Annotated in this window: 57 protein-coding genes and 4 pseudogenes (2 of these 61 only partly in view); 25 read left to right on the forward strand and 36 right to left on the reverse strand. The window is 61.4% G+C overall.

Features of this window, described 5'->3' with window-relative positions; translation table 11 throughout:
- Nucleotides 1-459, forward strand: the 3' portion of a protein-coding gene (gene pcaQ / locus WN982_RS21975) for a pca operon transcription factor PcaQ (protein WP_341317803.1). The gene continues 534 nt to the left of window position 1, outside the view; 459 of the gene's 993 nt are visible here — the last part of the coding sequence; the start codon falls outside the window, past its left edge; its stop codon occupies nt 457-459.
- Nucleotides 460-676: 217 nt separating this feature from the next.
- Nucleotides 677-1,810: a VOC family protein gene (locus WN982_RS21980; protein ID WP_341317804.1), complete on the forward strand. Its 1,134-nt coding sequence runs from the start codon at nt 677-679 to the stop codon at nt 1,808-1,810.
- Here the strand turns inward: WN982_RS21980 and WN982_RS21985 are convergent.
- The gene (locus WN982_RS21985) at nt 1,807-2,739 is read right to left on the reverse strand and encodes a LysR substrate-binding domain-containing protein (RefSeq protein WP_341317805.1); all 933 of its coding nucleotides are present in this window, start codon (nt 2,737-2,739) and stop codon (nt 1,807-1,809) included. The genes WN982_RS21980 and WN982_RS21985 overlap by 4 nt on opposite strands.
- A gap of 165 nt (nt 2,740-2,904) precedes the next feature.
- On the opposite strand from WN982_RS21985, the gene WN982_RS21990 reads away from it, so the two are divergent.
- Together WN982_RS21990 and WN982_RS21995 are read left to right on the forward strand one after the other, a co-directional pair.
- Nucleotides 2,905-3,942: a DUF1338 domain-containing protein gene (locus WN982_RS21990; RefSeq protein WP_341317806.1), complete on the forward strand. Its 1,038-nt coding sequence runs from the start codon at nt 2,905-2,907 to the stop codon at nt 3,940-3,942.
- A gap of 47 nt (nt 3,943-3,989) precedes the next feature.
- The gene (locus WN982_RS21995; protein WP_341317807.1) at nt 3,990-6,992 is read left to right on the forward strand and encodes an FAD-binding and (Fe-S)-binding domain-containing protein; all 3,003 of its coding nucleotides are present in this window, start codon (nt 3,990-3,992) and stop codon (nt 6,990-6,992) included.
- Nucleotides 6,993-7,023: 31 nt separating this feature from the next.
- Here WN982_RS21995 and WN982_RS22000 read toward each other — a convergent pair whose 3' ends face one another.
- From WN982_RS22000 to WN982_RS22065, 14 genes are all read right to left on the reverse strand, one after another.
- The gene (locus WN982_RS22000) at nt 7,024-7,653 is read right to left on the reverse strand and encodes an XRE family transcriptional regulator (protein WP_341317808.1); all 630 of its coding nucleotides are present in this window, start codon (nt 7,651-7,653) and stop codon (nt 7,024-7,026) included.
- 303 nt (nt 7,654-7,956) lie between these two features.
- On the reverse strand, nt 7,957-8,592 hold the full coding sequence (locus WN982_RS22005) for an ABC transporter permease subunit (protein WP_341317809.1): 636 nt from the start codon (nt 8,590-8,592) through the stop codon (nt 7,957-7,959).
- The gene (locus WN982_RS22010; protein ID WP_341317810.1) at nt 8,579-10,207 is read right to left on the reverse strand and encodes a transporter substrate-binding domain-containing protein; all 1,629 of its coding nucleotides are present in this window, start codon (nt 10,205-10,207) and stop codon (nt 8,579-8,581) included. The genes WN982_RS22005 and WN982_RS22010 overlap by 14 nt, the downstream gene beginning before the upstream one ends.
- The gene (locus WN982_RS22015) at nt 10,204-11,004 is read right to left on the reverse strand and encodes a methyltransferase domain-containing protein (RefSeq protein ID WP_341317811.1); all 801 of its coding nucleotides are present in this window, start codon (nt 11,002-11,004) and stop codon (nt 10,204-10,206) included. Before WN982_RS22015 ends, WN982_RS22010 begins: the two co-directional genes overlap by 4 nt.
- Nucleotides 11,005-11,059: 55 nt before the next feature.
- Entirely contained in the window at nt 11,060-12,286 is a 1,227-nt protein-coding gene (locus WN982_RS22020; protein WP_341317812.1) for a TAXI family TRAP transporter solute-binding subunit, read from the reverse strand.
- Nucleotides 12,287-12,431: 145 nt separating this feature from the next.
- Nucleotides 12,432-13,049, reverse strand: a complete 618-nt coding sequence (locus tag WN982_RS22025) for a hypothetical protein (RefSeq protein WP_341317813.1) — start codon at nt 13,047-13,049, stop codon at nt 12,432-12,434.
- Nucleotides 13,050-13,118: 69 nt separating this feature from the next.
- Nucleotides 13,119-13,736, reverse strand: coding sequence for a hypothetical protein (locus tag WN982_RS22030; protein ID WP_341317814.1), 618 nt, complete (start codon nt 13,734-13,736; stop codon nt 13,119-13,121).
- A gap of 126 nt (nt 13,737-13,862) precedes the next feature.
- Nucleotides 13,863-14,495 carry a hypothetical protein gene (locus WN982_RS22035; RefSeq protein WP_341317815.1) on the reverse strand — a complete coding sequence of 211 codons (633 nt, stop codon included), beginning with the start codon at nt 14,493-14,495 and terminating at the stop codon, nt 13,863-13,865.
- A complete protein-coding gene (locus WN982_RS22040) occupies nt 14,492-15,034 on the reverse strand; it encodes a hypothetical protein (RefSeq protein ID WP_341317816.1) in 543 nt (180 codons plus the stop codon). Before WN982_RS22040 ends, WN982_RS22035 begins: the two co-directional genes overlap by 4 nt.
- A gap of 50 nt (nt 15,035-15,084) precedes the next feature.
- The gene (locus WN982_RS22045) at nt 15,085-16,203 is read right to left on the reverse strand and encodes a poly(3-hydroxybutyrate) depolymerase (protein WP_341317817.1); all 1,119 of its coding nucleotides are present in this window, start codon (nt 16,201-16,203) and stop codon (nt 15,085-15,087) included.
- Between the two features lie 182 nt (nt 16,204-16,385).
- Nucleotides 16,386-16,895 carry a hypothetical protein gene (locus WN982_RS22050; RefSeq protein ID WP_341317818.1) on the reverse strand — a complete coding sequence of 170 codons (510 nt, stop codon included), beginning with the start codon at nt 16,893-16,895 and terminating at the stop codon, nt 16,386-16,388.
- Nucleotides 16,896-16,915: 20 nt separating this feature from the next.
- The gene (locus WN982_RS22055) at nt 16,916-17,362 is read right to left on the reverse strand and encodes a lysozyme (protein ID WP_341317819.1); all 447 of its coding nucleotides are present in this window, start codon (nt 17,360-17,362) and stop codon (nt 16,916-16,918) included.
- Nucleotides 17,355-18,143 (reverse strand): DUF2589 domain-containing protein, encoded by a 789-nt coding sequence (locus WN982_RS22060; RefSeq protein WP_341317820.1) that lies wholly within the window; start codon nt 18,141-18,143, stop codon nt 17,355-17,357. The genes WN982_RS22055 and WN982_RS22060 overlap by 8 nt, the downstream gene beginning before the upstream one ends.
- A gap of 31 nt (nt 18,144-18,174) precedes the next feature.
- Nucleotides 18,175-18,846, reverse strand: a complete 672-nt coding sequence (locus tag WN982_RS22065; RefSeq protein WP_341317821.1) for a DUF2589 domain-containing protein — start codon at nt 18,844-18,846, stop codon at nt 18,175-18,177.
- Between the two features lie 274 nt (nt 18,847-19,120).
- On the opposite strand from WN982_RS22065, the gene WN982_RS22070 reads away from it, so the two are divergent.
- Entirely contained in the window at nt 19,121-19,798 is a 678-nt protein-coding gene (locus WN982_RS22070; protein ID WP_341317822.1) for a response regulator transcription factor, read from the forward strand.
- A 150-nt stretch (nt 19,799-19,948) separates the two neighbouring features.
- Here the strand turns inward: WN982_RS22070 and WN982_RS22075 are convergent, their stop codons facing one another.
- A complete protein-coding gene (locus WN982_RS22075) occupies nt 19,949-21,022 on the reverse strand; it encodes a hypothetical protein (RefSeq protein ID WP_341317823.1) in 1,074 nt (357 codons plus the stop codon).
- Between the two features lie 409 nt (nt 21,023-21,431).
- On the opposite strand from WN982_RS22075, the gene WN982_RS22080 reads away from it, so the two are divergent.
- The 3 genes from WN982_RS22080 (at nt 21,432) to WN982_RS22090 (ending at nt 25,344) form a co-directional block, all read left to right on the forward strand.
- A complete protein-coding gene (locus tag WN982_RS22080; RefSeq protein WP_341317824.1) occupies nt 21,432-21,971 on the forward strand; it encodes a papain-like cysteine protease family protein in 540 nt (179 codons plus the stop codon).
- A 590-nt stretch (nt 21,972-22,561) separates the two neighbouring features.
- A complete protein-coding gene (locus WN982_RS22085; protein WP_341317825.1) occupies nt 22,562-24,796 on the forward strand; it encodes a LamG-like jellyroll fold domain-containing protein in 2,235 nt (744 codons plus the stop codon).
- Nucleotides 24,797-25,011: 215 nt separating this feature from the next.
- Nucleotides 25,012-25,344 carry a DUF2322 family protein gene (locus WN982_RS22090; RefSeq protein ID WP_341317826.1) on the forward strand — a complete coding sequence of 111 codons (333 nt, stop codon included), beginning with the start codon at nt 25,012-25,014 and terminating at the stop codon, nt 25,342-25,344.
- A 55-nt stretch (nt 25,345-25,399) separates the two neighbouring features.
- Here WN982_RS22090 and WN982_RS22095 read toward each other — a convergent pair whose 3' ends face one another.
- Both WN982_RS22095 and WN982_RS22100 read right to left on the reverse strand, forming a co-directional pair.
- Complete coding sequence (locus WN982_RS22095; RefSeq protein ID WP_341317827.1) at nt 25,400-25,789, reverse strand: hypothetical protein; 390 nt, start codon at nt 25,787-25,789, stop codon at nt 25,400-25,402.
- Between the two features lie 144 nt (nt 25,790-25,933).
- A complete protein-coding gene (locus WN982_RS22100) occupies nt 25,934-26,902 on the reverse strand; it encodes a LysR family transcriptional regulator (RefSeq protein WP_341317828.1) in 969 nt (322 codons plus the stop codon).
- Nucleotides 26,903-27,198: 296 nt separating this feature from the next.
- Here WN982_RS22100 and oxlT point away from each other — a divergent pair, with 296 nt between their 5' ends.
- The 6 genes from oxlT to WN982_RS22130 all read left to right on the forward strand — a co-directional run bounded on the left by oxlT (nt 27,199) and on the right by WN982_RS22130 (nt 33,794).
- Complete coding sequence (gene oxlT / locus WN982_RS22105; RefSeq protein ID WP_341317829.1) at nt 27,199-28,533, forward strand: oxalate/formate MFS antiporter; 1,335 nt, start codon at nt 27,199-27,201, stop codon at nt 28,531-28,533.
- Nucleotides 28,534-28,845: 312 nt separating this feature from the next.
- Nucleotides 28,846-29,562, forward strand: coding sequence for a GntR family transcriptional regulator (locus WN982_RS22110; RefSeq protein ID WP_341317830.1), 717 nt, complete (start codon nt 28,846-28,848; stop codon nt 29,560-29,562).
- 407 nt (nt 29,563-29,969) lie between these two features.
- Nucleotides 29,970-31,712 (forward strand): oxalyl-CoA decarboxylase, encoded by a 1,743-nt coding sequence (gene oxc, locus WN982_RS22115; protein WP_341317831.1) that lies wholly within the window; start codon nt 29,970-29,972, stop codon nt 31,710-31,712.
- A gap of 26 nt (nt 31,713-31,738) precedes the next feature.
- Nucleotides 31,739-32,989, forward strand: coding sequence for a formyl-CoA transferase (gene frc, locus WN982_RS22120; RefSeq protein WP_341317832.1), 1,251 nt, complete (start codon nt 31,739-31,741; stop codon nt 32,987-32,989).
- Nucleotides 32,990-33,097: 108 nt separating this feature from the next.
- Nucleotides 33,098-33,529, forward strand: a complete 432-nt coding sequence (locus WN982_RS22125) for a PAS domain-containing protein (RefSeq protein ID WP_341317833.1) — start codon at nt 33,098-33,100, stop codon at nt 33,527-33,529.
- Between the two features lie 22 nt (nt 33,530-33,551).
- Complete coding sequence (locus tag WN982_RS22130) at nt 33,552-33,794, forward strand: hypothetical protein (protein ID WP_341317834.1); 243 nt, start codon at nt 33,552-33,554, stop codon at nt 33,792-33,794.
- A gap of 84 nt (nt 33,795-33,878) precedes the next feature.
- Here the strand turns inward: WN982_RS22130 and WN982_RS22135 are convergent, their stop codons facing one another.
- A complete protein-coding gene (locus tag WN982_RS22135; RefSeq protein WP_341317835.1) occupies nt 33,879-34,739 on the reverse strand; it encodes an MBL fold metallo-hydrolase in 861 nt (286 codons plus the stop codon).
- An 87-nt stretch (nt 34,740-34,826) separates the two neighbouring features.
- On the opposite strand from WN982_RS22135, the gene WN982_RS22140 reads away from it, so the two are divergent.
- The 3 genes from WN982_RS22140 to WN982_RS22150 are packed head-to-tail and all read left to right on the forward strand — an operon-like array spanning nt 34,827 to nt 36,014.
- Entirely contained in the window at nt 34,827-35,162 is a 336-nt protein-coding gene (locus tag WN982_RS22140; protein ID WP_341317836.1) for a metalloregulator ArsR/SmtB family transcription factor, read from the forward strand.
- The gene (locus WN982_RS22145; protein WP_341317837.1) at nt 35,159-35,593 is read left to right on the forward strand and encodes a YeeE/YedE family protein; all 435 of its coding nucleotides are present in this window, start codon (nt 35,159-35,161) and stop codon (nt 35,591-35,593) included. Before WN982_RS22140 ends, WN982_RS22145 begins: the two co-directional genes overlap by 4 nt.
- Before the next feature lies 1 nt (nt 35,594).
- Entirely contained in the window at nt 35,595-36,014 is a 420-nt protein-coding gene (locus WN982_RS22150) for a YeeE/YedE family protein (RefSeq protein WP_341317838.1), read from the forward strand.
- A 216-nt stretch (nt 36,015-36,230) separates the two neighbouring features.
- Here WN982_RS22150 and WN982_RS22155 read toward each other — a convergent pair whose 3' ends face one another.
- Genes WN982_RS22155 through nthA form a run of 3 tightly spaced genes read right to left on the reverse strand, consistent with a single transcriptional unit; the run spans nt 36,231 to nt 37,946 of the window.
- Nucleotides 36,231-36,602 (reverse strand): nitrile hydratase accessory protein, encoded by a 372-nt coding sequence (locus WN982_RS22155; protein WP_341317839.1) that lies wholly within the window; start codon nt 36,600-36,602, stop codon nt 36,231-36,233.
- Between the two features lies 1 nt (nt 36,603).
- On the reverse strand, nt 36,604-37,275 hold the full coding sequence (gene nthB / locus WN982_RS22160) for a nitrile hydratase subunit beta (RefSeq protein WP_341317840.1): 672 nt from the start codon (nt 37,273-37,275) through the stop codon (nt 36,604-36,606).
- Complete coding sequence (nthA, locus tag WN982_RS22165; protein ID WP_341317841.1) at nt 37,272-37,946, reverse strand: nitrile hydratase subunit alpha; 675 nt, start codon at nt 37,944-37,946, stop codon at nt 37,272-37,274. Before nthA ends, nthB begins: the two co-directional genes overlap by 4 nt.
- A 48-nt stretch (nt 37,947-37,994) precedes the next feature.
- Here nthA and WN982_RS22170 point away from each other — a divergent pair, with 48 nt between their 5' ends.
- Nucleotides 37,995-38,129 carry a hypothetical protein gene (locus WN982_RS22170; RefSeq protein ID WP_341317842.1) on the forward strand — a complete coding sequence of 45 codons (135 nt, stop codon included), beginning with the start codon at nt 37,995-37,997 and terminating at the stop codon, nt 38,127-38,129.
- Nucleotides 38,130-38,439: 310 nt separating this feature from the next.
- Nucleotides 38,440-38,568, forward strand: a complete 129-nt coding sequence (locus WN982_RS22175) for a hypothetical protein (RefSeq protein WP_341317843.1) — start codon at nt 38,440-38,442, stop codon at nt 38,566-38,568.
- On the opposite strand, the gene WN982_RS22180 is transcribed toward WN982_RS22175, so the two are convergent.
- From WN982_RS22180 to WN982_RS22195, 4 genes are all read right to left on the reverse strand, one after another.
- A complete protein-coding gene (locus tag WN982_RS22180; protein WP_341317844.1) occupies nt 38,562-39,071 on the reverse strand; it encodes a DUF1993 domain-containing protein in 510 nt (169 codons plus the stop codon). The genes WN982_RS22175 and WN982_RS22180 overlap by 7 nt on opposite strands.
- Nucleotides 39,072-39,222: 151 nt before the next feature.
- Nucleotides 39,223-39,543 carry a pyrimidine/purine nucleoside phosphorylase gene (locus WN982_RS22185; protein WP_341317845.1) on the reverse strand — a complete coding sequence of 107 codons (321 nt, stop codon included), beginning with the start codon at nt 39,541-39,543 and terminating at the stop codon, nt 39,223-39,225.
- Nucleotides 39,544-39,735: 192 nt separating this feature from the next.
- Nucleotides 39,736-40,449, reverse strand: coding sequence for a hypothetical protein (locus WN982_RS22190; protein ID WP_341317846.1), 714 nt, complete (start codon nt 40,447-40,449; stop codon nt 39,736-39,738).
- A 394-nt stretch (nt 40,450-40,843) separates the two neighbouring features.
- Complete coding sequence (locus WN982_RS22195; protein ID WP_341317847.1) at nt 40,844-41,479, reverse strand: cytochrome b/b6 domain-containing protein; 636 nt, start codon at nt 41,477-41,479, stop codon at nt 40,844-40,846.
- Between the two features lie 519 nt (nt 41,480-41,998).
- Between WN982_RS22195 and WN982_RS22200 the strand changes: the two genes are divergently transcribed.
- From WN982_RS22200 to WN982_RS22210, 3 genes are all read left to right on the forward strand, one after another.
- Entirely contained in the window at nt 41,999-42,445 is a 447-nt protein-coding gene (locus tag WN982_RS22200) for an SRPBCC family protein (protein ID WP_341317848.1), read from the forward strand.
- A 298-nt stretch (nt 42,446-42,743) separates the two neighbouring features.
- The gene (locus WN982_RS22205) at nt 42,744-44,117 is read left to right on the forward strand and encodes a hypothetical protein (protein ID WP_341317849.1); all 1,374 of its coding nucleotides are present in this window, start codon (nt 42,744-42,746) and stop codon (nt 44,115-44,117) included.
- 760 nt (nt 44,118-44,877) lie between these two features.
- Nucleotides 44,878-45,237: a TIGR00366 family protein gene (locus tag WN982_RS22210; protein ID WP_341317850.1), complete on the forward strand. Its 360-nt coding sequence runs from the start codon at nt 44,878-44,880 to the stop codon at nt 45,235-45,237.
- Nucleotides 45,238-45,267: 30 nt separating this feature from the next.
- Here the strand turns inward: WN982_RS22210 and WN982_RS22215 are convergent, their stop codons facing one another.
- The gene (locus tag WN982_RS22215; RefSeq protein WP_341317851.1) at nt 45,268-46,017 is read right to left on the reverse strand and encodes a hypothetical protein; all 750 of its coding nucleotides are present in this window, start codon (nt 46,015-46,017) and stop codon (nt 45,268-45,270) included.
- Between the two features lie 315 nt (nt 46,018-46,332).
- Between WN982_RS22215 and WN982_RS22220 the strand changes: the two are divergent.
- Nucleotides 46,333-46,582, forward strand: a pseudogene (locus WN982_RS22220) (sodium:calcium antiporter); the annotation flags it as partial.
- Nucleotides 46,583-46,902: 320 nt separating this feature from the next.
- On the opposite strand, the pseudogene WN982_RS22225 reads toward WN982_RS22220, so the two are convergent.
- A pseudogene (locus WN982_RS22225) lies at nt 46,903-47,355 on the reverse strand (lipase); the annotation flags it as partial.
- On the opposite strand from WN982_RS22225, the gene WN982_RS22230 reads away from it, so the two are divergent.
- Nucleotides 47,317-48,048 (forward strand): SGNH/GDSL hydrolase family protein, encoded by a 732-nt coding sequence (locus tag WN982_RS22230; RefSeq protein WP_341317852.1) that lies wholly within the window; start codon nt 47,317-47,319, stop codon nt 48,046-48,048. The pseudogene WN982_RS22225 and the gene WN982_RS22230 overlap by 39 nt on opposite strands.
- Before the next feature lie 290 nt (nt 48,049-48,338).
- A complete protein-coding gene (locus tag WN982_RS22235; RefSeq protein ID WP_341317853.1) occupies nt 48,339-50,153 on the forward strand; it encodes a methyl-accepting chemotaxis protein in 1,815 nt (604 codons plus the stop codon).
- Nucleotides 50,154-50,368: 215 nt separating this feature from the next.
- Here WN982_RS22235 and WN982_RS22240 read toward each other — a convergent pair whose 3' ends face one another.
- The 8 genes and pseudogenes from WN982_RS22240 to WN982_RS22275 all read right to left on the reverse strand — a co-directional run.
- A complete protein-coding gene (locus tag WN982_RS22240; protein ID WP_341317854.1) occupies nt 50,369-51,061 on the reverse strand; it encodes a hypothetical protein in 693 nt (230 codons plus the stop codon).
- A 128-nt stretch (nt 51,062-51,189) separates the two neighbouring features.
- The gene (locus WN982_RS22245; RefSeq protein ID WP_341317855.1) at nt 51,190-51,576 is read right to left on the reverse strand and encodes a hypothetical protein; all 387 of its coding nucleotides are present in this window, start codon (nt 51,574-51,576) and stop codon (nt 51,190-51,192) included.
- Nucleotides 51,577-51,709: 133 nt separating this feature from the next.
- The gene (locus WN982_RS22250; RefSeq protein WP_341317856.1) at nt 51,710-52,093 is read right to left on the reverse strand and encodes a hypothetical protein; all 384 of its coding nucleotides are present in this window, start codon (nt 52,091-52,093) and stop codon (nt 51,710-51,712) included.
- 318 nt (nt 52,094-52,411) lie between these two features.
- Nucleotides 52,412-52,804, reverse strand: coding sequence for a GNAT family N-acetyltransferase (locus WN982_RS22255; protein ID WP_341317857.1), 393 nt, complete (start codon nt 52,802-52,804; stop codon nt 52,412-52,414).
- A gap of 157 nt (nt 52,805-52,961) precedes the next feature.
- Nucleotides 52,962-53,069 (reverse strand): annotated as a pseudogene (locus WN982_RS22260) (short-chain dehydrogenase); the annotation flags it as partial.
- A gap of 24 nt (nt 53,070-53,093) precedes the next feature.
- Nucleotides 53,094-54,431, reverse strand: a complete 1,338-nt coding sequence (locus tag WN982_RS22265; RefSeq protein WP_341317858.1) for an FAD-binding oxidoreductase — start codon at nt 54,429-54,431, stop codon at nt 53,094-53,096.
- Nucleotides 54,432-54,457: 26 nt separating this feature from the next.
- Nucleotides 54,458-55,263: pseudogene (locus WN982_RS22270) on the reverse strand (amino acid ABC transporter permease).
- A 65-nt stretch (nt 55,264-55,328) separates the two neighbouring features.
- On the reverse strand, nt 55,329-55,542 hold the 3' portion of the coding sequence (locus tag WN982_RS22275) for a transporter substrate-binding domain-containing protein (protein ID WP_341317859.1). It continues 605 nt past the right edge of the window; only the last 214 of its 819 coding nucleotides appear in the window; its start codon lies beyond the right edge, outside the window; it ends in the stop codon at nt 55,329-55,331.

A 55,542-nucleotide genomic window follows, 5' to 3' on the forward strand; every position in this document is an offset into this window, starting at 1 on the left:
GTGGTGCGCGCCGGGCATCCGCTGGCGGCGGGGGCCGGCTTGCCGGCCACTTCGCTGGAAAATTTTGCGGTGGTGCTGCCGCCGTTCGGCACGCTGATCCGGCAATCGGCTGAGAGCCTGTTGAGCGCGTGGGGCGTGCCGCCGTTGTCGGCGTTTGTGGAAGTGCTGTCGGTGTCCACGGGGCGCGCGTTGACGCTCGAGAACGACGCGGTGTGGTTCGTGCCGCAAAGCGCGGTCGAATACGAGTTGGCGCACGGCATGCTGGTGCGTTTGCCCTTGCCGTTCGCCGGCACCGACGAGCCGGTCGGACTGATCCGGCGTTCGGACACGCAGCCGTCGCCGGTGGGCCGGGCGCTGATCGACGCGGTGCGCGAGGTTGCGCGCCAGCGCATGGCTGCCGCTGCGGCGGACAAGGCCGGCGGCAAGCCTGCGCCCAGGCGCAGCCGCAAGGCGCGTTGAAATACGCCACGATCATTCCGGCACGATTCCGGTATGAACCATTCAGTACACAATGCAGGTTGCGAACGCCCCGCTACACGGTGTACAAACACGGTGCGAAAGCCGTTGCTGGCCGCGTTGTTGCGGCACACCACGAACGCACTTTTACGTTGCGAGCGTATGACGACCCGCACCGAACATCTGCAAAAGCGTCGAAAGACTGTACAAGGAGAATGCCATGCCCAGCGACTTGCCCACCCCGGAGGCCGCGCTGCGCGCCGTATCGGTTCCTGAGCACAATCCGCTCGGCACTGCCGGCCTTGAATTCGTGGAGTTCGCCGCGCGCGAGCCGCAGGTGCTTAGCGAGACGTTCACCCAACTCGGCTTCAAGGCGATTGCGCGCCATATCAGCAAGGACGTCACGCTGTATCGTCAGGGCGAGATGCATTTTCTGCTCAACGCCGAGCCGGACTCGTTCGCCGCGCGCTATGCCGAAGAATACGGCGTGGGCATTTGCGCGATCGGCATCCGGGTGGCGGATGCGCAGCGCGCCTTCGACCGCGCGATCGAACTCGGCGCATGGGCCTTCGAAGGCGAGAGGCTCGGCGCGGGCGAACTGCTGATCCCGGCGATCCAGGGCATCGGCGACTCGCACATCTATTTCGTCGACCGTTGGCGCGGCCGTGGCGGCCAGCGCGGCGGCCTCGGCGACATCTCGATCTTCGACATCGACTTCCGGCCGATCGAGATCGACACCGCACAAGCCGACCTGAGCCACGCGGGCACCGGCCTCGTCGCGGTCGATCATCTGACGCAAACGGTTGGCGCGGGCCGGATGCAGGAATGGCTCGACTTCTATCGCGATCTGCTCAATTTCCGCGAGATTCACGAACTGCACGCGAACTGGCATGTGTCGGCGGAATCGCGCGTGATGGTGTCGCCGTGCGGCGCGATCCGCATTCCGCTGTATGAAGAAGGCACACGCCGCACGAATCTGATGCACGAGTATCTGCCGGATCATCCGGGCGAGGGCGTGCAGCACATCGCGCTCGCCACCGACGATATCTTCGCGTGCGTCGAGCAATTGCTGGCGAACGGCGTCGAGTTCGTCGAGCCGCCGCCGCGTTACTACGAGCAACTGGATGCGCGCCTGCCGGGCCACGGGCTCGACGTCGAACGGCTCAAGCGCACGCACGTTCTGGTGGACGGCGAGATCGGCGCCGACGGCGTGCCGCTACTGTTTTTCCAGACGTTTGTGCGGCGCCGCGCGGGGGAAATCTTCTTCGAAATCGTGCAGCGGCAAGGTCACCACGGTTTCGGCGAAGGCAATCTGAGCGCGTTGGCGCAAGCGCGCGAGGCGACCGGCGCTTAATCGGTGTCGCTGTTGCCGGCCAGTTCAGGATTGACCGCGCTATACGCCGCCGCTTCCTGCAGCAGCCACTCGCGGAAGCTGGCGAGCGGCTTGCCGTGGCTCAACTCGGTTGGATAGACGAGGTAATACGCAGAGTCCGCGACCGCTGGTGAGTCGAGCGGCATCACGAGTCCGAGATGCTCGAGCTGCGCGTCGACGAAAAAGCGCGGCACCAGCGCGATGCCGAGGCCGGCCGCGGCGGCGCTGATCAGCATCGTATGCAGTTCGTAGCGAACCCCTTGCATGGTCCGGTTGTCTTCCACGCCTAGGTTGGCGAACCACGACGCCCAGCCGTCGGGCCGGGTGGTGGAGTGGAGCAGCGGGTAGTCGAGCAGATCGGCGGCTGACTCGACCGGCCGCGTCAACAGGCTCGCGGCACACACCGGCACGACTTCCTCGCGAAACAGGAAATCCGCCGACGTGCCCGGCCATGTCGGTTTGCCGTAGTGAATAGCCGCTTCGAAATGCGTGTCCGCGAATGGGAAGGTGCCGGTGCGCACGCCCATGTTGACCCGCACGTCGGGATACTGCGTGTTGAATTCCGCCAGCCGCGGAATCAGCCATTGCGACGCGAAAGTCGGCAGCACCGCCAGTTCCAGGTAACCGCCGCCGCTGCCGTGCGCGATGATCGACAGCGTGTCGCGGTCGAGTTGTTCCAGCGAGCGCCGCACCTGCGCGCTATAGACCTTGCCCGCCTTCGTCAGCACGACGCGCTGCTTGACGCGCACGAACAGCCGCACGCCGAGATTGCTCTCCAGCGTATTGATTTGCCGGGACACCGCGCTTTCGGTGAGGAACAACTCGCGTGCCGCATGCGTGAAGCTCTCGTGCCGTGCGGCGGCCTCGAAAGCGAGCAGCGCGCCCATGTTGGGGATCTTAAACTTTCGCATGTTAATTCTAAAAACGCATCAAGTGGCGATTTTATCTCGCTTTACGGCGTTCCCGCGAATTTGAATAATGTCGCTCGAACGATGCCGCGCTTGCGCCTTGAAGCCACGCCGGCAGGCCCCCTTGAAGCGAGCGAACCCGCGCGAGCGCGTCACCCGAGAACCGATATGCGAAACATCAAGAATGCGAATGTCGAACAACTGCTGCTGAAACTGCTCGGCGCCGACAGGACGGCGACGCTGTTCGCCACGTTGAACCATCCGCAGGTATTGAACGAATGGGAAGACGGCGTCGTGACGCGCGCCGAACTCGCCCAGGCAATGAATATGGCGCTGTTCGAAGGCCTGCTGGCGCGCTCCGCGAACGGCCGCCAATACACGCAGGAGACGATTGCGGCCGGCGGCAGCGTGTACTTCGACCACGGCGCGCTGCGCACGGTGCGCTGGCCGCACAGCAGCGCGCTGCCGCCGGGCGAAGCCGCGTTCGCGCGCATCCTGCGTCCGCTCGGCTTCAGCATCAACGGCCGCTATCCGCTCGACCGTCTCGGCATGACCGGTCGCGCGTGGGCTCATGACGACGCGCCCGATGAGATCGCGCAGTTCTTTGTCAGCGAATTGCATCCCGAGCGTTTTTCGGCGGAATTCCAGCAGGCGGTGACGAATGTGATCGGCGCGTCGCGCGATCCGTTGACGCCGCAGGCCGTCGGCCAGTTGTGGGAACTCGAGCGCGAAGGCGTGCTGCCGCTCGACGCGGCGCATGCGTTGCTGCCGGTGATCGTCGGCGCGTTTGCGCGCCAGCACGAGACGCCACGCGAAGCCGACTACGAAGTATTGTTGAAGGAATCGGCGGAAATGGCGTGGATCGCGACCGAAGGCAACGCGTTCAATCACGCTACCGACCGCGTCGCCGATGTGTTCAAACTCTCCGACGACGAAAAGGCGAAGGGTCGTCCGATGAAGCCGGAAGTCGAGCGTTCACGTTCGGGCCGCGTGTTTCAGACCGCCTATCGCGCGGACATCGTCCGGCGCGAATTTCGTGCGGCCGATGGCAGCATTGTGACGCGTGAAGTACCGGGTTCGTTCTACGAGTTCATCACGCGTAAGCGCACCTTCGATCAGGACGCACGCCGCTGGGAAACGGACCTGCGTTTCGACGCGGGCAACGCACAGGGCATCTTCAAGATGACCGCTAGCCAGGCTGCGTGAGTGCAGGGCGGCAGGGCGAGCGTTGGACACGAGACATGAGAGACGCGATGGGAGCATCAATCGATGAAGAGCAAGGCGTGAGCGTGAACGTCATAGACGATGCAGCGCGTCACGCGGCGCGAGCGGAACCGGTCGCGCGGCCTTTTAAAGGCACGGCCGCCGTGATGCAGGCGCTTGAAGCCGATCTGCACCGCCACGTGCGTGGCGAAGTGCGCTTCGACCCAGGCACGAAAGCCTTGTATGCGTCGGACGCGTCGAACTATCGGCAAGTTCCGCTCGCCGTCGTGGTGCCCGCCGACGTCGACGATTTGCTGGAGACAGTCGCCGCATGCCGCCGCAACGACGTGCCGTTCCTCGCGCGCGGCGGCGGCACCTCGCAGAACGGCCAATGCGTGAACGTCGCGGTGGTCGCGGACGCGAGTCAATACGTGAATCGCGTGGTGTCGGTGGATCCGGCGGCGCGCGTAGCCGTCGTCGAACCGGGCGTGGTCTGCGACACCTTGCGTGACGCCGCCGAGCAACACGGCCTCACGTTCGCGCCCGATCCTGCCACGCACAGCCGCTGCACGCTCGGCGGTATGATCGCCAACAACTCGTGCGGCGCGCATTCGGTGATGGCCGGCAAGACGGTCGAAAACGTCGAGGCGCTGGAAATCGCGACCTTCGACGGCGCGCGTTTCTGGGTCGGCCCGACCTCGGACGATGAACTCGCGCGCATCATCGCGGCTGGCGGCCGTCAGGGCGACATCTACGCCGCCCTCAAGCAACTGCGCGACACCTACGCCGATCTGATTCGCGCGAAATTCCCGCAAATCAAGCGGCGCGTGTCGGGCTTCAATCTCGATCAACTGCTGCCGGAAAACGGCTTTAACGTCGCGCGTGCGCTGGTCGGCACCGAGGGCACGTGCGCCGTGACCTTGCAGGCGAAAGTGCGGCTCGTGAAGAGTCCGGCGAAACGCGTGATCGTCGTGGCCGGCTTCACCGACATCTACGCCGCCGCAGATGCCGTGCCGCATTTCATGCACTGTTCGCCGATTGCGATCGAAGGACTCGACCGCGCGATCATCCGCGGCTTGCAGGCGCGCGGTTTGAAGAAGGACGAGATCGCGTTGCTGCCGGCAGGCGACGCGTGGGTCGTGCTCGAATTCGGTGCGGACACGCAGGAGGACGTGGTGCGTCAGGCGCAAGCGGCGGCGGATTATTTCGCATCCGGCGAAGCGGGGCCGAACGTCTCCGCGATGCTCGTCGAGGATCGCGCGTTGCAGGCGAAGGTGTGGTCGATCCGCGAAACGGGGGCATCGGCGGTGGCGTTGGCGGTCGATCCGGGCACACCCGATCCGGTCGTCGGCTGGGAAGATGCGGCGGTCGATCCGTTGCGCCTCGGCGATTATCTGCGCGCGTTCCAGGCGCTGGTGGATCGCTATGGCTACGAGACGAGCCTGTACGGCCATTTCGGCGACGGTTGCGTGCATGCACGCATTACCTTCGATTTGCGCAGCGCGGAAGGCGTCGCGAAGTGGCGCAGCTTTCTGCGCGAAGCGGCTGAGCTGGTGGTCGAGTTCGGCGGCTCGTTATCGGGCGAACACGGCGACGGCCAGGCCAAGGCCGAGTTCCTGCCGATCATGTTCGGCCCCGAACTGATGCAGGCTATGGAGCAGTTCAAGGCGATCTGGGACCCGGCTAACCGCCTGAATCCCGGCAAGGTCGTGCATGCGTATCGCGCCGACGAAAACCTGCGCGTAGGTCCCGCCTACAAGCCGGTGACCTTGCAAACGAAGCTGACGTTCGCCAGCCAGGAGGGCGACGGTTTCCAGCGCGCGATCGAGCGTTGCATCGGCATGGGCAAGTGCCGTTCGCTCGAAGGCGGCACGATGTGCCCGAGCTATCGCGCAACCCGTGAAGAGAAATATTCGACGCGTGGCCGCGCGCATATGTTCTGGGAAATGTTGCAAGGCGACGTGATCGCCGACGGCTGGCAAAGCCGCGAAGTGAAAGAAGCGCTTGATACGTGTCTTGCGTGCAAGGGCTGCAAATCCGATTGTCCGACGCATACGGATATGGCTTCGTACAAGGCGGAATTTCTTTCGCATTACTATGCGACGAACCGTCGCCCGCGTCAGGCGTTGTTCATGGGACGGATCGGCGAATGGGCACCGTGGGCGGCGCGCTTCCCGCGTTTGACGAACTTCATGACGTCGGCGCCGGGTTTGTCGTCGGTGGGCAAGTGGGTTGCGGGTGTGGCGCAAGCGCGTGAATTGCCGAAGTTTGCGACGCAAACGTATCGGCAGCTCGCGCGGCGCTCGTCACAGATTGAGCGTGCGGCTCGCGGCCGCGAAGACGCGAAGAAAGTCATTCTGTGGGTCGATACGTTCAACGATCATTTCACGCCGGACGTCGCGCAAGCCGCAGCTGACGTACTGACGCAAATCGGCTGGCACGTCGTGTTGCCGAAGAACCGGTTGTGCTGCGGGCGCCCCTTGTATGACTTCGGCTTGCTCGAACGCGCGCGCGAATTACTCACTCGTATTCTCGACGACCTCGCCGACGACATCGCCGCCGGTGTGCCGCTGGTCGGTCTCGAACCGGGTTGCCTGTCGGTGTTCAAGGACGAACTGCTCAAGCAGCTCCCCGATCACGCGCTGGCCAAACAGCTCTCGGCGCAGACTTTTCAATTCTCCGATTTTGTCGCGCGCCAGCCGTTCGATTGGCCGACGCTCGAAGCGGACGTGGTCGTACATGGGCATTGTCATCAGAAGGCGCTGTTCGGCATGCAAGGCGATACCGCGCTGCTGACGAAGCTCGGTGTCAAATGGACATTGCTCGATACGGGATGTTGCGGCATGGCGGGATCGTTCGGCTTTAACGCCGAGCATCACGCGCTGTCGGAGAAAATCGGCGAGGACAAGCTGTTCCCGTTGGTGCGTGGTGCGCCGAAGGAAACGATCGTGTTGACCAACGGTTTTAGTTGCCGCGAACAGATCGAACAGGGCACTGGACGTCATGCGCTGCATATCGCGCAACTGGCGCAGAGGGCGTTGGCGGCGCGTTAAAACACGTTAAAGCGCCGCTCACGCACGCGCTTTATTTCTTCGGCGACTCGGCTGGCGGTACTTGCGGGATGTCCGCGCTGGTCGCCATCCACAACACCTCGGCGTCTTCGTCGCTGGTGGATACCGCGGCGTGGCCGGTGCGGCTGTCGAAGTAAAGGCTGTCACCGGCGTTCAGATGCGTCGGCGCGTACAACTCGGAATAGAGGCATACGCTGCCGCTGATCACGTACAGGAATTCTTCACCTTCGTGACGGCCCCAGTCGTCGAACGCGTCCAGCGTGTGCGCGGAGATGCGGATGCGGAACGGCAGCATCGCTTTGTGCGCGAGGTCGGTGGCGAGCAACTCCATCTGGTAGCCGCGGTAGGCATGACGTTGACCCGCGTCTTTGCGGGTCAGCGCACGCCGGCCGCTGGCGCTGACTTTCGGCGTGGAGCCGAACAGCTCGCCGATTTCGATCTTCAGACCAAGGACGATTTTCTGCAATACGTCGAACGTCGGGGACATCAGGCCGTTTTCGACTTTTGACAGCGTCGAGCGTGAGACGCCGCAGAGGCGGCTCGCGGTTTCCAGCGTCAAGTCCTGCGCCTGGCGCGCGGCGCGGACGCGCCGGCCGAGGTCGGTCGTGGATTGCTCAGGCGGTTTGGTGAGATGGGTATCCATGGGGGTGTGGCTCAAATGCGCGCTTTTAGAGGCGTTCGGTGTTTCCGATCATAACATTTGAGGTGGATGGGGGAGATTGAGGGGGCTGTCGCGGATTGCTGGCAGGTTTGAGACTCGTGATTTGATCGATCACGTGCCGCTGGGACGGTGATGGAGCGTGTGTAAAGTTGGTGCGTATGAGGTGTCGAGCAACCTTTCTTATCGGAAACGTTATTCTCAGAAAATTGCGTCGTGAAGCCGGATCCGGCTTCAAGTCGTGGACGAAAAATATCTCCTGGCTGGTTGGGTTCTCGGCCAAACCAGTCATTCACGGTCCAGTCGACGCGACAGCTTCAGGATGAGCACCGTTGTCGAATAGCAAAACAGAAAGAACCAGGTCATCGCGTAGAGGTACACCCACAGCATCGCTTCCGTCTTTCCGATCACGTTGATCACGGTATTGCAGCGACTGACAAGTTCCGACACGCCGATCACCGAGGCCGTCGACGATGCCATCACGATAACGACGAAGAAGTGTCCCCAGTTCGATACGAAAAGCAGCATCGCACGGCGACGTTCTTCCCGCGGTTCGCTCAAGGTAAGCAACAAATTGTCCGAGACGAAGCCCGCTACTGCGAGTGCGAGCGCCAAGGCAGCCTTCAACCAGGAAGGAAACGGCAGCTGCACAGCGGTAGACGGCAACGACAGCGCGTCCGGCAGCATGAAAACCAGATAGAACTGGAAAACGAAAGTCGGTATGTTGCGCATCAATTCGGTCGCCGCATTTCCCGCTTTCGACAAGACGTCGTGTGGCGAAAGACGCAATCGCGCCAGCACATACCCCCAGCCCGTGCCGACGATCAATGCAACGAGCGAAATGACGATATTCCACATGAAGCCGGCCGCCAGAAACGGCGTCCAGACGTACAGGTCCTTGACGACGGGTTCAATTCCCCCCATCGCACCATCCCCTCTGGGCCCACCGCAGCAGCCGCAATACGACGAAGACCAGCAATAGAAAGAACAGCATCAGCGTATTCATCATGGTGGCGACGTTGCCATGCTCGGCGATGATCGAAGTCGAAACCGACAGCAGCTCGGGCACTGCCACCGCACTTGCCATCATCGTGGCCTTCGTCACGTTGATGAGCAGCCCCGTGATCGATGCCGACGAGCGCCGGATCAACCGGCCGAGCGTTGCCGCGTGCAGAGCGAAATCGGGTCTCAGCTTCCGTTCGTGGTGCGCCGCCTCTTCCAGCATGCGCATCAAGCCGGCGCCGGTGTATAGGCTCAGTGACAGGACGACGATCCAGAAGGCATTGAAGCGCAGATCCCAGCGAGCGGCAGCGACACTGCCGACGCCGAACATCAGTACGTAGATCTGCAGTAGCGGCGGCGTCGTTCGTGCCAGCAACGCGAAGCCTCTGAGCGCTGCGCCCACCGCCGGAATTCCGCACGCGGCGAGCAGCGCAAGCGCTACGCCACACAGGATGCTGCCTGATACACAACATACCGTCAGCGCAAGAGTGAGCCCCAGTGCATGCAGGAATTCGCCGCGTTCATAGTCGTCATAGATGTAGGTCAGATTGATGCCGGTGCTTTCGTAGACCCGCAATCCCCAACTGCGCAAGCCGGTTACATCGGTGGACGTGACGAAGGCCGGGTTATGGCATGCGCCGGGCCAGCGTCCGTCGGCTTGACGGCTGCAAACGTAGTGCCCGCTCGGGTCTCTCCTGCTCCATAGATCGTGCATATCGGCGAGGAAGCTCGATGGCGGCAGGCCCCACTTGCGTTCGAGCGCGATCAAGGTGCCTCGTCTGTGCCAGTCCGCGACCGTATCGCCAATGAAGCGCTCGAGTGCATCGTCCTTTGCTGCGCGCGCAATCGCGATTGCCCAAGGTGTCGGCAATTCCGGCGGCAGGTTGATCTGATACCCGTGCCACTCGCTGGAGCGCAGGTCTCCGGCGATCGCGGTGTTGTCGAACAACCACCCGATGCAACGTCCGTCGCGCACGCCCAGCTTCGCGTCGCGCCCGTTCCCGTATATCTGCAGGTTCAGCAGATAGCGAACTGCCATAGTCCGGTTGAAGTAACCGCCTTGCGTCGCGCACACCGTTTTGCCGCGGATATCCGCCCACGTCTTCACCGTACTGTCTGGGCGCGTCATCAACGTGACGCCGGAAGTGTAATAGTCCGGCTCGACCAGCGTTGCGATCTGCCGCCGTTCCGAGGTGTCGGCGAGCGTCGCTATCGTCACGTCGACCCGGCCTTCGTTCAGCACCTCCAATCGATTCGTGCCGGTCACGCCGACCGTACGCAATTGCACGCCAAGGCGTTTGGCCAGATCGGCCGCCAGATCGTGTTCGAACCCTTCCTGCACGGCCTTGCTCGACAGCATGCCGAACGGTGGGTAATCGGTCTTCACGCCGACCACCAATACGCCACGTTGCCTGATCGCATCGAGCCGCCCGGCGGCGTATCCCGTGCCGACGGTCAGCAGCAGGCAGGCGGCCGCGTACAGCTGTCTTGCACGATGCGCTCGTCGCCAGGCACGGTTCGGCAGCACCGCGGTCATATCGGCACTGCCAGCACACGAATGCCGTAGCCTAGAACAGGAGCGATCCAGGCAGCGAGCCACCGGTCGACGCGGCCGAGAATGCGCGATTGCGTCACCCACCACTCGGGCAGCACGCTCTCGGCCTCGCAATGGCGTATCGCAAAACCCGCTGCCGCAAGCTCGTCACGAAGATCCTTCAACGCATAGAGGTGATAGAAGAATGTCAGCTGATGGCCGTCCACTTGTCTCGTGAAACAAATATTGCCGCGCTCGTTCAGCGGCGGCTGCGCCCGGCCCAGGCGTCGGGCGAGCGCGCACTTGAAGAGCTCCCGTGGCCGCCGGCGGAGGATGGACGGAACCGACAGAATCACACGGCCGTCTTCGCGAACCAGGGCGCGCAGCCTCGACAGCGTCGCGATGCGGGTGGTGCGATCGCCTAGATGAGACAGCACGCCGAACAGCATCAGGATCAAGTCATACGGGCGCGCGTGGCTCAGGCCGGAAAGATCGTCGTAGACAAAGGTGACGCGTTCCCGATACGGCGTATTCATCAAATTGCCCTCGAACTCGATCAGCGACGATGCCGATATGTCGTATGCGATCAGGTTCGCCTCCGAATGCGCCAGCAATGCAAGGGAATAGCGCCCGTTACCGCAACCGAAATCGAGAATTCGTCCGGCTTCGCGGGCGCCGTTCGCGAGGAGATAGTCGAGGGTTGCCGCGTTGGGGCGCGGATAGCGCCGACTATAGCCGCTGCTCAGAAAGTACTGGTCGTACGTCCGCTGCATTTCTCTTGCGATCTGATTGGATTGCATCACATGACTCCCCGAAGTAACTGGCGCGACACCTGGCCGTCGCCGAAATGGCCGGCTAGGCCTGGATCGTTTTCCGCAGTTCGATCAGCAGGTCGTGGATGCCGTCGTTCTCCTTCGCGATACCGGATTCAATTTTTCCGATGACAGACCGCGTTCGGCTGGATAGCGCCACGCCCTTCCTGCTCCGCCAGTGCACCCACCAGAGTGCGACTCGCGCCAATGCAACCATCGCGAAGAAACGCATTTCCTCGAGTTTCGAGATCACGCTCAGCGCGCTCGTCACAAGCCAGAGTGCCAACAGCGGGGCAAGATAGGCGTCGATCACGCTGGCGAACTCAACCGGAAGGTGCGAGTAGATCCAGGGCACGCCGTTCAGATAGAAATCGTCGACCAGGCCGCCCGTCTGGCCGGCGTTGCCTGAATAGCGCGGGAAATCGCCGGTGCCGTTCACGTAACTGCTCTTGCGATGAACTTCGCGCATCGCTTCGAGAACCGCGTATGTTGTCGCCGGCGGCAACGCGCGCCGGGCAACCACGGAGATCGTCGCCGCCAGCATGTCCACGTCGTGCGCAGGAATGTTGTGCTCGAGATCGTAGATACCGGCCGGCAGCTTGACTTCCTTCAAATAGGTCAGCTTTTTTGCAATCGCGTTCCGTTGCACAACCTGCGCCATGATCAAATCCGGATTTTTTGCCAGATCCGCCATCAAGTCGCTGTCGGCGCCGAGCATGAACAGACCTGCGTCGAATCGGCCTTGCTTCAAGCGGGTGATGCCCTCATTCAGCGGCAGGAACTCGATGTGGGTGTTCTGTGTGTCGATGCCGCTCAGAGAGAAAATGCGCAGCAGCGTGCGGCTGGTCAAACTGCGCTCCGGTGGCAGGACCAGCGTCATGCCGCGCATGTCGGCAAACGATGTGATCGGCCGGGTCGCGCCAATTCGACGATTCTCGAATATGAAGATCGGCTGCAACTGGATATCGCCAAGTGACATCAATTTCCCGCTGCTCCTGCCGCCACGGCTTTCGGCAACAAAACCGATGTCGAAGTGCTCGTGGTCGTCGGCCACATGCGCCGCGATTTCGTCGGTATTCCCAAACGACACGATTTCCACTTGATAGCCCTTTGCCTCGATAAGCCTTTTGTACTGCAGGGCGGCCTCGTAGTAGCTGCCGTCGACCGGTCCCGCCGCAATGCGGATGTGTCGGGTCGGCAGGGCGTGCGCTGTTGCGTAAACCAGGATGGCTAGCACCGCCATGCTCAACAGCGCTTGCGGACGCTTCATTTTCTTCAGGAGTAGGCGCATATCGATGAACGCAGTGGGTCGTTCGCACAATCGAAGTGGGGGGAGTTGGTGTTAGCCGGCCATACCCGGAAACAGGCCGACCCGCAGCATAGGGGGCGGCCATTTCTTCCGAGCCCGCGTCCGATTAGCCCATCACCACATTTGCCAGCCTGAACTGATACGGAACCGCTGTCGTTCCGCCGCCACCGCCCGTCATCACGATGTCGCAGCGCGCGATACCGAGCAGCGACAGTTCCGTGTTGATGTCGGAGATCACGGCCGAATTCATCACTGCGCCTTGCTCGATCTGCGACGCGGTGCCGATCCAAAGCGTTGGCTTGAACTCGAACACGGCCTTCTGTCCCGGCACGATGCCCGTTTTTTTCGCCAGCAGCCGGTTGTCCTTGAACACGCCAGCGGTAATGGCGCCCGTGCGCAAATCGTTGCGTAGCTGGATCTCCCGCGAGCTCGACGATGCACCTGCCAAGGCAAGCACGTTGCCGGATGCCGCGCGTGCGACGCTGAACATCTGGCCGTTCTGCGCGACTTTCTGCGGCATGTAGTTACCGTCCGCATCGCTTGCGGTAACGCTTGTCTGCAGCGGAAAAACGAACGGGTGATTGTCACCTCGCCCGCAGTTGCTGATCACCTTCCACGCGACCGCGAGCTCGTCGAAATCAGTCGATACGTTTTTCTGAAAGATCACGATCTGGCTGTTGTTGACGTCGTTTGAGAGGTTGATGAAGTTGAGTTTGATGTCCATGGCTAACCTTTTCCTGGTGTAGTGAAACGGCGTCGAATGACGAATCGTCCGACGCCGCCTGCGCATCCGTTACGCCATCACGACGTGTTCGAGCCGGAATGTGAACGGCAACGAGCGTGGGCCGGGACCGCCGCCCGTCATCACGATGTCGGCGCTCGCGATGCCGAGCAGCGAGAGTTCCGTGTTGATGTCCGAGATGACCGCCGAATTCAGCAACGCGCCCTGTTCGATCTGCGACGCGACACCGATCCACAGCGTCGGCTTGAACTGAAAAACGGCTTTTTGCCCAGGCGCGATCGATGTTTTGGTCGCAAGCGGACTGCCGTCCTTGTAGATGGTCGCGTTCGCAGCGCCGTTCGGCAGATCGTTGCGGACCTGGACCTCCGAGCTATTGCCCGGCTCAGTCCCGAGCGTGAGCACGTCGCCCGACGTCGAGCGGACGATCTGGAAGACCTGGCCGTTTGTGGCGGTTTGCTGCGGCATGTAATTGCCGTAGCTGTCGCTCGCGCTCACACTCATCGTCATCGGAAACTTGAACGGATGGTTGTCGCCCTGGCCGCAATTACGGATCACTTTCCACGCGATCGCCAGTTCGTCGAAATCCGTCGCGACGTTTTTCTGGAAGATCACGATGTTCGAATTGTTGGCATCGTTCGAACGGTTTACGAAGTTCAGCTGGATATCCACTTGCCTGCTCCTTGAGTTGAAATGCGGCAATCGGTTTGCCGCGCACCTTCCCACCGGCCTGCCCGGCGGGCTGGCCGTCAAACGAAAGAAGAGAGGGGTCCCGCCGTCTGCGGGCGTCGTTTCGCGCTAGACGTGCACGACGTTTTCGAGCGCGAAACCGAATGGCTGCGCATCGGCGCCGCTGCCGCCACCCGTCATCACGATGTCGGCGGCGGCAATGCCGCTGAGGGGCAGCATCGTGTTGTCGCTCGACAGCACGGCCGAACTCAGCGCGCGGCCTTCCTGAACCTGCGATGCCGCGCCGATCCACAGCACCGGGGTGAAGCGGAACACCGCCTTCTGGGCGGGCGCCACGGCCCATTTGGTGGCGATCAGCTTGCCCGCGTTGAAGGCGTTGACATTGACCGCGCCGCGCTGCATGCGGTTGACCACCTGGATGTCCGCGCTGTTGTCCGCACCGCCCGCCGGTGCCGGATCGGCGGTGAGCCGGGCGCGGCCAGTCGGATGAACGCCGACGACGAACCGCTCGCCGCCCTGCGCAGTGGCGCGCGGCGAGTAGTTGCCGTGCTCGTCGCCGAGTGCGATCTCGATCCCGGTCGAATAGACGAACGGATGGATGCAGTCGCGGCCGCAGAAGCGAATCACCTTCCATGCAATCGCGAGCTCGTCGAAATCGGGAATCACGTTGCGCTGAAACAGCACGACTTCGCTGTTGCCGCGGTCGTTCGACCGGTTGATGAACCGCAGGTGAATGTTCATTTCGCCTGCTCCGTGTTGTCGTCCGAAAGATGCTTCTCGACCCACTGCGTGAGGGCAGGAGAGACGCTCCCGGCTACCGACGATGTATGCAGCGCTTGCGCGCGGCTCTGCGCCTGCACGTCGTTCGCGAATCGGCCGAACGCCATCGCGGCATCCGTTGCGCTGCGGCTGCGAGACAGGTCGTCGAGATATTGGGCGGCCGCGTCGGTGAGCGCGCCGGTGTGCTGCACGTGACCTTGGGTCATGCGCGCCGCGAGATCGGCCTGGATCGCGGCCAGTTCCTTGATCGCGGCAGCCGCACCGGCCAGTCCGAACCGATCGCGCTGCTCGCGCCAGCCGGTGTCGAATGCCGACTGCGACGCCGTTGTGTACTGCTGGCTACTCTGGAGAACGGTGCGTACGAAAGCGCGCCACGCACCGGCATCCGACGTGGCTCCCGCAAGTCCCGCCGGGTTGGCCGATTGCGCAACGAGCTTGCTGAACAACTGGAAGGCGGCGAGATTGGCGTTTTCCCACTGCGTGATGAAGGTCGAGAGCATGATGGATCCTTGTTCGGTTCGGATTCGATGGGGAAAGCAAATCGCCGCGGTCACTGACGTGCGCCGCCAAGGCGCTCGATCATCCTCATCACGGCAGCCATCTGCGGCGCTTCGCGAGTATTGAAGTTGGGATGGTCCGGGTCCGGACTCGTGTAACCCCAGAAGTCCCAGCATCCGAGAGGATTGACAGCCGACTTCTCCACCTGCGGATAGAGCACGATCAGGCGATTCGTGTCGGCGATCTCGTTGTAGCCGGCGCCGCGCACGAATCGTTGGCCGACAGCATCGGCACTCTGTACGCAGCCGTGAAACGCGACATGTACGGCACACGCCGCATGCAGGCATTCGGCAGGCACGTAGGCGTAAGCGACGTCGGCCATCGACGCGTGCCGGTCCGGATCGAACTCGCGCTGATCGAAGCGCTGCAACTGGCCGCCAGCCAGCGCCGCGGGCGCGTTCAACGGCGCATTGGGTCTTGCATAGATCCAGCGCAGAATCTCGTGCGCTTGCTCGAAGCCGCAGTTGTTGATGAAGGGGTTCTTGTTGGCATCGCAGGGGGAGTCTTCGGGGCGGTTCGTGATCAATGCATGACCCGCATCGGGATTGCGTTGATACTCGATGCTTGCTTTCGGTACCTGTGCGAGCTCATAGAAACGCTCGGCCTGATCGACCACGCGTGTCGCGACGACCGTATCCTTCGCGCCGCTGAAGAGGTAGATGCGCTGCTCGCGCAGGTTGGCCGGATCGTCTATCTGACCCGCCTTCGCGAAGCGTTGTGCGGCGCGCCATGCGCCCGCCGCCGATGGCGCATCGCCTGCCGGCTGCATGCACAGCGTCACCGCGGCCACGGCGGGCGCGATGAACTCCGACTCCCCGGCGCAATCGAAAGCGCCACCGGCGACGATGCCCGCGCCGATCAGATGGCTCGACCAGGCGACGTCGAACTGGGCCGCCATGAAGGCGCCCGACGATAGCCCGGATACGGACGTGTGTTGCAGATCGGCGCCGAACGCGGGCAGCGGCGCGACGTCCGCTGCGTTCGCGCACGAGAGGGTCGCGGCAAGCAGCACAAGTGCGCTGAGCTGCGAGCGCAACCCGAGGCGGCGGGACGTGCCGGGTTGCACGTTAACTTCGGATAGCGAATCGTTGGTGACAGCTGCCGCGTTCATTCCGTTGCTCCTGTTGGGTGAGTGATCGATGAGCGTTCGTGTCTTCGTGTCAGGCATTCATTGCTTGGGACTCACTACGCTTGCAGAGTACGTGCGTGGCGCATCCGCATGAATAGGGCGGAAGGCCGGTACGGCGACATGTGACGGAAGGCCCATGCCATGCCGTGTCCTGCAGCTCGCCGTCAGTGCGCAGCGTCGGGCGTGCACAACGACACCGGTATCGAGATGCTGCGATCAACTGTTGTGAGTGCCACAGGCTGGTTCGCCTGCGTGTAGCGCAACCGGAAAATGCCGCGCGGCCCATAGCCGCTGTCGATGTCGGCAAGCAGGTCGGCGTCGTCCGGCATGCGCGCGAGGCTTTGACCGCTCATCATCGCGGGGCGGCGCTGTGGGTCGTCCCAGTTGGCGGTGTCCGCGGACGTGTAGAAGTTGGGTAGTACGCCGCTTCGGTAAAGACTTTCGAGCGTCCGCGCGAGCCGCTCACTGCACCTGTCGCAGAGCACCGGCTGATGCGCGAGTAGCAACGCTTGATTGACCTGCACGACTTCGACATCGCAGGTGAGAGGTGGCTGCTCCGCACTTGCCTCGGCGGCGGAGCATGTGGCGATGGCGGCTGCCGCGGCGGTGGCGATAGCGGATGCGACACGCATGTTCAGGCCGTAGAACGGTCGGCCATGACGGTTCGAAATCATCGGAAAGACTCCTGTAAGCGCTATGAAAGAAACAGCTTGCGTTCTGCCTGGCGGCGGCGCGTCAGTCCCGCAAGCGGCTTACCGCCCGCCTTGTTCCAGACCAGAAACTGATCGGCGGCATGGGCGGTTGCACTTGCGTTCAGGTAGCGCAGCAGTGTCGAAGAACGCAGCCGTCCCGCGCCGAGGTTGAAGACGAAGGACATCAGCGCGTCGAATTGCTGCTGCGTGATCGCCACGCGCACCAGCTTGCACAGTTCGAGCTCAGCGCTGCGCAAGTCCCGCTTCAGGAGCGTTTGCGCCTCGGACTCCGTGAGCGGGCGGTCGAAGCGTTCGTGCGGCAGGATCAGATGCCCATAGCCGATTGTCGGTTTGCCGACTGCGTCGAGATAGCGGTTCAGGCGCAGACCTTCGAAGTGTTTGATCAGGTCGATACCTTGCGCGCCGGTGCGTGTGGGTTTGTCAGGCATGGCGTTGCTCCTCTTTATCGTGCAGTGCGCGCGGCACGAGACGGTGCGTGTATTCGTCGATCACGCGCATGATCGCTTCGGGTGGCTCGAGTGCCGCAAACTGCATTTCGATGTCGATGTGCTGACTGTCGCGCTGAGCTGGCCGGCCCTGCGCATCCTTGTGTGCCGATGACGGGGCGAGCGTCACGAAGAAACGGCCGCGTTGATCGCCGCCGGCCAATCCGCCTACGGGTAGCGCTTCGGTGAAGTCGGCGCGCACCGTCAGATGGACGACCATCCTGTCGAGCGCAAGTCCGCGTGGCGTCGCCAGCGCGACCAGCGGCACCGGCATCGTGTGCTCTGCGTCGAGCGCGACCTCGACGGTGCGCGGCGTCAGCAGGCCGTCTTCGTGCTGGTCGAAGAACTGGTCGAGTACGGCGGTGTACTGATGCGCGAGCAACTGGTTGGCTGCGGCTGCGGCGTGCTGCATGCCACGGGTGATTTCATCGAGCGCGAGGCCGCGCGGCGGTGGACCGCTCGCGCTGGACGGCGGCGCGCGGCCTGACGGTGGATCGCCGGGTGGTGCGCCCTGGCCTTCGCCAGTGCCGGTCGCCGTGTGAGCGCCGCCGGCTGCCGGTGTGGCTTGCTGCGCAGTCACCGGCGGGTCGCCGGCTTCGAGCGCGGCGGCCGGATCGCCATCGATGGCGCCCTGCGCGGCCGGCGGTTGCGTGGCGTCGTCATGCGGTGCATCGTTGGCCGGCGAGCCGTGCGCGCCGCGGCGCCGCTTGAAGAAGTTGAACATGGTGTCCGTCCGCCGTCAGTGGCCGCTGCGCTTACTGATGAGCAGGCTGCTGGCCGCCCGCCTGTGCGGTACCGCCGGCTGGGACCTCGCCGATCAGCTTGCCGTCCGTCGGCGTCGCCGGCAGCGGTTTGACGTCTTTCGACTTGTCGTCGGTCACGACCGGTTTGGTGGCGGCGTCCGTCAGGAAGTCGATGACGCGCATCAGCGCTTCCGGCGGAGGTTGCCGTTTGACCTGCGTGTGGATCGAGTACTTGGCTCGCGTGTCGGTGCTGCGCGTCTGCTCCGCCTTGTGCGACACACGCCCCGACATGCTGACGCTGACGGGGCCCCAACCGAGCTTGACCTGGAGTTCGCCGCCTGCCTCCGTGGAAGACGACGACTTCTCCGACTGCGTGATTTCCATCTCGAAGTCGATCGTGCCTTCTTCGATCGCGATGATGGGATGCACGATGGCCGCCAGCAACGGAATGCGCATGGTCTTCTGAACCACGCCTTTCGACACGCCGGACTCGTCGACCAGAGTTTCGTCGTAGTCGAATTGCACGGCGACTGCCTTGCCGTCCTGGATGCACACCTGCATCAGAAAGTCGGCGTAACTTTTCGCCGCCTGGGTTTGCGCGGTAATCATTGCTTTCAATGGACCGGCGATCATTTGGTCCATTGGCAAGGCATTAATGACAGAACCGATGAAATTCGCATCCATACACACCTCCATGGTGAAATTCGGACAGTGCGAATACACTGTCGTTATTCAAAGTACATAAACTGGAGAGGTGTGTGGAGAGGCCAGCCGTCACGGTTTAAGACAAGGGTGGCGGACATATTAATTCTGAAAGAAATAACGTGTCTTTTGCATTAGAACGTTTGTCACGGATCGACGTGCCTAGTGCGTCGTTTTCAAAAGAGCGGTAAAAGCGAGCCGAAGAGACGCAAATAACGTGAACCCGAGCGTCTCGCTACCGAGGGGTAACGCGCAAATGAACGTTCTGATGATCGATAGCCCGCCGTTGTTTGTGGCGGGGGTGGCCGATGTCTTATGGAGGCGTGACAGCAGTTGCCAGGTGTGGTCGGCCCAGCGTCCCGAAGACATCTACCGCATCCGGGAAGAGCTGCCGCCGGGAACGGTCGGCGCGGTAACGCTCGAATGGGACGAGCGTGCGGCGCGGATGGGCTGGCCGAAGGTGCTGCAGGAAGCGCTGGGGGCGGTGCCGTGGCTCTTCGTCGTCCGCACGGTTTGTCGTCAGGGGATCGCCGATGCGCTGATGGCGGGCGCGGCCGGCATCGTCGAGCGTCATGCGAGCGCGGACGAGTTCGCCGATGCGCTCTGCCGCGTCGCGTCGGGTGCCATCTATGTTCCGCCGAGTTACGGCGTCGGCGCCGAGGTGGGGCCGGCGCAAGCGCAGTCCGGTGACCGCGCATTCGAGCGCCTTACGCCGAGACAGCACCAGGTGTTGCGTCTGCTGGCCGAAGGGAAGTCGAACAAGCAGATCTGCCGGGTGTTGAACGTCGCGGAAGGGACCATCAAGAACCACCTGTATGCGCTTTTTCGGCAGATCGGTGTCAGCAATCGCACGGAGGCAGCGCTGTGGCTCGCGCGTCACTGGACACCTGAAAGCGCGCACGCGCAGCCGCTCGTATGCGTGACGCATGAATAAGGACCGCGCTTGCTGACGACCGGGGCGAATCACCACACGCATACGGTCGCGAAGCGAACTTGACGGACTCGACGGCGACGCTCTGCTTCGACAGGAGGCGCGCCGTCGTTCATGCCGGATGCCGGCATGTTGCAGAGGAACCGCATCGTGTCACTCCGTGTCGTTTGGGAATGCGGTAAGGGAAGGCCGGGCCGGGTTGCCTGCCAGCATCGCGCGTGTGAGATCCGCAAGGCGCCGGCGCACGGTGTCGGTTGAATCCGGATGATCGAGAGACTGCTGGAGGTCGATCAGGCTTGCGGCGATCTCGCTCTGCCATTGCGTGCGCTCGCTCGCAGCCTGGGCGCGGCGCGTCTGCAGAGCGGCGTCCACGTCGGCCGAACGATCGCCGCGCACGAGCGTGTCGAGCGTGTCGACGAGGCGTTGCAGCAAGCGGTGCACTGCAGTTGCCGAGAAACCGCCGAGCATGGCGAGGGCTGGTTTGCCGAAGCTGTGCATGCTGCCCTGCTGAAAGAGTTGCGGCGGTAGCATTTCGACGAGAATCAGGCCGGCCATGACGCCGAGAATCAGGCGTGCGCCGTAAGACGCGTCGTACTTCGGATCGTACGTCGACGCGGCAATGTAACGATGTGCCTGGAACAGCGTGGCAAACGATGCGCCGAGTCCCGCGCAGAACAGCAGGAACAGCGCATTCCACAACAGCTGCGTGCCGTGTGAATCGAGAAATCCGCGCTCGACGTTATCCGCGGAGACGTCGGCAGAGAGTGCGGTTGCGACCACGGCGATCAGAAATGAAATGGCCGCGACCGTCAGCAGCCTGATCAACGGAACAGGGCCGAGCCACGCGAGCGGGTGCCTGAGACGATGGTGCGTATCGAGCAGCGTGACCGCTTGCGGCGTGGCGGGTGCAATGAGCGCAGCCAGTTTGCGGTGTATCGACGCTAGCGCGTGCGGCGACGTGCCGGCGTAACGCGGCGCGCTGTTGGTGGTGTCGGCCGCCTTCGGTCCGGCGGACTGGACCTCAGACGGCGCACCATCGATCAGCGCGCTCAACAACGCGATCGTTTCAGGCGCAACGGGAAGACCGTGGTGCAACGCGTAGCGCGCCATCGCTTCGCATTCCTCACGCAACTGAGCCAACAGCGCGCCGGGTGACGCGCCTTCAGATTTCGCCTCGCGCGGCGCGGCGCGAAGTCGGAAACGGTCCGCAAACCGGTGTGTGCCCATTTCAGTGGCCTATCTGGTTGTGGTGTCCGGAAACGGCGACGCTACTTTGCGCCTCTCGCAAGGTGCGGACAATCCAGCAGAAGTCATGGATGACGGGGTGACGAAGCGCCCGTGACAGGCGTTCGAGGGACAGGCGATGAACCAGGATTCCCTATCTCTGCCTGACCGCTTCAGCAGCGATATCGCCTAATGCCGCTGACTACAGGTCATGCATCCAGGACCGCTGAGCCGAGGCGGTTAAGCTATGACGGCAACGGGAGTGCTTTTATTTAATCGACCGGTGAAACCCATCACGTGCCGACGATGTGGCGTACAGCCTATTTGGGCGATTCAATGTGAAGCCTAGACTGCATCTGTCGTATGCGATTCAGCGAAGCGACGGTCCGTTTTAATATTATGGAGAACTTAAATGTCTAGGATTCACCTCGACGTACCCTACGTAAGCCAAGTCAACATCGGTGGACACATCGAAGGCGAAGAAGGCCGAACCGAGAGAATGGGATGCTGGTACGCGGCAGCCTGCATGCTCGGGTATTTCCGGGAAAATGGGCCGCGACTCGGCATGCCGTCGCAGTACCTCACCCCGAACGGACTGCCGCGGCTGATCGGCGGTACGCTCCAACCGGCTGCGATGGGCAAAAACACCCCGGAACTGGCTGCAAACGAAGGTTGGAAGCAACTACCTCTCCCGCAAGACAAGGCGTGGACGTGCGAGCAACTGATCACGATCCTGCAGAAATGCGGCCCCTGCTATATGCGGACAAAATCATCCCCCACGGTTGGCCATATTCTCGTCCTCGTTGGTGCAGACAGCGATGCGAAAACCGTGACCGTCCACGACCCGGCTCGAGGGCCCAATAGGACATTCCCGATCGACGACTTGAACCGGATTTTCAAGTGGGACGGCGAGCGCGCCACGTACAGCATGATGTATAAGCCGGCGCCGTAGAATTGATGATGGCCAGCGGTGCAGCGGAGAAGCTGGAAACGCGGTCTCCGACGGCCATGTCTGTGATCTGCTGAGGTCGTGCCATATCGGCTTCGCGAACGGGTGGGCTACGGCTTGGCGAATCCGGCCATGCTGTAGCCAGCCGGTTCGCGAACGGCGCGCCGACGCATCGGCGATGTCCCGCTTGACGCCCACGGCGCCCGCAAGCTGCACCGCCTGTTGTTGTTCACGCAGAGTTGTCCCTCCTTGGCCAGTAACTCGACAAGCAAGCATTAAAACCGCAACTGACCAGCACGGAATTGGCGAATCGCGGCGCGCGACCCACGACTCGCGATCAGTTTTTCCTTACCCCAATTTCCGCATTTCCTGACGCAGGTACCACTGCAATGCACAAGGTTTCCTGCCGTTAAATACGGTGGGCGCGGTCGTGCTTCTTTCCTTTCGTCAGCCGCGAAAGCAAACGTTTGCGGAAGATCGATCCGCCGAAGCCCAAGTTGACCCAAACCCTCGTACAGGGCGCGTGAACGTCAGCGGCAGTAGTCAGCAGACACCGATCATTCAGACACGACGCATTCAAGAGATCAACGAATATGGACGATTTGAAAAGCAACAACGAGCCAGCCGCAAGCATTTCACGGCGCACCTTCCTGTACAGCCTCGGTGCGCTGGTGCTCTCAGCATGTGGCGGGGGCGAGGGCACGGGGTCGGCACAGGCCGCCGTGGGCAACGCCGCGAGCCCGACGATAGTCCCGAACGCGAAACTTGCGCTTGTTTCCACGGGGGCGACGGAAGTGACGACAAGCGGTGCATTCGTTCATCCCGGGCTGCTGCACACGCAGACTGACTTCGAGCGGATGGCGCAGAAAATCGCCGCGCAGGCGTCGCCGTGGTACGACGGCTGGAAGGTGTTGATCGCCAACACCCACGCGAGCTTGTCGTGGACGGCACGCCCGCAGGTTGAGATCGACCGCGGCGGTAGCGGCACGCAGAATTATCCGCTGTTGTACGGCGACATTGCGGCGGCCTACGCATGCGCGCTGCGCTGGAAGGTGAGCGGCGATGCCGCGTACGCCGACAAGGCGGTACAGATCATGAACGCCTGGTCATCCACGTTGCAGCGGCTCGGCGGCGACACCAACGTCGATCTCGCGGCCGGCATCTACGGTTACGAGTTTGCAAACGCCGGCGAGATCATGCGCAACTATTCGGGCTGGGCATCGGCCGATTTCGCCGCGTTCCAGACGATGATGCGCAACGTCTTCTACCCGATCAACATCGATTTCCTGAACCGGCACAACAACACGGACATCACCCACTACTGGGCGAACTGGGACCTTTGCAACATCGCGTCGTTGATGGCGATCGGCGTGCTGTGCGACGATCATACGATGTTCGACCAGGCGGTCAATTACTTCATCGACGGACCCGGCAACGGCGCGATCGCACAAGCGGTTTATTACGTGCATCCCGGCAATCTTGGGCAATGGCAGGAGAGCGGCCGCGACCAGGGGCACAATACGCTCGGCATCGCGCTTGGCGGTGCAATCTGCGAAATGGCCTGGAACCAGGGCATCGACCTGTACGGCCACGACAACAACCGCTTCCTCACCGGAGCGGAATACGTGGCGAAAGCGAATCTGGTGCAGCCGGACGGCGCTTACCTCACGGTCCCGTACGTGACCTATTCGAATGTCGACGTGACGCAACCAGGCTTTTCGACCAGCGCGCAGGGCACGATCCGGCCCTGCTGGGCGCTCGTCTACAACCATTACGTCAACCGCAAGGGGCTTGCCGCGCCATGGTCGAAGAAGTTCGCGCTCGCCATTCAACCGGAAGGCGGTGGCGGCAACTACGGCCCGAACAGCGGTGGCTACGATCAGCTTGGCTATGGCACGCTCACGTGCACGCGCGATGCCGTCGCGCCCGCAGCCTCCCCCAGCGGACTGACCGCGTTTCCGAGTGCTGGTCAGGTCGTGCTGTCGTGGTGGGGGACCGCGAACGCGACAAGCTACAACGTAAAGCGAGCAGCCAGCGCCGGTGGGCCTTACACGACCGTCACGAGCGGCATCGTCGATCCGTTGACCTGGACGGACAGTCCGCCGTCCGGTACGTGGTACTACGTTGTGAGCGCGCAGACGTCGTCAGGGGAGAGCGCGAATTCCACGGCAGCCGTGGCGGCGACAGCCATTAAGCTGCATACGTATCTGCCGTTCGACGAGACGAGCGGCACGAGCGCAACCGATGCGAGTGGTAATGGGCATACGGCCGTGTTGACGGGCGGCGCAACGTTCGCGGCCGGCAAGACCGGCAACGCGGTGTCGCTCGACGGTTCGACCGGCTATGTCAGCCTGCCGGACAGCATCGTCGCTGACATGGCGGACTTCACTATCGCGGCCTGGGTCTACTGGAACGGTAATAGTGGGAAATCATGGACTCGCATCTTCGATTTCGGCGCCGGAACCGGACGGTACATGTTCCTGACACCGAAGAACTCCACGGGTGTCATGCGCTTCGGCATTGCGGTCAACGGCATGCATGGCGAGCGCGGCATCAACGGTAACGCTGCACTGCCGACGGGCCAATGGGCGCACGTGGCCGTCACGCTTTCGGCGGCGACGGCGACGCTGTATCTGAACGGCGCGGTGATCGGCAGCGCGTCCGATGTGATCTTCACGCCGTGGCGCCTCGGGCCGACCGCGCAAAACTGGATCGGACGGTCGCAGTACGCGGCTGATCCGTATTTCAGCGGCTTGATCGATGAGTTCCGTATCTACGGCGGCGCGATGCCGGCTGATCAGGTCGTCACTCTGTATCGGGGTGCGTAGCGCGCAGCGGATGCAAATTGGGCGGGATGTAACGAGGGTAGGCTCGATTACGTGCCCGCTTCACGAGTGAAGATCGGCACAATGTCACGATCAATTGCGGTTGCCGCCGGTGCGTAGCACAGACGCCGAAATGCGGTTCCATGAGGGAGATGCGCAACACCCTATCGGATAGGATACGGCCCCATGTATTTTTCCGAACAGAAGGAGTGTTTTCAGTGATTCAACTGAGCAACGTATTCAAGGATAACCTCGCTCAATTGCCTACCATCGACGGTATCGAGCGTATCGATCTGGTCGACGGCGCGGGGGCGGTGGTGGCAAGCATCGAGAACAAGCCGGGCAAGCAGGGCTCGCTGGCGGTGTATCACTATCTGCGGCAAGCATTCGGCGCGCTGGACGCCAAGGCGGCCGAGCACGGTCTCGCGGTGTTCGCCGAGCACACGGCCGACGCGCGCAACCGTCCGGGTGCGCACCCGAACGTTGACCGCCTGCTCGGGATCGCGGCCGGAGGAGAAGCGTTGCGCATCGACGTCGTCGCAGCAGCCTGAGCGCGCCTCTGTTGCACGACGCGACCCGTGTCGCTTGACACGGGTCGCGCTGCGTCTAAATACCCGCCAGCGCCGGCAACTCTACGTCGTACGATACGCGCTCGCGCCGGCTGCTCATCTGTGGCTGAGGTGCCCCTTGGCTCTGATGCGGTGCGCTTTCGACGCGCACCGGCAAGCACGCCGGATAGCGCGCGTTCTTCTTCTCGAGAATGGCCCGGCTCAGAAACTCGGCGCTATACGCGTTCAGCAAATGCGCATGGTGCGTTTCGATGTACGCGGTGATCCGCGCTTCTTCGCCGTCGATCGTGGCCAGCGATGCCAGCGTGCGCGCATCCCAACGGAAGCGCAGGCCGAGTTCGTCGAAAGCGGTGTTATAGGCGCACAGTTGCGCCCGGACTTCCGCATCTTGCGTACTGTCGTAAGTGTCGAATTGGGAGGGGTTCATGGTCGTCTCCTTCAGGCAGATGGCATGGACCAAGAATAGGAGCGAGCATAAATAAACAACAGTTAAAGTTATTGTGAATAACGATAGTGTTTTGTTTATGCATGTTCGCGTCCCCGACCTACGACCGCGACGAAATCTGCAAGCCTACACGGTCGCTCTCAATGCGCCATCGGGCTGGTCGCGCGGCAGACTCGCGTCGATATGGGTGATCTCCGCAATCCGCGCCGCACCTTCGTTGATCAAAAATTCCTTGAACGCAACCGCGACGGGAGGCAAGCGCTTGTTCTTGCGGTGCACCACGTACCAGTCGAGCATCACAGGAAAGCCGATTACGTCCAGCACCGCGAGATTGCCGACCTGCAGTTCAAGGCTGATCGTATGCGCGGACAGGAACGCGATACCCATGCCGGCAATCACGGCCTGCTTGATCGTCTCGGTGCTGCGGATCTCCATGGCGATATTAAGCCGGCCAATGCCGCCGGCAAAACTTTCTTCCATCGAATGCCATGTGTCCGAGCCCTTCTCGCGAACGATGAACGGTTCTTTGCAGAGCGTCGCAAGCGTAATGCGCTTCTTGCCGACCAGCGGATGCCCGGGGGGCGCAACGATCACGTAAGGATGCGGTGCGAACGATTCGTTACGCGTATCGAGATCGCGCGGCGGGCGCACCATGACCGCCAGATCGGTCAGATTGTGCGTCAGTTGATGCAGCAACGCCTCGCGATTGTGCACCGCGAGATTGAGTCGCACGCCTTCATTGCGGCGCGTGAATTCGCCTAACAGGCGCGGGAAAAAATAATCGCCCGCGCTGATCACCGCAATGTTGAGCTGGCCGCCGGCGATACCTTGCAAGCGGCCCATCGCTCCATCCATTTCGCGAAACTGATCGATGATCGAGCGCGCGTAATAAAGCATTTCAGATCCGGCGGGTGTCAGATAGATTTTTTTGCCGTGTTGCTCGAAGAGCGCAAGACCCGCGTGCTCTTCGAGCTGTTTGACTTGTGTGGAGACTGCCGGCTGCGTGAGAAAAAGTTCATCGGCCGCACGCGAGAAACTCAGGTGCCGGGCCACCGTCTCGAAGACTTTCAGTTGGCGCAAGGTCGCGTTTCTCATGAGTCCACACTCCGGGATGGCAACCCGATGTATTAGGGATGCCTAATGCAAACCATAAAATGTTTTAACTTTCACTGATTGCCGTTCTCGCGCAGCATGCCCTCAGACCCATTGAACGCGCAACACCTTTTATTCAGCTGTTGCGCAATCAACGGAGTAAGGGTTTTCGTTAGTGCAATTCCCTCTGGCCGACCAGTGGCGCTTCATTGCCAGCACGCAAACCGGCGATAAAGCGATTCGATTACGTAAGTCCAACGTGCCGCTCGAGCGCGATGGAACATGCAGGAGACGCAGACATGGGATATACCGACGTAACCGGGAGTGGCAGTACGGCGTTCAGGCATAACCGCTGGGTGCAGCTGGCGATCGGCATCGTGTGCATGGGGCTGGTGGCGAACCTGCAATATGCGTGGACGCTGTTCGTCGTACCAATGGACAACGCGCACCATTGGGGACAGGCGGCGATCCAGACCGCGTTCACTATCTTCATCGTCACCGAAACGTGGCTCGTGCCCGTTGAAGGTTGGCTCGTTGACAAGTTCGGGCCGCGCCCGGTTGTGATCGGCGGGTCGCTGTGCGCGGCGCTCGGCTGGATCATCGACGCGCATGCGAGCAGTCTCGCCGCGCTATACGTCGCGGCAGTGATCGCCGGTATCGGTGCGGGTTGTGTGTACGGTACCTGCGTCGGCACGGCGCTCAAATGGTTTCCGGACAAGCGCGGTCTCGCGGCCGGTTTGACGGCTGCAGGTTTCGGCGCCGGCGCGGCCATCACCGTGATTCCGATCGCCAACATGATCCAGCGTTCGGGCTACGAGCACACGTTCATGTTCTTCGGCATTTTCCAGGGCGTCTGCATTCTGCTGCTCGCCACCATGCTGATACGGCCGAAGCCGCCCGCAACCGCGGTCGCGACCAAACGCGTGGTCGCAACCAAGATCGACTACACGCCCGGCGAGATGATCCGTTCGCCGCTCTTCTGGGTGCTGTACCTGATGTTCGTGTTCGTCGCGGCCGGCGGCATCATCGCGACCGCACAGCTTGGGCCGATCGCGAAGGAATTCGGCTTTGCCAAGCTGCCGGTGAATCTGATGGGCATCACCCTGCCGTTGCTGACGATGACGCTGTCGATCGACAATCTGTGCAACGGCTTCACGCGTCCCTTGTGCGGTTTTCTGTCGGACCGCATCGGCCGCGAAAACACGATGTTCATGGTCTTTCTCGGCGAAGGTGTCGCGCTGCTGGGGCTCATGCAGTTCGGCCACAATCCGTACGCGTTCATGTTCTTCGCGGCCACTGTGTTCCTGTGCTGGGGCGAGATCTTCTCGATCTTCCCGGCAACCTGCGCGGACACGTTCGGCAGCAAATACGCGGCGGCCAATGCGGGGACGCTCTATACCGCGAAGGGGACTGCGTCGATGCTGGTGCCGATAGCATCGGTGTTGTCGGCGAGCGGCGGGTGGAGCACGGTGTTCATCTCGGCGGCGGTGGTGTCGATCGCGGCAGCCGTGTCCGCGAAGTTCATCCTCGCGCCCATGAGAAAGCGCTGGATCGAAAACTCGGGCGCGCCGAATGCTGGCGTGGTCGTCGCTGAAGCGCGGCTGCAGCCGATGTCCGGCGGCTCGCGTGAATGACAACGTGAGCGCGTAGCTCACGAGCCAACTGGGTTCGCCTGCCGCAGCGGCGTAGGCTGCGGCGGCAACCCTGCCTTCGCACCGCGTTCGACGGTGCCGCGTCGCGACCTGCAGCTTGCTGCAAGGTCGCTTTCTGCGCTTCCCTATCTAATACGTATAGCGTGTACGGAACGGCATGCGCTTGTCGGCTAAAACCGGCGGATTACGCTAACTGGACTAATCGCCGTATGTGATATATGGTATTAGATATATTTAAATGACTCGCTCGCACGTCCCTACCAGCGAATCCTCTCAAATTGGGAAGCACTGTCAATGGCTGATACGCAAACCGATGTTCTTTCAGCGGCTCTGCCACTGACGCTCGTGCCGATCAACGCGACTGCTTCATTGCGCGACCAGGCCTACGCGAAGTTGAAGCAGGCGATTGCCGAAGCCGACATCTATCGCTCGCGCGAAGAGATCCGTCTCGACGAAAAAGAGCTCACAGAGGCGCTCGGCGTCAGTCGCACGCCGGTTCGCGAAGCGATGACGCTGCTCGAGCAGGAAGGGTTTCTGCGCACGGTGCCGCGCCGCGGTATCTACATCCAGCGCAAGACGAAGAAAGAGATCGTCGACATGATCCACATGTGGGCGGCGCTCGAAAGCATGGCGGCGCGCCTCGCCACGCAGCGCGCGTCCGACCGCGAGATCGCGGCGCTCAGGCGCATGTTCGACGACTTCCGCGATACCACGCCGGCCGAGCATATCGAAGAGTATTCGGAAGCGAACATTACGTTCCATCAGTCGATCGTGCAGCTATCGCAATCGCAGATTCTGCTCGATACGATGAAGAATCTGTTCGTCCATGTCCGCGCGATCCGCAAAATGACGATCTCGCAGAGCGACCGTGCATCGCGCTCGATTGTCGATCACATGCGCATCATCGAGGCGCTGGAGCGGCGCGATACTGAACTGGTCGAGAGCCTCGTGCGCCAGCATTCGCTCGAGCTGGCGGCGTTCGTCGAAGCGAACTGCGATTTCCTCGACTGAGCCTGAAATCATCTGCTGCGCGACATCAAGGCTTCGTCTGGGAGCCGGTCGCCATACCTCGTAAGAATCGCTAAGCACTGCAACGCGTTGGACGTTGCAGTGCTTTTTTTTTTCGACCCGCGCATGGGGCCAGGCCTCGACAAGAGCGCTGGCCAACTTCCTCTTTTGTGCCCGACGCCTGAAAAACCCTTGGCCAAAAATGCAGAGCCCCGCGGAAATTCGGCTCCGCCGGCGATTTGTGCGGCGCAAACGCTAGCACCCCGCACCGGCCTTTAAATACAGGCCCGCACAGACAAGCTGCAATGCAGCAATCCGCCTATCCTAAAAAACTAGCTTGAACTAATACTGTGTGTGGAATATTGTATATCACGAACCACACCACGCCCCAGCTTTGGAGGAGAGACGTTATGGCAGAAGCCGACAGCACCACAGCAGAAGAGACATTGAAACAACAGGCGACGGAGACGACCGACGGATTCCACATCGTCATCGATGCGCTGAAACTGAACGACATCCACACCATCTTCGGACTGGTCGGTATCCCGATCACCGACCTGGCGCGGCTTGCGCAGGCGGAAGGGATGCGTTTCATCGGCTTCCGTCACGAACAGCACGCGGGCAACGCAGCGGCCATTGCCGGTTTCATGACGCAGAAACCGGGCATCTGCCTGACGGTGTCGGCGCCGGGCTTTCTGAACGGCCTGACGGCGCTCGCCAACGCGACCACCAACTGCTTTCCGATGATCCTGATCAGCGGCTCGAGCGAGCGCGAAATCGTCGATCTGCAGCAGGGCGACTACGAAGAAATGGACCAGTTGAATGCGGCCAGGCCGTACGCGAAGGCCGCGTATCGCGTGCTGCATGCGGAAGACATCGGCATCGGCGTGGCGCGTGCGATTCGTGCCGCGGTGTCGGGCCGCCCGGGTGGCGTGTATCTGGACTTGCCGGCCAGGCTGCTCGCGCAAACGCTGGATGCCGTGAAGGCGCAGCAGTCGCTGGTGCGCGTGGTCGACGCCGCGCCGCGTCAGCTGCCGGCGCCGGAATCGGTCAAGCGTGCGATCGATGTGCTGAAGAGCGCCAGGCGTCCGCTGATCCTGCTCGGCAAGGGGGCGGCGTACGCGCAGGCTGACGCGGAGATCCGCGCGTTTGTCGAACAAAGTGGCATTCCGTATCTGCCGATGTCGATGGCCAAGGGCCTGCTGCCCGATACGCACGAGCAATCGGCGTCGGCGGCGCGCTCGTTCGTGCTGCAGGAAGCCGACGTCGTCGTGCTGATCGGCGCGCGGCTGAACTGGCTGCTGGCGCACGGCAAGGGCAAAACGTGGGGCGCGGAGCCGAAGAAGTTCGTCCAGGTCGATATTTCGCCGACCGAAATCGACAGCAACGTCGCGATTGCCGCGCCGGTGATCGGCGATATCGGCTCGTGCGTGGCGGCGCTGCGCGCAGGCCTCGATGCGGGCTTCGCGAAGCCGGGCGCCGAGTGGACCGGCGCGATCGCCGAGCGCAAGAACAGGAATCTCGCCAAGATGGCCGCGACGCTCGAGAAGAACCCGTCGCCGATGAATTTCCACAGCGCGTTGCGCGCGATCCGCGATGTGCTGAAGACGCGCCCGGACATCAACGTCGTCAACGAAGGCGCGAACACGCTCGACTACGCGCGCAGCATCATCGACATGTACGAGCCGCGCAAACGCTTCGATTCGGGCACGTGGGGAATCATGGGCATCGGCATGGGCTTCGCGATCGGCGCGGCGGTGACGAGCGGCAAACCGGTTGTCGCGATCGAAGGCGACAGCGCGTTCGGATTCAGCGGCATGGAACTCGAAACCATCTGCCGTTACGACCTGCCGGTTTGCACGATCGTATTCAACAACAACGGCGTGTATCGCGGCACCGACGTGAACCCGACGGGCGGCAAGGACGTCGCGCCGACCGTGTTCGTGAAGGGGGCGCGCTACGACAGGATGATCGAGGCCTTCGGCGGGGTCGGCTATAACGCGACCACACCGGAAGAACTGACGAAGGCGCTCGTCGAAGCGATCGCATCGGGCAAGCCGACCTTGATCAACGCCGTCATCGATGAAGCGGCGGGCACCGAAAGCGGCCGCCTGACCAATCTGAACCCGCAAAGCGCGGCGATGAAAAAGTAATCCAGGGCAACCACGGAGATATCAAAGTGACCAAACCTCTCGAAGGCATCAAGATCATCGACTTCACCCACGTTCAGGCCGGCCCCGCGTGCACCCAGTTGCTCGCCTGGTTCGGCGCCGACGTGATCAAGGTTGAAAGACCGGGTTCGGGCGACGTCACGCGCAACCAGCTGCGCGACATCCCCGACGCCGACGCGCTGTACTTCACGATGCTCAACAGCAACAAGAAGTCGCTGACGTTGGATACGAAAAAGCCCGAAGGCAAGGAAGTACTCGAAAAGCTGATTCGCGAATCGGACGTGCTGGTCGAAAATTTCGGTCCGGGCGCGTTGGACCGGATGGGTTTTTCGTGGGAGCGCCTGAACGAACTCAATCCGAAGATGATCGTCGCTTCGGTGAAGGGCTTCAGCGACGGCCATCACTACGACGACCTGAAGGTCTACGAAAACGTCGCGCAATGCGCCGGCGGCGCGGCGTCCACCACCGGCTTCTGGGACGGTCCGCCGACCATCAGCGCCGCGGCGCTCGGCGACAGCAACACCGGCATGCATCTGGCGATCGGCATTCTGACCGCGCTGCTCGGGCGCGACAAAACCGGCAAGGGCCAGAAGGTCGCGGTGTCGATGCAGGACAGCGTGCTGAACCTGTGCCGCGTGAAGCTGCGGGACCAGCAGCGGCTGGAGCGCGTGGGTTATCTCGAGGAATATCCGCAATATCCGCACGGCGAATTCAGCGATGTGGTGCCGCGCGGCGGCAATGCGGGCGGTGGCGGTCAGCCGGGCTGGGTGCTCAAGTGCAAGGGCTGGGAAACGGATCCGAACGCCTATATCTACTTCACGATCCAGGGCCACGCGTGGGAGCCGATCTGCAAGGCACTCGGCAAACCCGAGTGGATCGACGACCCGGCTTACAAGACCGCTGAAGCACGTCAGCCGCATATCTTCGAGATCTTTGCGACCATCGAGGAATGGCTCGCCGACAAGACCAAATTCGAAGCGGTCGACATCCTGCGCAAGTTCGACATTCCATGCGCGCCGGTGCTGACGATGAAGGAACTGGCCAACGATCCGTCATTGCGCGCGAGCGGCACGATCGTCGAAGTGCCGCACAAGAAACGCGGCACGTATCTGACGGTCGGCAGCCCGATCAAGTTCTCGGATCTGAAGCCGGAAGTCACCGCGTCGCCGCTGCTCGGCGAACACACGGACGAAGTGCTGGCGAGCCTTGGCTACAGCCAGCAGGAAATCTTCAACCTGCGCGAAGTCAAGGCTGTTTAACGGTGTCACGCCGCGGGCCCGTTTGCATGCTCGGGCCTGCGGATAAGGCGCCTCTGGCGGCGCCGTATCCGGTCTAAGGATCCGCGTTTTTACATTCAAGGGAACGCCATGCGGACAGCTATCGACTTCCAGCAACTCGTCAACGCAATCGGCGACGCGATCATCATTTCCGATGCCGGCGGCAGCATCACATTGTGGAACCCCGCGGCAGAACGCATGTTCGGCTTTACGCAAAGCGAGGCGCTGGGAAAGTCGCTGGATCTGATCATTCCGGAACGGTTGCGCGGTCGCCATTGGGACGGCTATCACAAGACCATGGCAACGGGCGAAACCCGTTATGGCCACGACGTGCTGCGTGTCCCCGCCGTGCATAAGGACGGGCGGTCACTGTCGATTGCCTTTACGGTTGCGTTGCTGCATTCGCCGCAGAACGAGCTCACCGGCATCGTCGCCGTGATCCGCGACGAAACCAGCCGCTTCCAGGAAGATCGCTTGCTGCGCAAGCGTCTCGCGGAACTGGAAGCATCCGCAGGCGCGTGAGCGGCCACACAGGAGATTTCCGATGCACGTCGAAGTACTGGGAAAATACCGGGTCGAGTTGTCTGCGAGGCAGTGGATCCACAACGGCGGCTGGGCCGCCTACGTGGCGATTCGCACCGTTGAAGAAGATCACCCGGCACAACCCGACCTGCTGCCGTATCAGCAGGTCGTCGATGAAGCCGTCTTTGAAACCGAAGCGGCGGCGATTGCCGGCGCGCGTCGTGTCGCGATGGCGCTTCTCACGCCCGCGAGCCGCAAACGCTAATACCGGCTTGGTAAACGACTGCCAGGTTATGCCGTCTTCAATGTGGCTATGTCACGCCGGGGTGGCGCTCCAGGCATGCGCGCTCTACAACGCGTCGAGCGGAATCTTCAGATAACGCGTGCCGTTATCGTCGGGTTCAGGCAACGAGCCTGCACGAATGTTGACCTGGACAGCCGGAAGAATGAGCGTAGGCATATCAAGCGCCCGATCGCGTGCGGTGCGCATCGCGACGAACGTTTCTTCGGAGTTCCCGTCATGCAGATGAATATTGCTCTTGCGCTGCTCGGCCACGGTGGTTTGCCACTGTGGTTGACGCGAGTGCGGGGGATAGTCGTGACACATATAGAGCCGGGTCTCTGCGGGTAGCGACAACAGTTTGTGTGCTGAGCGATAAAGCGCATGCGCATCGCCACCCGGAAAGTCGCAGCGTGCGCTACCTACGTCCGGCATGAACATCGTGTCGCCGACAAAAACCGCGTCTCCGATCTGGTACGCCATGTCAGCCGGCGTATGTCCGGGCACGTGTATGGCATGCGCACTCAGCGCGCCGATCTGGAACGTCTCGCCGGCTGCGAACAGATGATCGAACTGCTGGCCGTCTTCCAGCACGTCGGCACTCAGGTTAAAAATGCGCCTGAATACGCCCTGCACCACGCGAATGTTCTCGCCGATGGCAATCCTGCCGCCCAGCCGCGCTTTCAGATATTGCGCGGCCGACAGATGGTCCGCGTGGGCATGCGTTTCCAGCAACCATTCGACACGTAACGCACGCGCCTGCACAAACTCAACGACTTTGTCGGCTGATTGAGTCGAGGTACGGCCAGCCTTCGGGTCGTAGTCAAGCACCGAATCGATCACCGCACACGCAGAGCCATCGCCGGCGTGAACGACATAGGTGACGGTACGGGTGGTCCGATCGAAGAACGCTTCTACCAGCGGCTTCATTGCACGCTCCAGTCAATACATTGAAAAATAATATATATTTTTATATAATGATGGTCAATATATTGTTAGGCAGAGGAGCCCTGCGCGATGAACACGCCGTTGTCTCCCGCCGCGCTCGACGCGCTGCGGCAATCCGCGACGAAATGCTGCGCCCTTCTGAAAGCCATGGCGCAGGAAGACCGTCTGCTGCTGCTGTGCCAGTTGATCGAAGGCGAACATAACGTCGGAGAACTGGAAGCGGCGGTCGGCCTCCATCAACCGAGCCTTTCGCAGCATCTTGGCGTGCTGCGCGAGGAAGGTCTCGTCAGTACGCGGCGCGAGGGAAAGTACATGTACTACAGCCTCGCGAGCGTCGAAGTCTTGAGCATTATGCAAACGTTGTCGAGCCTCTATTGCGGCAAAGTCAAAGGACGCCTGAAATGAGCATCGACCTCGCCCACTTCACGCCGTTTCCAGCGCTCGCCGGCGGCTTGATGATCGGCTTCGCGGCAGCGCTGCTTGTGCTCGGAAACGGCCGCATCGCTGGCATCAGCGGGATTCTTGGTGGCCTGCTCGACACGACATCCAGTGATCGTGCCTGGCGCGCTGCATTCGTGCTCGGACTATTCGCCGCGCCTTGGATATTTAAGCTTTTCACGGCACTACCGGCCGTCACGATTGCGTCATCGCCGCCTGTGCTCGTTGTGGCCGGCCTGCTCGTCGGCATCGGCACCCGCTATGCGTCCGGTTGCACAAGCGGTCACGGCGTATGCGGTCTCTCACGAGGTTCGGTCCGGTCGCTCGCCGCCACCGCGACGTTCATGGCAGTCGGCTTTTTCACCGTTTTCGTTACCCGCCATCTGCTGGGGTTTTGACATGCTGATTCTCAACGCGCTGCTAGCCGGGCTGATATTCAGCACAGGCCTGATCGTTTCCGGCATGGCCAACCCTGCGAAGGTGCTCGGCTTTCTCGATATCGCCGGCAACTGGGACCCGTCACTGGCGTTCGTCATGGCCGGCGCAATCGCAATCGGCAGCGTCGGCTTCGCGATTGCGCGTAGGCTCAGTCTGTTCGACGCGCCAATGTTGCTGCCGACCGCAACGCGCATTGACCGCCGCCTGCTTGCTGGCAGCGCCATGTTCGGTGCCGGCTGGGGCTTGGCAGGGTTCTGCCCGGGACCGTCCCTCGTGAGCGCCGGCGGCGGCGAGTTTAAAGCGATGCTGTTCGTCATCGCCATGCTCGTTGGTATGAAGATTTTCTCTCTGGCCGAGCAACGCTCTACCCGAACCAACTGACCGTAACCCCGTCTACATTCGCGCGTGTGGCCGGCCGATGAGTCGAACGCAAAGCATTACGGCAGCTGTCTTATGTCAGCCCAAGACCGGACGGCCACGAACTTTGCCCAGGTGGCCGAACTGCCAAAGAACAGTCAGGCCAGGACTGTTCCTGAATGCACAGACGAACCTGGAATTGCGCAGCACCCACGTTTCTCGCGGGTATTGAAGGGGACGCTATCGTCCGAGCTCAATTGGCTGACCGTGCGGGGTACGTCGGGCTGCTGCTTCCCATTCATTTCGACGCTGCAGGAGCAAGTCTCCCTTCACCCATCCCTTGGCAGTGCTAAGGCGCTCCAATGCGGTCAGCCAATGTAGATAGTAGGTGTCGCCAAGGTCGGGGTCGCCAGCGGCCTGGGCGTCATGGATTGCGTGGTTCAGATAGTCCGCCCATTCTGCCCAGGTGAACATGCCACGTTCGTGCAAGGTCAGTGTGATCGCAAAAGCCTGGGCTTCCCATGGCGCTTTGAACGTGGGACCTGCGTCGTCGCAGGGTAATTCGGGCAGAGCCACGCGTAATTCACGCGAGTTCAGGCTGTGGGAAGTCATGTCAGGCCGGTTCGACGTTGGAGTAGTCAAGATAGGGTTCCCAACAATCGACGCATACAGAGGCTGCAGTCGTATCCTTGCCCCAGAGTTCGGAGGCATCGAAGCGCACCGTATAGAGCCATTGCGGTTGTTCGCCTAGCCCGATCGCATTGGTATCGGGAAAGACGTGCGCACCATGCACGAGGATTATCTGCCCGCGTTTGCCGCGACAATAGCGCGGCAAGCGCGTGTGCGTACATGGATGCAATTGACGGGTCCACACGATATCGCCAACTTTAAAGCGTGCGTCGGCGGAGGCGGGGCGATCGACCGGACTACCGCGCAGCAATACGGCCGCCACCTGGTCGGCCGTTAAGACGCGAGGAACCGGCGTCTTCGCGAACTCCAACTCGCCCGTTTCGATTTCCGCCGCTGTCGCTAGCCCCGTATTCAGCAGCAGTTTTTTTAGTCCTTCGAACCAGATCTCGTAATAGCTGCTTGCGAGGTATTGTGCTGGCGGCAAGCTTTCTCTCGCGGCTCGGGACATGTCGATGTTCCACTTGCCAGTTGCTCCCATCGCCAGCGTGATCGCCATCACCCTGCGCTCCCAGTCGGTGTGAAAGGACGCAACGTCGGCCTCAGGTTCGATCGGGCCAAACGCCTGCATGCCACCGAGATCTTGCGCGCCATTCATGCAGCCCCCTGTTTCGATTCGGGCGAGCTCGGCAACCCTGTGCCGATCATCGAATCACGAGTCACCAGTTCCGCAAGCGCCTCAGCGGACAAGCCGTCGGTCCCGAGAGGTCGCATTGGCAATACGACATAGCGAACTTCCGCCGTGGAGTCCCATACGCGTAACTCCGTTTCAGCTGGCAATTCGAAACCGAACTCCTTCAATACGCCGCGCGGGTCGATGACCGCGCGTGACCGATACGGCGCCGACTTGTACCAGACGGGCGGAAGTCCGAGTACTGGCCATGGATAGCACGAGCACAACGTGCAGACCACCATGTTATGCACGGCGGGCGTATTCTCCAGCGCAACCATGTGCTCGCCCTGCCGGCCGGTATAGCCCAACGAGGCGATCGCCGCAGTAGCGTCGTCGAGCAGCCACTGTTTGTATGCCGGATCGCTCCAGGCCTTCGCGACCACGCGCGCACCATTGTGCGGTCCGACCTGGTGCTCGTAAGTCTCGATCAGGATGTCCAGCGCCTTGGGATCGACGTATCCTTTCTCGACGAGCAAAGATTCGAGTGCGCGTACGCGCAAGTCCATTTCCGACACTTCACTACCCTCGTGGTCGTGGTGGTGGCCGTCAGCATCGCTGTGCCGATGCTCTGGCCGTTTCCCTTGAAGATCGCTCATCGAAGTTCGCCTTGGAAATTGCCTGACAGAACCAGTATGGTTGGCTCAATGCGCAAATGCAAATTGGCCGGACAGCTGCTGGCATTGCGAGGCATGCTGCGGGGTCTCGCGACCGTGGTCGGCGTCAATGAAGATGTCCCGCGCCTGCATAGGCTGATGCCGGTCAACGCGGGCGAGGCGTAGTTCTGGCTGGTTTTGGGCTATTTGCAGGCGGAATTGGCGACTGGTGGTAGGCGACGGCGGGCACTGGCAGATTGATGCAGATGGGTGGCCAAATGTCGGCCTTACGAGACGCTTTCCATAAGGCCGAGCTACTGCTACTCGAATCGGCGGCTTGTCCGTCCCTTCCTTGCCGGATCTGACATGACGTTGGTACGACGCGGAGGCGAACAGCGTCGGCCGGGCAGGGCCAGGTGGCCGACTGTCCGGCGAGACCGGATGGTGCTGCCGACGAAAACAGCCTGCCATTCCTTTCGCTTGCAAGGGGATGATCGTGGAACCGCTCAACGCCGCTTCCGGCAAACGCGAGCCATCGAACAAGGGCGCGCGGGTCGGACGGCAAGCGCCGCTGAAGCTACCGCCGACCGGTGGCTCGCCCGACCCATGCGCCGACGATCAGTAAGATCCCATGTAGTCGCGCTTGCCGATATCGACACCGTTGTGGCGCAGAATCGCGTAGGCCGTTGTGACGTGGAAGAAAAACTGGGGCAGGCCGTAGTTTTGCAGATAGGCGCTGCCTACCAGCTTCTTCTCTTTCGGCGTGCCCGGACGCAGGACGATTTCCTTGCTCTCGCTAGCGTTGAATTGGGCGGCGTCGAGCGCGCCGATGTGGGCCAATGCCTTGGCGATAAGCGCTTGCAGGTCGGCAAACGTGACTTCAGTGTCGGGCCACGACGGCACGTCCACGCCGGCCAGGCGCGAGCTGATGCCCTTGGCGAAATCGGCGGCGATCTGCACCTGGCGCACGAGGGGAAACATGTCCGGGAACAGGCGCGCCTGCAGCAGCGCGTTCGGATCGATGTTCCTTTCGGTGACGTGTGCTTCGGCTTTCTTCAGCACCTCGGACAATGCAGTCAGCATTTGCTTGAAAACTGGGACGGATGCGCTGTAGATGGAACTTGTCATGATCACCCTTTCGGTCGATGGTGGATGCCGGCGCGGAAGATGCCGCGCCGGCCGGTTAGATGTTTGCGACACAGGCGGAGGGCGCCTGTGCCGCCGCGCGCGCGAAGTCGCGTGCATCGTCCGGCACCACGCGCCCGTCCGTCTTTACAAATTACAAATAGCTGCAGATGTAGTCGAGCGTTTCGATCACGTCGATATCGAAGCGACTCTTGCCGGGCACCGAGAACGACTCGCCCGCGCCATACGTCTTCCACTCGTCACTGCCTTCGAGGCGGATACGGCATTGGCCGGCCTGCACCTCCATGAGTTCCGGCGCGTCGGTGCCGAAGTTGAGTGTGCCGGGCAGGATCACGCCGAGCGTCTTGCGCGTGCCGTCGACGAAGAGAACGGTGTGCGAGACACACTTGCCGTCGAAATAGACGTTGGCTCGTTTGATAATGGAAACCTGATCGAATTGCGTTGCAGCCGTCATGGTGGTCTTCCTCTGGGTCATCGTGAATGAATGCGTTGGCGCCGCGCAGCGGCAGCGTGCGGTGCGCGATCTGCGCGGACCGCCTGCGTGGGCTTTCGGTCGGGCGCAAGTCCGCCATCATACAGGCGGTCGGCGGCGCCAGTCGGTGATCCTCGTGCCTGTCAGGGCAACACCGCGGTGTGATCCTGACGATTAGTCAGCCCGACACCAACGACCAGAATCCGGGCACACAATAGCTCGTTCGCCGTTCAGCAAGACCTGCTCTTCATCCAGTTGCAAGGAGGTCGAAGGGGCGATGTCGAAGGCAACCTTAAGTGCGTGCCCAACATGGGCATTTTCGATGGGAAGCTCCCAGGTCAGGAATATCTGGATGTAATCCTGGTCCGGCGCGAAGTCGGCCACATTAAAATCGCTGCTGCTGCGCTGAATTACGCCATGCGGCTGGCCAGTATCGAATATCACAGCCGTTCCCCGGGTCAGAGGAATGCGATGGCCCAAAGAGGGAAAATGCAAGTCCAGACCCCTGTCCTCGCTCAGGAAGAGATTGCAGAAGGCAGCACCGCCATATTGCGCACCGTCATGGTGGTACTTCGCGCCACGGCAGGCCATGAGGGCTACGTCACTGGAGGCAAGCACCGCGGGCAGTCCAAGCGCGCACGTCCAATCGGACACTGCCTGCACGCAGCGCGTGTAGTCCGGCCAGCGCGCCCGCGCTCGCGCCAAAGGCATTGCCTCGACGTCACCAGTCTCCAGGACCAGGCGCGACGATATCTCCCTTTCCCAATCTGCGAGCAGACGTGCAGGGGGCACAGGCACGTCGACCGTGCCTGATAGCACGATGTCGCTCACGAGCCGACTGCGGATGGCGTCGCCACTCCAGAAATAGGAGGTCAGGATGTCTGGCATTCGATGCTGTTGAGGGGGTGATTCATCTGGAACATTGTAACGATTCCAGGGGATCACTTCGGCGCAAGTCGGCCATCTTCGATTGTTGGTCCACGCTTTCACGCAGACGTTTTAACGGCGACTCCGCACATATCGGACTTCATCGAGATTGTCGCGCCTAGCCAGTCGCCAGCAGACCCAACGTGTGACGCTTCGTACGAGTTGACATGTGTGCTCGTGTCGGGCCTGACGTCGTGAAGCTGTGATGCTAGTCAGGTCCGGCCGGTTGCTTCCTGTTGCACCCAGGAAATCGCGCTAGGGGCACCACGCGTTGCGCGCTAGTGCTTGGGTGTGAGCGGCGTCAGTGGGCTGTTGCCACTACCGGTTCCACCTGTGAGGCCGCCGAGCAGGTTCATTAAAGCATTCGTCGCAAGACGTCGTTACGCGCGATCAACTGGTGCTTGATGACCGCGAGCACGTGCAGCGCGACCAACCCGGCCAGCAGTGCGCAACTCGCGCGATGCACAGTGAAGAGTTTGTCGGTCAGCGCGCCTTTCGGGAAAGGCGTGTGAATCTCGATCAGGCCGAAGAACGAATAGCCGTTCGGTACCATCAAGAAGCCGCTCGCCAGCACCGCAAAGATCGTTACGTAAATCAAATTGTGGATGCCGGTTGCCAGCGAACGCTGCCATCCGGGCGTACCGTGCAGCGCGCGGGGCTCGACCCGGACGAACTTCCAAACCACCCGTAGCGGAAAGAGCACGATCAGTACCGTGGCGATCGACATATTCAGTCGCGACAGGAAATCGTGTACTGCTCCGCCAGCAATGTGGGCCAGCGCGTAGCCCGCCACACTCGTATAGATAATGACGGCGGCGAAAGACCAATGGAAAAATCGCGTGAGGCCATCGTAGCGATCGTAGGCTCGCTCGCTCTTCGGCTGGCATGCGTCGCGCCCGTCAAGCCGACCGTTCTGTGCGGACGCGGCGCGCGGCTCGCTTGTATGACCGCGGCCATGTGTTGCCTCTCGCGGCATCCAGTTCACAGACATGTTCAGGTCCAAAATCGTTAAGCCGTTTCGAAACGTCGATGCGCGTTCCGCGCATTGCTGTTGCCTGGCGAACGCTGTCCGCACTCAGCGCCGGGTCACCTACTGCCCATGCAGCAGCGCATCGTACCTATCGTGCATAGGCACGTCAATAAAAATGCAAATAACAATCATCTGCATTTACAAGTTTATTCATGTGGCTTTCATCAGGCTTGCGCCGAGGTCCTGCTACCTAGGTTTGAGGGATCCGAGTTTGCGTATGCGGACTTCTGCTTCCGGACGCATAGCGTCCGAATGCGCCGTGGTTCGCCGGGAAATCGCGCAACGTTATTCCGCGTGTGAACACACCCGGCGTGCAAATTGCAGATGGTCTCTGCGAAAGACTGCTCACGGAACGCGGCCGCAGCAGGCGAAACCTATCGGCGCCTGGGGGTTTATCCTGATCTCAACCTATGTCGATACCGGCGTCGCCGAATCGTCGTAGGAGTATGTCCAACTTCTCCAGTGAAAGGCGAGCACACCATGACTACCGGAACAGTCCATCTCCAACGCGTCTTGCGCGCTACTCCCGAACGCATCTATCGAGCCTTCCTCGAACCCGATGCGATAGCGAAGTGGCTTCCTCCTTACGGGTTCACCTGTCAGGTCCACCACATGGAGGCCCACGTTGGTGGCACTTACAAGATGTCCTTCCGTAACTTCAGTACCGGCAACAGCCACTCGTTCGGCGGCGAGTACGTCGAACTGGTGCCGTTCGAGAAGATCCGCTACTCGGACCGATTCGACAACCCGAACCTGCCCGGCCAGATGCACACCACCATTTCATTGAGGCAAGTGTCCTGCGGAACAGAACTCACCATTGTGCAAGAGGGCGTGCCCGAGGTCATTCCTGTGGAGATGTGTTACCTCGGCTGGCAGGAGTCGCTTGTTCAGTTGGCAAAGTTGGTCGAGCCCGAGATCCCTGACTGACGACACCGGCACAGGCGTGCACGCCGTTGTGCGAAGTGCCGCCATCGCGCGTTGCCGATCAGCGGGTCGCGTAGTTTGCCGAGTGGGTCAAACGCGAGGCAGGAAACCTGTCGCGAGTGCTGGGGCAGCAGGCAAATCGACGGAAAGATACTATGATCAACTAACCTATGGCGTTGCGGCCCCAACTGCGGGGCCAGCGTTGGCGATCCTTTAAGGTCACAACCGGGTACAGCAATATAAGACTGCTCCAGTCGCCGGACACGGCGAGTCCGTACTGGTCGTGAAGGGAGGAAACGTCATGCAGATAGCGTCCGCGCCACTTCCGATCGATCCGCTTCACGACATCGATCTGGAATACGGCAGGTTCAACGGGACTACGGCCCTCGACCTCAGCAAGGCGTTCGACAACTTCAAAAATCACACGCCGTCGGGACACCTGTGCGTGTTTTTCCACGGCGGGCTGATATCGGAAGCGGACGGCCTCAGCACTGCCAACAAGTTGATCAAGGGCTACACCGACACTGGCGCCTACCCGTTCTTCTTCATCTGGAAGTCCGATCTCATTACTACAGTGGAAGGGATTCTCGAGCCCTATCGCAACAATCCGGGCTTCGTGAACGCCGCCAATTACGCAGTGAATACGGTGGCCCTCAAGATCGCCGCTGCGCTCGACACTGATCGATCGCTCAAGGGTCGGCGACCACCGACCAAAATTCGTAAGGCGGCGCCAATGACCCTCAAGGAATTGGCGTCCGTCACCAAACTCTACGACAAAGCGTGGGCGAAGCGCGCCGGTGCACAGATCGCCTGTTCGAGCAGCGACCTGGATCAGTTCGCGCAATGGTTGGTAGCTGCCGAGAAGTCAGTTCCTGGAAAGCGCCGGCTGTTTTCCCCCAAGCGTCTCCGCGGGCCGCAAAATCCTCTTGCAAGAATCATTCAACGGCTTAATTCGGGCCACGATCACGGCTTATATACGACAGTTGTCGAAGAGATCTTCATCGCGGCGGGGCTGGCCGAGCACCTTGGGCCGCCAATCTGGGGGGAGATGAAGCAGTTCATCGACGACTCGTTCTCGAATGACGCCAACGCCGGCGGCACGGCGTTTCTGAACCACTTATGCGACGCGTGGGACAAAAATCCGCAGCTCCGGGTCATCCTGATTGGTCACAGTGCTGGTGCGATCTACGTGCAGCGGTTCATCGAAGCACTCGATGCACGACTCCCGGCATCCTCAACGCTGCGGGTTGAGGTGATCATGCTGGCGGCGGCCATCACATTCGGCCGGATGAATGCTGGATTATCGATACTGCGCAAGCGCGTCAGTGGGCTCCGGGTCTTCGGGCTCGATAACAAGACCGAGGGTTCCTATTGGGAGGTGCCACTGATCTACAACAAGTCACTGCTTTACCTCGTTTCATCGCTCTGCGAGGACGACCCGAACGCGGATAAGCCGCTGGTTGGAATGCAGCGATACTGGAAAGGGACGGCGCCCTATACCGACCCCGATATCCGTGCAGTTGCCGAATTCGTGCAAACCACAAGAACCGTCTGGTCACCCACAAAACCAGATGCGAACCCCGGATATCAATCCCAAGCCAAAAGACATGGGTCCATCCCGGAGGACAAGGAGACCAACCGTAGCATTTGCTTCGCATTGCAGAACGGTTTCTGATCGACCACTTTCGGTGCCACGAATCGGTCTTGGCTGGTATCCGGACCTACCGGATCGAACCGAATAATTCGTCGACCAGATTTTCGCGATCGCGTTCGATGCGCGGCAAATAGGTGAGGGGCGCCGCCCTCACGGTGTCGTGTTTTCCACTCCTCCGACTGGCCGGTTGCCCTGTCGCCCGCAAAGGCACGCACCGAAAGCAGTCCGGCCGTTGCGGCCATTCGCGCTTCGCTTCCGTGGCCGGTCTTCAAATAACCGGTTCAAAACGGCGCCGACGGCGAGCGTCGCCCGACTCCGGGCGCAGGTAAATCGCGAGCCTATTGCCGGATTCGTTTGCTTCCTGGTGCCCTATACTGTTTTTCAGGCGGCCGCATATGATTCTGTGGGGCGAGCCCAATGGCAGGACCCGACCCGCTCCGGTCATTCAGCGTGTGAGCTTCGGTGCCCGCTTTGCTGTCGATTTCGGTTATTCCGCATGGGTGCTTTTTGTATAGCAGCGTGTCTTCGCTTGCGTGACTTCATCACTTCGGCGATAACCGTAGCAAAAGACGTTGCGCGGCCGCCTTCGATTGCCTCTTGCTAAATCCCCCGAATCCAAGGACCAGGCCGGGCCGACCTGTTCCCGGTGCGAACATCGGCGATACGTCACTACGTGAGTGCGGTGACAGAGGCGGCGAAGGTCACAGGGCCGATGTTACTTCAGTACCCGTTTTAGGGCGGCATCATGGGAATCATGGGTGCAACCGGGCTGGAGGAGAATGTGGCACACGCCTTTATCCACGTGGCGTCGGGAACAACTCTGCCGTTTCTCAGTTATCTGGCCTCGGGTGTGATCACGCTATTCATCACGAGTGGCGGCGGTCACTGGGCGGTGCGGGGCCCCTTCACGAACCCCGCCGCGATGCAGCCTGGCGCCTCACTTGCGGGCACGTCCATGGCCATCGTGGCCAGCGAGATGGCCGGCAGTCTGCTGCAACCATTCTGGGCGATTCCAGTAGTCGCTATCGCCGGTGTCGGCGTGCAACGCGTGTTGGGTTTTACGCTCGTGATCCTCGTGAGGGCCGGCTCATTGCCCGGTCTGGTCTATCTGCTTGTCGTGCCGACGTGGGCTGGTATGTAGCACAGTGCCAGGCTCGGCGCAGGCACCCGCTCAATTGCGTCTTAGTTCCGAGTTGAAGGCCAGTGTGCCGTTGGTGACGGCAAACAGGAAGTCGTTGTTTCTGCCATCGCCGTCGTCGACGAGGGTAGCCAAACCCGACAACGATTGGCTACCCACCTGCAACGTCATGCCATAAGCGTCAACTGTCGGATCCATTACGAACAACGTCCCCGCGAAAGTTCGCCCGGACGCATCCTGAAAGACAACGTTCCCGTTCACATCAACGGAGAGAGCAGTCAGCCTCCCTTTGATTGAGTATGACCCCACAGCGCGCGGTATTACGCCCGGCTCGTTGAAGTAGTCGGGGAAGAAGTCGATGAACGTGATCGTCCCGCTGTCGTTCGCAGTGGTGTAATTGGCGAATGCGGTGCCCGTCCTATGATCGAACTCGCCCGCAATCTGGAAAGGCTGCACGGTGCCCGCGCTGGGAGTCGGCGGCACTACGATGACGTCGATGCCGTCGCAGTTCGTCTGTGTATACGACGTGCCGGCTCCAGAAAAAAAGGGGCCGTTTGCCGCGATGCTCGCCGAGATCTGGGCGCAGTCGTCGGTAATCAGATCAAACGCGCCGCCTGCCGTCACGATGACGAACATGCCTGTGTCGCGGCCCGTGACGTTCGAGTGAAAATTGCCGCTCCAGATTCCCTCCATAATGCCGGCGACGCCAAAGGGCCTGTTTGCGCTGTGAGACTCGTGGCCGCCGCCGCATGCCCCAATACTGCCGAGCAGTGCAAGTGACACTAACCAAATCCAAAGCCGCTTCATGGCACACCCCGCTCGAGAGCATCCGTATCACTCGCATACACCGCCATTGCGCGGGGCGTAAAGTACGCGGTCGCCCTTAGATGTAATTGTAGTTTTCACACCCGGCATTCGCGAGGCGCATCGCGGGCGTGTTTGGGAGCGCTTCTACATCGATCACCGGCAAGGAGCCCGCGAACTGCATGGGCAACTGGACATGGCTCGCCCGATACAACGCGCGAAGGCGGGCGAATGGTATGCAGTAAACGGCTGGTCACTGCAAATATTCCGTCGCGAACCGCCGGGGAACGCGGGGACCTTGAACCATTGAAACTTCGACCGCACGACGAGAATCCTGCAATGTTTCCGGGTGCAACGCAGACAATCGGAGCACCCGTCGTGATCTTCGCCGCGTCCCACCTGTTTGTCCGCCAGATCGAAGCCGTGGGCCCGTTGTTAGGATTGAGCCCTCAACTGAAGGCTCTGTTGTTCAGTCCGATCCACCGGGCTGGGTGGAATCACGACTGCAGTGATCTGGGTGCGACAGGGTAAAGAGCGCTTGGCAAGCTGGCTGAGGCGCTTGCATCACCGTCGCACGAGCATAGCTTGGCGCCCAAACCGTCGCAGCTGTTTTGGTGTCGCATTGCATCCGGGCTGGACACTCGACAGGACTGACGTAGCTGGCCGCGCCGGCAAAGACGGTACAAGCCAGCGTGGCGACGAGTTCCGCAACCGCGAGCATGCATGCCTCCTCGCACGGGCATGACCCGATTTTTCTGAAAATCAGCTAAAAATCACCCGCTGCCCGACGCGATAGCAAGACGAGGTCGGGCCGAACGGCAGAGAACCCGACGATTCTGTTGGCGAGTGATCATTTTCCCAGGCTCAGTGACCAAGACCGCTCCTGGCGATCTGCTGCTCCACGAACTGGGCGAACAGTGCGTGCAGACGCGTCGTCGGATGAAGGTCGTCGGCGAACATGTACGTCTGATCGGCATTGGCCGTCACGTAGGTACCCGGCGAGCACAGCAATGCTGTCGCATGGGGCGTTTTCGCAGGGTCGCAGGCGACGCTGGTGTTGGACACGGCGAAGCCATTGGCCTGAAAGTTCGCGATGATCTGGTTCACCCATGTATAAGAATCGATCTGGATGACCTTGCCTTGCAGGCCATTGGCCTGCAAGGCAGCGTTCAAGCTATCGTTGAAGATTTGCGATAACTGGGTCAGGTTTGCCCCGCCGTCGGGCGAGGCGATGCCTTTGGGCGATAGTCCGACATTCGGAACATTGATCACCACGACGTGAGTGGCGCCGTTCTGGACGATCTGACCGACCACTTGAACCAGGCGCGCAACTACGCGGCGGGTGGAGCGAGGGCCACGCAGTATCCGAATAGGGTCAATCTGCCGCAGCAAGTGCAGACCTTTCTCCAGGATGTGAACCAGACCGCTCCGTCGGACGCGTTATTTGTCATCGAGATGGGAAGTAACGACCTTCGTGATGCCCTCGCCACCTTTTTCGCCGTGTACCAAGCAACCGGCAGTCAAAGCCAGGCGGCAGCGGCGGCGAATGCCATCGTGACCAATGCCCTGAACGGTATAGCGCAAAGTATTCATACGCTTTACACCTCTGGGGCAAGAAAGTTTCTTGTTTGGAACGCGCCGAGGATAGAGTTGGTGCCTGCTGTTCGGGCCTTGGGACCCGTGGTGAAGAACGTAGCCCGCGGCCTGGTGGACGGTTTCAATCAGGGGCTAGCCCAAAACGTCTTGTCTTCGGCGGCACTCGGTGGCCTGCCCGGAATCCAGATCGCGCAAATGGATATCTCCGGCCAGATGGCGGCCATCATCCAATCGCCGGGCAACTTCGGCCTTACCGATGTCACGGATCCCTGTGTAACCCCCAATACACCGCCATTTACGTGCCAGCAACCTGGCGACTATTTCTTCTGGGATGGGATCCACCCGACGAAGGCAGTACACGCGATGATTGCGCAACTGGCGGTGGGTACTTTGGCACAGTATCCCGGCCCCTAGCGCGGCCGCATGGAACGGCCGCTTACTGAGCGGAGTCGCCGTTTGAGTGTCCGGGCAATCGAGTAAGCGAACGACGGCTCATGGCCGATGCCGGAAGTTCGCCGTCGATCTGCGCCTGGCCAAACCTGGCCTCGCGCCGCCCCCGCCGCTCACCGCGCGCCTCAAGTTCTTCCTTTTTTCGCCGTAGTCCGTGAAGGTGGCCCTAAAACCGTGACCCGGCTCGGGTCGTGCCGAGGTGTAGCAGCAGGCATTCCGATTCGTGCCGCACCCTTCCACTCTTCACGGAAACCATGATTTCCTCACTCCGAACCCGCATCCTGATTATTTCCTCCGCTACCGTCATCGGCGCGCTCGCGCTCTCGGGAGCCGCGGCCTACACTACAGTGCGCGCCAACACGATGGAGACCATCGCGCAGAACCTGGGCGCCATCGCCGGCGCCAATGCGCTGGCCATCGACAAGTGGGTGGCTGCCAAAGCGCAGGCCGTGAAGGCGACCGCCGAAGAGGTCGAGCACGGCGATCCGCAAGGTTTTGTCAAGCATATGAGTCGCGCGGACGGCTTTCCGATCACCACAGTCGGCTGGACCGACAAGACCTATTTCTCGACCAGCAGCACTACGCCCAAGGACTACGACCCGACCGCGCGGCCCTGGTACAAGGCGGCCGTCGCGGCCGGCACGCTGATCGTCACGAAGCCGTACGGCGACGCGTCGACGGGCGTGCCCTACGTCTCGTTTTCCGCGCCGATGATCCGTAACGGCGAAGCGACCGGCGCGTTGAGCGGCGCCGTACCGCTCGACGGGGTGCGCGAAGTGGTCGCCGCCGTGCATCCGACGCCTTCGAGCCTGGCCTTCGTGGTGACGCGCGACGGTCAGGTTATCGCGCATCCGGATGCCAGGTTGATTCTCAAGCAGGCGACCGACATCGCCGCAGCGCTCACGCCGGACGCGCTGGCCTCGCTCGCGCAAGCCGGTGCGCCGATGGAAGTCGATCTGGGCGGGGTTGCGAAGCTGCTCAAGGCGCAGCCGGTGCAGGGCACCGACTGGTATCTGGTGATCGCTCTCGACAAGGCGGAGGCAACGGCAGGTCTGGCCAACGTCCTGCAAGCGCTCGGTGTGGCGATGGTGTTGCTGACGCTGACGGCGGTGGGCATTGCCGCGTTCTTCACCTCGCATTCGTTCCGCAGCCTCTCGCAGGTGCGCGATGCCATGGACACCATCGGCTCAGGCAGCGGCGATCTCACGCATCGCCTGCCTGTGGTGGGCCGCGACGAAGTCGCGCAGATTTCCGCCTCGTTTAACGCATTTGTCGACAAGATCGGCACGGTGCTACTGGAAGTGCGTGCCGGCGTGGAGAACATGAAGACCGCGACCAGCGAAATCGAAATGGGCAACCGCGATCTGTCGCAGCGCACGGAAACGTCCGCCTGCAATCTGCAGAACACCTCGGCTGCGCTCACGCAGTTGACCGCCAGCGTCAAGCAGTCGGCCGAAGCCGCGATGGAGGCCACGCGGCTGGCGACCTCAGCGAGCCAGGCGGCGGCGCGCGGTGGAGAAGTCGTGACGAGCGCAGTCAGCACGATGGACGACATCGCCAGGTCCTCTGCGCGCATTACCGAAATCATTAGCGTGATCGACAGCATCGCGTTTCAGACCAACATCCTTGCGCTGAACGCTGCCGTCGAAGCGGCACGGGCCGGCGAGAACGGTCGCGGATTCGCCGTGGTGGCGGGCGAAGTGCGCACGCTGGCGCAGCGCTGCGCGACCGCCGCGCGCGAGATCAAGGACTTGATTCAAGCCTCGGAAGCCAGCGTCGGCACGGGCGCGCAGCGCGTACAGGCGGCCGGCGCAGCGATGCAGGAAATCGTCGAAGGGATCGATCGCGTGAATCGCGTCATCGGCGAAATCGACGGCGCGATGCACGAGCAGAGCGCCGGCATCAGCCAGATCGACCGCAGCGTCGCCGAGATGGACCAGGCGACGCAGCAAAACGCCGCCCTCGTTGAGCAATCGACCGCCGCCTCCGCGACGCTGAACGAGCAGGCGCACGGCCTGTCAGGCATCGTGGGGCTGTTCAAGCTGCGCCACGCCGACGCACGTCCGTAACGCGCACCGACGCGCTATCTGCGAGGCTTGCGCTGCGCAGAGGCTGGTCTGCGCCGGCGCCTGCCGCTAGGTGCCGACAACGTTCTGATAGCGCAACTGTGACAGATCGAGCGTGCGCGGCCCGGCGCACGTTCTCCAGTCGCTCCCTCAGTTCACATCATGCCGCCGGTGGCACTACCTGTGCCGCCGGTGCCGGATGAAGGTGTGGACGTCGTTTAGAACGGGTGAGCGAGCCCCGCCGCTGACAGCAGCGAGACGGCGGCCGGATCGGGCATGCCGTCGGCGTCGATCGCACCCGCTCTCGCGAGCGCACCGAGATCGCTGTCGACGCCTGCTTGCCCGACGATAAACGGCGTCGTCAGAAACGCGGGTGCCGTCAGCGTGACCGCATAGCGCTGCTGCAGATTCGTGGCGACTGCTGATTGCGCAGCCAGGACATCGGTCTGGCTTTCCAGCACCTGCTGGAACCGTGAGTTGCTCGGGAGGCCCGCTATCAGATTGGTCTCGTTCGTGCCAAGTTGCGAAGCGAGGTAGACGAGCATCAATTCGGTCTCGGGCGTCGTATTGAAGATGCCACCGGCAAACGCCAGCGAATGCAGCGTCGCGCCGCCGGAGGTCACGGTGAGGATGCAGGGAAGCGTGGCGTTGAACGTGATGTTGTAGCGTCCGCCGCCGTCTGACAGAGTCGAGCCCGAACCCTGTGCACAACTGAAGCTGACTGTCGCGCCGGCGAGTGCCTTGCCGGTGGCGGCCGTGCCGGATATTGCGACGTTTTGCAACCCGTTTCCGCTGCCACAGCCGTCGAAGCCGACGCAGTAGCTGCCGCTGCAGGCGACGAGCGTTGCGAGCGAAGCCACGCACAGTGCAGCCAGCACCGGGCGAACGAAACGCGCATCGTGAGTGTTCATGGCCGCCAGCCGTTGATGGAAGGGGACAAAGGCGACGGGTCCCACGCAAAGGGACCGGCGCTGTTTTTTATTTTAGGCCCGATGCGCCGAAACCGTTTGTCGCGTCAATCACTTCAACGATAACGCCGCTAATTGCCTGGAGTCGTTGCTGACGACGTCGTAGGAGACGTAGAGAGCAGCTTGATCGACTCCCAATGCGGATGCAGGAGCCGTAACACAGCGAGGATCGCGCTGTTGGTATTCACTGACACAGTTACGAGGTCGTTTCCTGTTTGAACCGCTTTCTTGCCATACTGGCAATACTGATATTCGACGTGAACCGTTACTGACATAATTACGATTTCCTTTCTTTTAAGACTGATGTTTCGTGACTGATCGAGCAACGCAGGCTTGTACTCAGTCACCGTCGCAATACGCTGACCGACCCCGTGCGTTTCGCCGTTGTAATCCCGATTGACAGCCGCGCCTGCCGGAAGCACGTCCAACGCGGGCACAGCAACGTAATATTCTGCCATCCTGATTTCAACTTACGCCTTGACGCAATGGCACTCCTTGAACGGCGTGACCAAGCCGGCGGCAACAAACTCCCTGCGGAAGTACCCAATATCAGTGAGGCGTTCTACTTGAACAAAAAAGAACCTCGCGCGCTCAAGCCGCCTTTCCCTGAACCGGGTCTTCTTGCAGGGACAGTTGAATGCCGTCAGCCAATCCCCGCTCGGCTCGATTGACGAATCCGCAATCTAGCAGGATCTGACAGAGGGCATCGGGAGAGCATGGTGCCCCGGCCACTTCGCTCATTCGGGCGAGAACATCAGAGAACGAAGCAAGAACGCTCCAACTGTCGTAGTAGGCGTGCAGTTGCGGTACGACCTCATTGCCCAGATTTTCCCAACGGACGGAAAGCATACCAACCGTTCCGCCGCCCTCCACGCGGTAGAGACCAAAGGTTACGGCCGAGACAACGCCCATTACCCTGCAATAGGACGCGGTGTTCATATAGAACTCACGCCTAAGATGCTCATTGCCGTTCATTGCCGTTTCCTGTCGGAGCTTTTGTGGTCGTAACTCATATAACGGCGCGAAGACGCCGATGCTTGAGTCTCGCGCTATCGACAATCTGACGAGACACCTATAAAAGGGCTGGCACGAATGGGCGCTACGCTCGCAATACCTCACGTGATCACAAAGTGTAGCGGGGCTACCATTGCATTCGCCGCTGAGAGCGTGTTTAGCGTCCTTTATGGTCGGTAGTTCGTGGACTATCGGTCATTCGGTCATGCCGCCCGAGAGGCGCTTCCTGGCCGAGGCCGGCTGTTCGCTATAGACATGGTGCGTGGAAGACTGCGCATGTCACTCCGTAAGGGCCGGTAGCGACGAAGGAGAAAGCACCAAAGTGGAGACCTTGCCGTCGTTCTCGATTTCGACAAAACCGATTCTCCTGTACCACTCATAGGCCACGCTGTTGCATACGAAGACATTCAGGTACAGCGGTTTTTGTAAGTAACTGGACAACGACATGACCTTGGCAAGCGCTTCACTGCCGATCGACTTGTTTTGCATCTCCGGCACGATGCAAAGCATCCTCAGCCATACGAGATTTGGTTCGATGTCCCAGTGCACAAATCCGTATCGGTTGCCTTCCCATGTAACTATTTGACAAGAGCCTTGGCGAAGGCTTTTGGCAAACCCCGCCCGTTGCAAGTCGTCGTCCCAGCCAAACGCTGAGGTAACGAAACCTTTCATCGTTCGCCGATACGTGTCAAATAGCCATTCCGAGTCTTCGGGTACGGCTTGCCGAAAATCCAGATTCATCAAAACCGCCGATCGCGATAAGCAGGTCTTCGCCAGAGTACCGGATGCAGGAGATCGGCATCAATAGGTTGCGGCCGGCGAACGTCGACGGATCGCGCGCGCCCAGCGGCAGCCGATAGCCGCGTTGCAACAACTCGGTTGCGATTGCCAGCCCGATGCCGCGACTGGCGCCGGAAATCATCGCGACTTTTTGCATGGACATCTCCATGGAAGCATTGCCTTAGAAGCCCGCGTCGATCACGATTTTCGTACCGTCGCTGAAACGGTTGAGGCGAAATGCGTGCGGATCGACGAGCGGCGTGTCGTTCGTCACCAGATCCGCCATCAGCTTTCCGGCCGCCGGACCGATGCCGAAACCGTGCCCCGAAAAGCCGGTGCCGATAAACAGACCGGGCACCGTATCGACACCGGAAATCACCGGAATCGCGTCCGGCGTCACATCCATGTAGCCCGCCCAGCGCTGCGCGATTCGCGCGTGCGCCAGATGCGGGAAGACCCTGGTGAACTCGCGCAAGCCGGCATCGGTGTACCCGGCGATCGGTTCGGGATCGAGCGTGCGGACCTGTTCGAACGCGGTGGGACGGTCGAGCGCCCAGTGACGTGGACGGCGCAACTCATCGAAGAAGCGCGCGCCGATGCCGATGCGCAAAGAACCCAGCTGGCTCTTCAGCGCTTCGATATATTTGAAGAACAGACGAAATGAATCGGGTGTGAGATCGCTATAGGTGCGGAAGCCGAATGCAACCGTGTAGCCGCCGTCGGCGCGCTTGCGAAACGCGAATTTCCTGTTGCTCGCGCTACAGGTCGGGCCGCCGTCGAGCGGCTCGGTGCGCAGCACCGAGGCTTTTACCAGCAGTTGCGGCACATCGATATCCAGGTTGCCGCAAAACCACCGCGACCACGCGCCACCCGCGACGACGACGCTATTGCAGCGGATCGTGCCGTGCTCGGTGACGACCGCACTGACGCGCCCCGCGCTCGTTTCGATGCCACGTGCGGCGCATGGCGTCAGAATCTTGATACCGCGTTTGCGCAACGCATTCGCGATCGCGGGTGCGGCTTTTTGCGGTTCGGCGCGGCCGTCGCCAGGTGTGTAGAGTCCGCCTTTGAACGCTTTCGTCGCGCCGGGCAGCAGCTCGGCAACGGTCCTCCCGTCGACCACGCGTGTGTCGAACGCGTCGCCCGCCACGTTGCGCGCCTTGCCGAGCCATACGCGATGATTGTCCATCACGGTGTCTTCCTCGGTCATGTAGAGGATGCCGCATTGATTGAAGCCCGTGTCGATGCCGAGCGTCGCATCCATCTTCCGCCACAGCTTCAGGCTTTCGATGCTCAGCTCGAACTCACGCATGTCGCGATGTGTGACGCGCACCCAGCCCCAATTGCGGCTCGATTGCTCGCCCGCAATATGGCCTTTCTCGCAAAGCGCGACCTGCAATCCTTTCTCGCTCAGATAAAGGGCCGTGCTCACGCCGATAATGCCGCCGCCGATGACGACGACGTCGACTTGCGAAGGCAAGGTGGTGTCGTCGGCGACCGTTTCTACTTTGGGTCCCATTGTGGCTCGTGTCCTGCCTGTGAAGACTAGTGATGTTGATCGGCGATGCCGGTCCTGACCGGGACGGCCGAATTGGCCGAAACCTGCGCCTCGCGCTGCCGGCGCGACGATCCCGTTCTGGAATTGCCGCGCGCCGGATTCGAATGACGGTTGGTCCAGCGGTCGATGTGGTTGATCGCGTGCGTGAGCGGCACGGTCACGAGCAGATACACCACGCCCGCGGCCACGAGCGGCGACAGGTTCGCGGTGTTCACCGACGTGTTCTGCCGATCGTGAACAGATCGCGTTGCGACGTCAGCAGGCCGAGAAAATAGACCAGGCTCGAATCCTTGACGATCGAAATGAACTGGTTCGCAAGCGCCGGCAAGATGCGCCGCACGCCTTGCGGCACGATCACGTAACGCATGCTGCTCCAGTACGTCATGCCGAGTGCCTGACACGCGGACAGTTGTCCGCGCCCCACGCTTTGAATGCCGGAGCGGAAAATCTCCGCGATATACGCGGACGAGATCAGCCCAAGTGCAACGATCGCGAGCGGATACGGATTGGGTCCGAAGATCGCCAGCCCCACAGGCGCGAGTCCCTGGCCGACCAGCAGGATCACGAGCGCTGCCGGCAGGCCGCGAAACACGTCGATGAACACCTGCGCGGGCAGCATCAGCCAACGCGTATGCGACACCGCCATCAACGCGAGCACCATGCCCGCGACGATCCCAAGCACGGTCGAAAACACCGACAGCACCAGCGTGTTGACGAGGCCTGTGCACAGCAACGACGGCATCGACGAGATCAGCAACGGCCAGTCGAGAAAGTTCTGCAAGAAAGCATCCATGGTGCGCTCCTTGTTGAGCGTCGGCGGGCGGGTTTAGCCTCCGGTCCGCAGGCGACCGAACTCAATCAGTTACCGGTCTTCATCGCGTACGGCGGCAGGTTCGCGGGCTTCGAATAACCCGGGTGGAACTGCAGATACAGCTTCACCCACGTGCCGTCCGCGACCAGTTCGTCGATGCTCCTGTTCAGTGCCGCCTCGAGCTTGGCGTTGCCCTTATGCACCGGGAAACCGGCGGGCAGATTGACTGCGGAGATGTCGAGCCTGTCCGCGATGTTCATT

This window comes from Paraburkholderia sp. IMGN_8 (genome assembly GCF_038050405.1).
In the GTDB taxonomy this organism is placed as follows: Bacteria; Pseudomonadota; Gammaproteobacteria; order Burkholderiales; family Burkholderiaceae; genus Paraburkholderia.

Excerpts from the sequence above, each read along its gene's own strand:
- WN982_RS22130 (WP_341317834.1), top strand. The coding sequence starts at position 33,552 with ATGCACGTCGAAGTACTGGGAAAATACCGGGTCGAGTTGTCTGCGAGG.
- WN982_RS22140 (WP_341317836.1), top strand. The coding sequence starts at position 34,827 with ATGAACACGCCGTTGTCTCCCGCCGCGCTCGACGCGCTGCGGCAATCC.
- WN982_RS21990 (WP_341317806.1), top strand. The coding sequence starts at position 2,905 with ATGCGAAACATCAAGAATGCGAATGTCGAACAACTGCTGCTGAAACTG.
- WN982_RS22190 (WP_341317846.1), bottom strand. The coding sequence starts at position 40,449 with ATGCCAGACATCCTGACCTCCTATTTCTGGAGTGGCGACGCCATCCGC.
- WN982_RS22010 (WP_341317810.1), bottom strand. The coding sequence starts at position 10,207 with ATGACCGCGGTGCTGCCGAACCGTGCCTGGCGACGAGCGCATCGTGCA.
- WN982_RS22095 (WP_341317827.1), bottom strand. The coding sequence starts at position 25,789 with ATGAACCCCTCCCAATTCGACACTTACGACAGTACGCAAGATGCGGAA.
- WN982_RS22135 (WP_341317835.1), bottom strand. The coding sequence starts at position 34,739 with ATGAAGCCGCTGGTAGAAGCGTTCTTCGATCGGACCACCCGTACCGTC.
- WN982_RS22025 (WP_341317813.1), bottom strand. The coding sequence starts at position 13,049 with ATGGACATCAAACTCAACTTCATCAACCTCTCAAACGACGTCAACAAC.
- WN982_RS22255 (WP_341317857.1), bottom strand. The coding sequence starts at position 52,804 with ATGAAAGGTTTCGTTACCTCAGCGTTTGGCTGGGACGACGACTTGCAA.
- WN982_RS22070 (WP_341317822.1), top strand. The coding sequence starts at position 19,121 with ATGAACGTTCTGATGATCGATAGCCCGCCGTTGTTTGTGGCGGGGGTG.
- WN982_RS22250 (WP_341317856.1), bottom strand. The coding sequence starts at position 52,093 with ATGAACGGCAATGAGCATCTTAGGCGTGAGTTCTATATGAACACCGCG.
- nthA (WP_341317841.1), bottom strand. The coding sequence starts at position 37,946 with ATGAGCGATCTTCAAGGGAAACGGCCAGAGCATCGGCACAGCGATGCT.
- WN982_RS22205 (WP_341317849.1), top strand. The coding sequence starts at position 42,744 with ATGCAGATAGCGTCCGCGCCACTTCCGATCGATCCGCTTCACGACATC.
- WN982_RS22085 (WP_341317825.1), top strand. The coding sequence starts at position 22,562 with ATGGACGATTTGAAAAGCAACAACGAGCCAGCCGCAAGCATTTCACGG.
- WN982_RS22075 (WP_341317823.1), bottom strand. The coding sequence starts at position 21,022 with ATGGGCACACACCGGTTTGCGGACCGTTTCCGACTTCGCGCCGCGCCG.
- oxc (WP_341317831.1), top strand. The coding sequence starts at position 29,970 with ATGGCAGAAGCCGACAGCACCACAGCAGAAGAGACATTGAAACAACAG.
- WN982_RS22040 (WP_341317816.1), bottom strand. The coding sequence starts at position 15,034 with ATGCTCTCGACCTTCATCACGCAGTGGGAAAACGCCAATCTCGCCGCC.
- WN982_RS22170 (WP_341317842.1), top strand. The coding sequence starts at position 37,995 with ATGCGCAAATGCAAATTGGCCGGACAGCTGCTGGCATTGCGAGGCATG.
- oxlT (WP_341317829.1), top strand. The coding sequence starts at position 27,199 with ATGGGATATACCGACGTAACCGGGAGTGGCAGTACGGCGTTCAGGCAT.
- WN982_RS21995 (WP_341317807.1), top strand. The coding sequence starts at position 3,990 with ATGGGAGCATCAATCGATGAAGAGCAAGGCGTGAGCGTGAACGTCATA.
- WN982_RS22020 (WP_341317812.1), bottom strand. The coding sequence starts at position 12,286 with ATGAAGCGTCCGCAAGCGCTGTTGAGCATGGCGGTGCTAGCCATCCTG.
- WN982_RS22035 (WP_341317815.1), bottom strand. The coding sequence starts at position 14,495 with ATGAACATTCACCTGCGGTTCATCAACCGGTCGAACGACCGCGGCAAC.
- WN982_RS22055 (WP_341317819.1), bottom strand. The coding sequence starts at position 17,362 with ATGCCTGACAAACCCACACGCACCGGCGCGCAAGGTATCGACCTGATC.
- WN982_RS22265 (WP_341317858.1), bottom strand. The coding sequence starts at position 54,431 with ATGGGACCCAAAGTAGAAACGGTCGCCGACGACACCACCTTGCCTTCG.
- WN982_RS22065 (WP_341317821.1), bottom strand. The coding sequence starts at position 18,846 with ATGGATGCGAATTTCATCGGTTCTGTCATTAATGCCTTGCCAATGGAC.
- WN982_RS22235 (WP_341317853.1), top strand. The coding sequence starts at position 48,339 with ATGATTTCCTCACTCCGAACCCGCATCCTGATTATTTCCTCCGCTACC.
- WN982_RS22125 (WP_341317833.1), top strand. The coding sequence starts at position 33,098 with ATGCGGACAGCTATCGACTTCCAGCAACTCGTCAACGCAATCGGCGAC.
- WN982_RS22150 (WP_341317838.1), top strand. The coding sequence starts at position 35,595 with ATGCTGATTCTCAACGCGCTGCTAGCCGGGCTGATATTCAGCACAGGC.
- WN982_RS22045 (WP_341317817.1), bottom strand. The coding sequence starts at position 16,203 with ATGAACGCGGCAGCTGTCACCAACGATTCGCTATCCGAAGTTAACGTG.
- WN982_RS22180 (WP_341317844.1), bottom strand. The coding sequence starts at position 39,071 with ATGACAAGTTCCATCTACAGCGCATCCGTCCCAGTTTTCAAGCAAATG.
- WN982_RS21980 (WP_341317804.1), top strand. The coding sequence starts at position 677 with ATGCCCAGCGACTTGCCCACCCCGGAGGCCGCGCTGCGCGCCGTATCG.
- WN982_RS22100 (WP_341317828.1), bottom strand. The coding sequence starts at position 26,902 with ATGAGAAACGCGACCTTGCGCCAACTGAAAGTCTTCGAGACGGTGGCC.
- WN982_RS22015 (WP_341317811.1), bottom strand. The coding sequence starts at position 11,004 with ATGCAATCCAATCAGATCGCAAGAGAAATGCAGCGGACGTACGACCAG.
- WN982_RS22195 (WP_341317847.1), bottom strand. The coding sequence starts at position 41,479 with ATGTCTGTGAACTGGATGCCGCGAGAGGCAACACATGGCCGCGGTCAT.
- WN982_RS22080 (WP_341317824.1), top strand. The coding sequence starts at position 21,432 with ATGTCTAGGATTCACCTCGACGTACCCTACGTAAGCCAAGTCAACATC.
- WN982_RS22200 (WP_341317848.1), top strand. The coding sequence starts at position 41,999 with ATGACTACCGGAACAGTCCATCTCCAACGCGTCTTGCGCGCTACTCCC.
- WN982_RS22110 (WP_341317830.1), top strand. The coding sequence starts at position 28,846 with ATGGCTGATACGCAAACCGATGTTCTTTCAGCGGCTCTGCCACTGACG.
- WN982_RS22245 (WP_341317855.1), bottom strand. The coding sequence starts at position 51,576 with ATGGCAGAATATTACGTTGCTGTGCCCGCGTTGGACGTGCTTCCGGCA.
- WN982_RS22050 (WP_341317818.1), bottom strand. The coding sequence starts at position 16,895 with ATGATTTCGAACCGTCATGGCCGACCGTTCTACGGCCTGAACATGCGT.
- WN982_RS22185 (WP_341317845.1), bottom strand. The coding sequence starts at position 39,543 with ATGACGGCTGCAACGCAATTCGATCAGGTTTCCATTATCAAACGAGCC.
- WN982_RS22240 (WP_341317854.1), bottom strand. The coding sequence starts at position 51,061 with ATGAACACTCACGATGCGCGTTTCGTTCGCCCGGTGCTGGCTGCACTG.
- WN982_RS22145 (WP_341317837.1), top strand. The coding sequence starts at position 35,159 with ATGAGCATCGACCTCGCCCACTTCACGCCGTTTCCAGCGCTCGCCGGC.
- WN982_RS22005 (WP_341317809.1), bottom strand. The coding sequence starts at position 8,592 with ATGGGGGGAATTGAACCCGTCGTCAAGGACCTGTACGTCTGGACGCCG.
- WN982_RS22155 (WP_341317839.1), bottom strand. The coding sequence starts at position 36,602 with ATGACTTCCCACAGCCTGAACTCGCGTGAATTACGCGTGGCTCTGCCC.
- nthB (WP_341317840.1), bottom strand. The coding sequence starts at position 37,275 with ATGAATGGCGCGCAAGATCTCGGTGGCATGCAGGCGTTTGGCCCGATC.
- WN982_RS22060 (WP_341317820.1), bottom strand. The coding sequence starts at position 18,143 with ATGTTCAACTTCTTCAAGCGGCGCCGCGGCGCGCACGGCTCGCCGGCC.
- WN982_RS21985 (WP_341317805.1), bottom strand. The coding sequence starts at position 2,739 with ATGCGAAAGTTTAAGATCCCCAACATGGGCGCGCTGCTCGCTTTCGAG.
- WN982_RS22000 (WP_341317808.1), bottom strand. The coding sequence starts at position 7,653 with ATGGATACCCATCTCACCAAACCGCCTGAGCAATCCACGACCGACCTC.